This window comes from Streptomyces sp. NPDC008163, assembly GCF_042956885.1.
GTDB lineage: Bacteria > Actinomycetota > Actinomycetes > Streptomycetales > Streptomycetaceae > Streptomyces > Streptomyces drozdowiczii_A.
The window spans coordinates 342,982-384,766 of the sequence record NZ_JBIBHG010000007.1 but is presented as its reverse complement, the minus strand read 5'-3'; the positions used below and the strand labels follow the sequence as shown (position 1 = coordinate 384,766).

The following is a 41,785-nucleotide window of genomic DNA, read 5'->3' as shown; positions in this document are numbered from 1 at the left end:
CGGTGTGGAGCCTAGACACCTCCACCACACCGGAGGTCTTCGTCATGATCAAGACCTGATCCGAGTTAACAACGCTCGTGGTCAATACACCTAGGTCCCAGGTCCCGTATTTGTTGCGGAGGGATGAAATCCGCGACACCCCGCGTTGGTGCCTTCCGTCGGATCAGGTCGAACGGGAGGCACCGGGTGGCGGACGCACAGGAGACGGAACGCGGGCAGCGGGGCGGCTGGGCGCGCAGACTGAGCGGTTACGCCTGGCGCTACCGGCGCAACGTGCTGCTGGCCCTCGGCTCCTCGCTGGCCGGCATGGCCGTCATGGCCCTCGTCCCGCTGATCACCAAGGTGATCATCGACGACGTGGTCGTCGGCCACACCCGCTCCCTCGCCGTCTGGACCGGCCTGCTGCTCGTGGCGGCCGTCCTCGTCTACGCCTCCACCTACATCCGCCGCTACTACGGCGGCCGGCTCGCCCTCGACGTCCAGCACGACCTGCGGACCGGCATGTACGGGACGATCACCCGGCTCGACGGCAAGCGCCAGGACGAGCTGTCCACCGGGCAGGTCGTCGGACGCGCCACCAGCGACCTCCAGCTCATCCAGAGCCTGCTCTTCATGCTCCCGATGACCATCGGCAACGTGCTGCTGTTCCTGATCTCCCTGGTGATCATGGCCTGGCTGTCGCCGCTGCTGACCCTCGTCGCCGTCGCCGTCGCCCCCGCCCTCTGGTACATCGCCCGCCGCTCCCGCGCCCGCCTCTTCCCCGCCACCTGGTACGCCCAGTCGCAGGCGGCCGCCGTCGCCGGCGTCGTGGACGGGGCCGTCTCCGGCGTCCGCGTCGTCAAGGGCTTCGGACAGGAGGAGCAGGAGACCGGCAAGCTGCGCGAGGTCGGCCGCAGGCTCTTCGCCGGCCGGCTGCGCACCATCCGGCTGAACTCCCGCTACACCCCCGCCCTCCAGGCCGTGCCCGCCCTCGGCCAGGTCGCGATGCTGGCCCTCGGCGGCTGGCTGGCCACCCGGGGCGAGATCACCCTCGGCACGTTCGTCGCGTTCTCCACGTACCTCGCGCAGCTCGTCGGCCCGGTCCGGATGCTCGCCATGGTCCTCACCGTCGGCCAGCAGGCCCGCGCCGGCGTGGAACGCGTCCTCGAACTCATCGATACCGAGCCCTCCCTCAAGGACGGCACCAAGGAACTCCCCGCCGACGCCCCGGCGAGCGTCGAATTCGAGGACGTGCGGTTCGGGTACGACGAGACCCGCCGCCCCGTCCTCGACGGCTTCTCGCTCACCATCGAGCCCGGCGAGACCGTCGCCGTCGTCGGCGCGTCCGGCAGCGGCAAGTCCACCGTCTCGCTGCTGCTGCCGCGCTTCTACGACGTGACGCACGGCGCGGTCCTCGTCGGCGGCCACGACGTGCGGGAGCTCACCCTCGACTCGCTGCGCGCCGCGATCGGCCTCGTCCCCGAGGACAGCTTCCTGTTCTCCGACACCGTCCGCGCCAACATCGCGTACGGCCTGCCCGGCGCCACCGACGAGCAGATCGAACAGGCCGCCCGCTCCGCCCAGGCCCACCGCTTCATCGCCGAGCTGCCGCACGGCTACGACACCAAGGTCGGCGAGCACGGGCTCACCCTCTCCGGCGGCCAGCGCCAGCGCATCGCCCTGGCCCGCGCCATCCTCACCGACCCCCGCCTGCTGCTCCTGGACGACGCCACCTCCGCCGTCGACGCCCGCGTCGAGCACGAGATCCACGAGGCCCTGCGCCAGGTGATGGCCGGCCGTACGACGCTGCTCATCGCCCACCGCCGCTCCACCCTGAACCTCGCGGACCGCATCGCCGTCCTCGACGACGGCCGCCTCGCCGACCTCGGCACCCACGAGGAGCTGGAGCGCCGCTGCGCCCTCTACCGGCGCCTGCTCACCGACCCCGACGAGCTGGGCAGCCCCTCACCCGGCCACCGCCCGGCCGCCGCCCCCGAGGACCCGCAGGGGGACCGCGCGCTCCAGGAGGAGATCGACGCCGCGTTCGACGCCGAGCGCGGCATCACGCCCGCGCTGTGGGTGCGACGGGAGCAGGACCGGTCGGCCGACACGGCGGGCACCCCCGCCACGCCCGAACTGCTCGCCCAGGTGGACGCCCTGCCCCCGGCGAACGACACCCCGGACGTGGACGAGACCCGCGCGGTGCGCCCCGAGGGCTCCTACGGGCTGCGCAGGCTGCTGCGCGGCTTCGGGCTGCCGCTGCTCGTCAGCCTCGGCCTGGTCGCCGCGGACGCCGGGGCCGGGCTGCTGCTCCCGGTGCTGATCCGCAACGGCATCGACGACGGCGTCACCCAGCTCGCGCTGGGCGCGGTCTGGACGGCGTCCGCCTTCGCCCTGGTCGTCGTCCTCGTGCAGTGGGCGGCCCAGATCGGCGAGACCCGGATGACCGGACGCACCGGTGAGCGGGTGCTGTACGCGCTGCGGCTGAAGATCTTCGCCCAGCTCCAGCGGCTGGGGCTCGACTACTACGAGCGCGAGCTGACCGGCCGCATCATGACCCGGATGACGACGGACGTGGACGCGCTGTCCACGTTCCTCCAGACCGGCCTGGTCACCGCCTTCGTCTCCGTCGTCACCTTCCTCGGCATCATGGTCGCGCTGCTGGTCCTCGACGTGGAACTGGCCCTCGTCGTCTTCGCGACCCTGCCGGTGCTCGTCGTCGGGACCGTCTTCTTCCGCCGCAAGAGCGTCAAGGCGTACGAGCTGGCCCGTGAGCGGATCAGCGTCGTCAACGCGGACCTCCAGGAGTCCGTCGCCGGCCTCCGCATCGTGCAGGCGTTCCGTCGCGAGCGGGACGGGGCCGACGCGTTCGCCGCGCGCAGCGACGAGTACCGCGAGGCGCGGGTGCGCGGCCAGTGGCTGATCTCCGTCTACTTCCCGTTCGTCCAGCTGCTGTCGTCGGTGGCCGCGGCTGCCGTGCTGATCGTCGGTGCCCACCGGGTGGACGACGCCACGCTCACCGCGGGCGCGCTGGTCGCCTACCTGCTCTACATCGACCTGTTCTTCGCGCCCGTCCAGCAGCTCTCCCAGGTCTTCGACGGTTACCAGCAGGCCGCCGTCTCCCTCGGCCGCATCCAGGAACTCCTGCGCGAGCCCGCCTCCACCACCGACCGCGACGATCCGCGGCACGTCCGCGAACTGCGCGGCGAGATCGCGTTCGAGGACGTGTCCTTCGCCTATGGGGACGAGGAGGCGGCCCTCCGAGGCGTCGACCTGCGCATCCCGGCCGGGCAGACCGTCGCCTTCGTCGGGGAGACCGGGGCCGGTAAGTCGACCCTGGTCAAGCTGGTCGCCCGCTACTACGACCCGACGGACGGCAGGATCACGGTGGACGGCGCCGATCTGCGCGGCCTCGGGCTCACCGGATACCGGCGCCGGCTCGGAGTCGTACCGCAGGAGGCGTACCTCTTCTCCGGGACCGTGCGCGACGCCATCGCCTACGGGCGGCCGGACGCCACCGACGCGGAGGTGGAGGCGGCGGCCAGGGCGGTCGGCGCGCACGACATGATCGCCACGCTGGACGGCGGCTACCTCCACGAGGTCGCCGAGCGGGGCCGCAACCTCTCGGCCGGACAGCGCCAGCTGATCGCGCTCGCCCGCGCCGAGCTGGTCGACCCGGACATCCTGCTCCTGGACGAGGCGACCGCCTCGCTCGACCTGGCCAGCGAGGCGCAGGTGAACCAGGCGACCGACCGGCTCGCGGGCCGCCGCACCACGCTCGTCGTCGCCCACCGCCTGACCACCGCCGCCCGTGCGGACCGGGTCGTGGTGATGGACCACGGCCGGGTCGTGGAGGACGGCACCCACGACGAACTCCTGGCCCTCGACGGGCACTACGCGGTGCTGTGGCGCACGTTCATAGGGGAGGACGAGCCCGCGGGCGTGTGAGCCGGGGCTACGCGTCGTCGCGGATCGCCGAGATCTTCCCGGTCGCGAGGTCCGAGCGCACCGTCAGGTAGGTGTACGTGGGGTCCTCGGGCGAACCCCAGGTGAGGCGGACCGTGGACCAGGTGTGGCCGGCGCCGCTGTGGCCCGCGGTGACCAGGTGGTCCACCGGGACGTCCTGGGCGAGGAGCACGCCGTCCGCGTGGTTGGCCGCCTCCCACTCGGCGAGGCGGTCGCGCAGGCCCGGGGAGAGGTAGAAGCCGCGCAGCGCGGTGGCGAGGTCCCCGCCGTCCTCGGCGGCCACCGCGTCGAGGTAGGCGCTGTAGAAGTCGTCCACCAGCCGGGACTCCTGGGTCGCGGTCTCGTCGGTGACCGTCGCCCCGGCCGATGCCTCGCGCGGGGCGTCCGGGGCGGCGGCGGACGCGGCGGCGGGCACGGCGACGGCGGCGGCGAGGAGCGCGGAGGCGAGCAGCGTACGACCGGCGGTGCGCCGGGCGGAGCGGGTTCGGGGCATGACGGTTCCTGCCTTTCGTGGTGGTCTGTCCTGTCCGGCTCCATGGTGGGGCGCCCCGGCTCCCGCAGCTGCCGGGCCCGCCGGATGCAACCTCCGGATGGCCTCCCGCGTCGTACGCAGGTACAGGCATATGCGCCCAGGTGTGGGACAGGGGTGTGGATGTTCGATGAAGCGATGGGGCTGATGTGACCAGAGGGACCGAAGGACACGCCTGGGGCGCGCGGCGCGGACTCCGCCGCCATGCGGTGGTCCTCGCCCTGGCCACCGCTCTCGCACTGGTGGTCGGCGGGGCGGTCGCGGGGAGCGCGAACGCCGCATCGGTCTGCGCGGGCCGCCCGAAGAAGACGGTGAAGTTCGCGACGGGCGAGCTCCGCGTCTACAAGTCCCGGGCCTACGCGTGCGTCACCGCCGTCGCGGCCAGACCCGGCAAGCGCCGCTCCATGTCCGTGACCATCCAGCCGCGCGGCGGCCTCCCCGTCACGGACAGCGGCCGCTTCACGCAGCTGGCGGGCCCGGTGACCGTGCACGCCCTGAACCGGTGTGTCCGGGTCTCCGGCACCGTCGACGGCAAGGGCGCCCGCACCGGCTGGATCCTGTGCTGACCGGGTGACACCTCCCGGGCATCGGCAAGGAGGTCTGGTGGTACGCGTGTTGCCCCGCTAGGTTCACCGCGTCAGCTGTGGACCACGAGGCGTCCGGCGGGACTCCGGGGACGCCTCAGGGGAGGACGCGTCATGCGCAAGGCGTTCAGAGGAATCCTGTCGCTCGCGGTGCTGATCGGCACGGTGAGTGCGACGGGTGCCTCGGCCGGGGCGGCCACCGCCGCCGTACCGGCCCCGCTCGGTACCGTCGTGAGCGACAGCGGAACGAGTACGGACATCAAGGACCGCATCCTGGCCATCCCAGGCATGAGTCTCATCGAGGAGAAGCCCTACGCCGGCTACCGCTACTTCGTCCTCAATTACACCCAGCCGGTCGACCACCGCCACCCGTCCAAGGGAACGTTCCAGCAGCGGATCACGCTGCTGCACAAGGACACCTCGCGCCCCACGGTCTTCTACACCGGCGGCTACAACGTCTCCACCAACCCGAGCCGCTCCGAGCCCACCCGGATCATCGACGGCAACCAGGTGTCGCTGGAGTACCGCTACTTCACCCCGTCCCGCCCCTCGCCCGCCGACTGGTCCAAGCTCGACATCTGGCAGGCGGCGAGCGACCAGCACCGGGTCTTCACCGCGCTCAAGCGGATCTACTCCAAGAACTGGCTGACCACCGGCGGTTCCAAGGGCGGCATGACCGCCACGTACTTCGAGCGCTACTACCCGAAGGACATGGACGGGGTCGTCGCCTACGTCGCCCCCAACGACGTGGTGAACAACGAGGACTCGGCGTACGACCGGTTCTTCGCGAAGGTCGGTACCAAGGAGTGCCGGGACAAGCTGAGCGGCGTCCAGCGCGAGGCCCTCATCCGCCGTGGGCCGCTGGAGGCGGAGTACGCGCGGTACGCGGCCGACAACGGCTACACCTTCGACACCGTCGGCTCGCTGGACAAGGCGTACGAGGCCGTCGTCATGGACTATGTCTGGGCGTTCTGGCAGTACAGCCTGCTCGCCGACTGCGACGCCCTCCCGGCCGACGCGAAGAAGGCCACCGACCAGGAGATCTGGGACTCGGTCGACGCGATCTCCGGCTTCTCCGCCTACGCCGACCAGGGCCTGGCCAACTACACGCCGTACTACTACCAGGCGGGCACCCAGCTCGGTTCGCCCGACATCGAGCAGCCCTGGCTCGGCGGGCTGAGCCGCTACGGCTACCAGCCGCCGCGCAACTTCGTGCCGCGCTCCATCCCGATGAGGTTCCAGCCCGGGGTGATGCGGGACGTCGACAGCTGGGTGAAGCACCACGCCACGCACATGCTGTACGTCTACGGCGAGAACGACCCGTGGGGCGCGGAGCGCTTCCGGCTCGGGGCGGGCGCCCGTGACAGCTATGTGTTCACCCAGCCCGGCGGGAACCACGGCTCCAACGTCGCGGGCCTCGTGCCCTCGGAGAACGCGACGGCCACGGCCGCGATCCTGCGCTGGGCGGGCGTCGCCCCGGCCGCCGTCCAGCAGGACGAGTCCAAGGCGAAGCCGCTCGCGAAGTTCGACGCACGGCTCGACAACAAGGACCGCCCGACGGACCACCGCCTCGGCGTCCGGCGCCCGTAGGGCGTGACCCCGCCCCCGGCCGCCGCGTCAGCACGGCGGCCGGGGGCGGGCCCGTACTAGTACTTCAGCCCGTACCCCACCGGGTACAGCACCTTCGACGGGTCGTCCGCCCGCTGCACCGGGACCGGGAGGCGGCCCTCCGGCCGGGCCCGGCCCGCGATCACCCGGGCCGCCGCGCGCAGTTCGACGTCGGTCCAGGAGTACGCGGCCAGGTGCGCCTTGTGCCCCGTCCCCGCCAACTGCGCGATGTCGTACGGATTGCGGATGGCGAGCGTGATCACCGGAACGCCCGTCGCGGCCAGGGCACTGACCAGGGTGCGCTGCGAGCTGGTCGCCGAGACGTTGTACGTCCCCACGACCACCGCGTCCTTGCCCCGCGCCGCCGCGACCGCCGCGTCGATGGCCGCCTGGGTGGGCGCGGTCCCGGTGGACAGCGCGGTCGCGGCGAAGCCCAGCTCGTCGAAGGCCTCGGCCAGTGTCTTCGTCGGCGGCCCCGTGGTGCCCGAGGGCGAGGCCGGGTCGGCGCCCACCACCAGCAGGTTCCGGTGCGAGCGGCGGGACAGCGGCAGCAGCCGGCCCTCGTTGGCCAGCAGGGTCGTCGTGTGCTCGGCGATCCGGTCGGCCTCGGCCAGGTGCGCCCGGGTGCCGACCGTACGGTCCACTCCCCGCCCGGAGACGAACGGCTGGTCGAAGAGCCCCAGCTTCGTCTTGAGGCGCAGGATGCGCAGGATCGATTCGTCGAGCCGGGCCTCGCTGACCTCACCGCTCTTGACGGCCGCCAGCAGCGCGTTCCACGAGACGTCCAGGCTCGGTGGGTTCAGCAGCTGGTCCACACCCGCCTGGAGCGCGAGCACCGGCACCCGGTCGTCCCCGTACTTCGTGCGCACGCCCTCCATGCCGAGCGAGTCGGTGACCACGACCCCGTCGTAGCCCAGCTCCTCGCGCAGGATGCCGGTCAGGATCGGCTTCGACAGGGTCGCCGGGTCCTCCGCCGGGTCGAGCGCGGGCACCACGATGTGCGCGGTCATGATCGAGTCGATGCCCGCCGCGATGGCCGCCCGGAACGGGGGCGCGTCCAGCTCCGCCCACTGCTCCCGGGTGTGACCGATGACCGGCAGCCCCGTGTGGCTGTCGGTGCTGGTGTCGCCGTGGCCCGGGAAGTGCTTGGCCGTGGAGGCGATCCCGGCGCTCTGATACCCCTTCACCTGGGCGGCCACCATGTCCGCCACGGACTGCGGGTCCGAGCCGAAGGAGCGGACGCCGATGACCGGGTTGGCCGGGTTCACGTTGACGTCGGCGTCCGGCGCGTAGTTCTGGTTGATGCCGATCGCCGCCAGCTCGGCGCCCGCGATCTGCCCGGCCCTGCGGGCGTCGGAGTGCGAACCGCCCGCGCCCAGCGCCATCGCGCCCGGCATCAGGGTGGCCGGTTCGCCGACGCGGCAGACGATGCCGTGCTCCTGGTCGGTGGAGATCAGCAGCGGCAGGCGGGACGGGCCCGCGAGGCCCGCGCGCTGGATGCCGTTGGAGAGCTCGGCGATCTGGTGCGGGTCACGGGTGTTGTGCGCCCAGGCGAAGTAGATGATCCCGCCGACGTGGTACTTGGCGATCATCTCGGCGGCCGTGCGCACCCCGATCTCGGCGAGATTGGAGTCGACGTCGGCCTGGTCCGGGTCGGTGGCGGAGTGCCCGTAGACCCGCATGACGAAGAGCTGGCCGACCTTCTCCTCCAGGCTCATCCGGGAGATGAGCCGCTTCAGCCGCCGGGTCGTGGCGGCGGAGTCGTGGCTGCTGTGCGCGGAGCCCTGGGAAGCGAGGGCCCCCGGGGCGGTCGCCATGCCCGCGGCCGCCGCGACGGCGGTGGCGGCTGTGGCGGTGAGGAGGGTGCGTCTGGAGGTGCGGTGGTGCACGTGAGCTCCTTCGGCCGTTCTCGGTGACGAGGGGGTGAAAGAAACTTCCAAGGAGCACGGATATCCAGAAAATAACTTCCGGTCAAGGGTGCGGGCCGTTTTGAGCGCGTCTCGGGTGGGCCTGTCTACCGCAGCCCCACCCGCGCCCCGTGCGCCTGGAGCGCCGCGACCGCCGCCGTGATCGCGGGCCGCCGGGCCGCCCCCGTACGCCACAGCGCGTACAGCCGCCGTACCGGCACCGGGTCCATCCGCACCGCCACCACGCCCTCCGGCAGCGGCCCGCGCCCGAGCCGGGGGATCATCGCGACCCCGAGACCGGCGGCGAGCAGGGCGAGCTGGGTGTGGTTCTCCTCCGCCCGGTGCCGGATGTCCGGCTCGTACCCGGCCGCGCGCAGCGTCCGTACGAGCCAGTCGTGGCAGACCGTCCCCGGCGGCTGGCAGATCCACCGCTCCCGCGCCAACTCCTCGCGCCGCACCCCGTCCCGCCCCGCCAGCCGGTGCCCCGCGGGGACCAGCAGGTCGCACAGGTCGTCCCCGATCACCGCCTGCTCCACGCCCTCCGGGGCGGGCAGCGGGGCGATGTCCCAGTCGTGCGCGACGGCCAGATCGATCACGCCCTTCGCGACCAGGTCCACCGACAGATGCGGGTCCACCTCGGTCATCCGGACGTCGAGCCCGGGGTGCTCCCGGTCCAGATCCGCCAGCACGCCCGGCAGCAGCCCGCGCGCCGCCGAGGCGAACGCGCCCATCGAAAGACGTCCCGTCGGCAGCCCCCGGCGCTCCTCCAGCGAGGTCTCCGCGCGCTCCACGATCGCCAGCAACTGCTGGGCCGTGGACGCCAGATGGACGGCCTCCTCGGTCAGCGCCACGCCCCGGCCACGCCGTTCGAGCAGGGTCGTGCGGGTCTCCCGCTCCAGCTTGCTGATCTGCTGCGAGACCGCCGACGGGGTGTAGCCGAGGGCCGCCGCCGCACCCGCGACGGACCCGTGGACGGAGACCGCGTGCAGCGCGCGCAGCCGGGCGAGATCGAGCATCCGAAGCCTCCGGAGCGGGCGTGATTCATTAGCGATGCTCAATTCCATCATGAAGAAACGCGCGCTGGTGCTACATGGTCGGGCCGGGCGATCCTCGGTCCATGCGTCCCCTTCACATCGCCCTGGCCGCCCTGGTGGCAGCCGTCTGGGGTGTCAACTTCGTCGTCATCGAGCTGGGACTCGACCACTTCCCGCCGCTGCTCTTCTCCGCCCTGCGCTTCCTGGTCGCGGCGCTGCCCGCCGTATTCTTCGTCGGGCGTCCGAAGGTCGCCTGGAAGTGGATCGTGGGCGTCGGGCTGACCCTCGGGGTCGCCAAGTTCGGGCTGCTCTTCATCGGCATGGACCGGGGGATGGGCGCCGGGCTCTCCTCGCTCGTGCTCCAGGTCCAGGCCGTGTTCACCGCGCTCTTCGCGGCCCTCGCGCTGGGCGAACGGCCCGGCCGCACCAAGCTCCTGGGCATGGCGGTGGCGCTCGCCGGGATCGGGGTCGCGGCGGTGGACGAGGGTGCGAGCGGGCCCGTGCTCGCCTTCGTCCTGGTCATCGCTGCGGCGGCCTGCTGGGGCGTGTCCAACGTGCTGACCCGCAAGGCCGCGCCGCCCGACCCGCTCAACTTCATGGTGTGGGTCTCAACCGTGCCCGTCCTGCCGCTGCTCGGGCTCTCCCTGCTCTTCGAGGGCGGGCACCGCGACCGCGCGGCGCTGGCCGGGCTCGACTGGAGCGGGGCCGGGGCCCTCGTCTTCGTCGCCTGGATCGCCACGGTCTTCGGCTTCGGCGCGTGGGGCCTCCTGCTCAGCCGCTACCCGGCGTCCTCCGTGGCCCCCTTCACCCTGCTGGTGCCCGTCTTCGGGATGTCCTCGGCCGCGCTGGTGCTGGACGAGTCGGTGAGCCCGCTGCGGTGGTGCGCGGCGGCGCTCCTCGTCGGCGGGGTCGCGCTCACCTCGCTGACCGGGACGCGCCGCGCGGCCACCCCGGAACCGGCTCCCGAGCCCGCCCCCGCCTGAGACCGCTTACTGCTTGGGCGCGCCCAGTCGCAGCAGGTGCTCGCGCCCCGCGCCCAGCAGCCCCGGCAGCTCCGCCGCCTCCGGGTACCAGCGCTTCTCGTACTCCCAGCAGACCCAGCCGTCCGGGTCCAGCGTGTCCAGGCACGCCCGCAGCGGCAGCACCCCCGCGCCCAGCGCCAACGGGGTCGTGTCCTCGGCCGACGCGATGTCCTTCACCTGTACGTAGCCGAGGTGCGGGGCCAGCACGGCGTGGCTGGCCACCGGCTCCTCGCCCGCCCGCCAGGTGTGCATGACGTCCCACAGCGCACCGATGCTCTTGTGCCCCACCGTGCCGGCCACCCGGGCCACATCGGCCCCCGCCCGGTGCGAGTCATGGGTCTCCAGCAGGAGGCGTACGTCCAGGTCGGCGGCGTACGGAGCGGCCGCCCCGAGCCTGCGCGCGGCGGCCGCGTCGGCCTCCTCCGGGTCCTGGTCGCCGCCCCCGGGGAACACCCGGACATACGGCGCGCCCAGGTCCCGGGCAAGCTCGGTCAGCGCGGCCAGCTCGTCCAGGACCGGCTGGTCGTAGCCCTCGGCGGCGACCTTCGCGTACCCCGCGACGCCCAGGATCTCGACCCCGCCGCGCTCGAACTCCGCGCGCACGGCGCACCGTTCGGCCTGCCCGAGGCCCAGGTGCACCGGCTCCTCGGGGTGGGCGCGCAGCTCGACCCCCTGGTAGCCGTTCCCGGCGGCCAGCCGGACGACCTCGGGGATGGGCAGCCCGGGTACCCCGAGGGTGGAGAAAGCGAGCTTCACGTGCGTGTTCCTTCCGTCGTTCCGTGCCGCCCGCACTCCACGAGCGGCGGGCGCCCTGACGCGTACCCCGGCCCGGGGCGCTCACCCCCGGGGCGGCGCCGTCGAACCGCGCACCATCAGCTCGGCCGGGATCAGCGCGATGCCGCCCGGCGGCGGGTCCTCCTTGCCCAGGGCCAGCCGGCCCGCCCGCGCCCCCGCCTCGAAGAGCGGCAGCCGCACGGTCGTCAGGGCCGGGACCACGTCCACGGAGAACGGCAGGTCGTCGAAGCCGGCCACGGAGATGTCCTCCGGGATGCGCAGCCCCCGGTCGCGGACCGCCGCCGCCGCACCGAGCGCGACGGTGTCGTTCGCGGCGACGACGGCGGTGATCTCCGGTTCGCGGCGCAGGAGTTCGACCGTCGCGTCGTAGCCGGAGCCCCGGTCGTACGAGCCGTGCACGGTCAGCCGGTCCTCGTCCCCGGCCGCCCCCGCCGCGCGCATCGCCTCCCGGTGACCGGCCAGCCGGTGGCGGGTGGTGGTCCGCTCCAGCGGGCCCGCGACATAGCCGATCCGGCGGTGGCCCAGGGACAGCAGGTGGGCGGTGAGGCGCCGGGCGCCGCCCTCGTTGTCGAAGGCCAGCGCGGCCACCACGGACGCCCCGTCCGGCAGCGGGGGCCGGCCGCAGAGCACGACCCGGGTCCCCGCCTCCGCGAGCTTGGCGAGCTTCGCGGCCATCGCCACCTGGTGCTCCGGATCCTCCACCGCGCCCCCGGTGAGGACCACGGCGGCGGCGCGCTGGCGCTGGAGCAGGGTGAGGTAGGTCAGCTCGCGGGCGGGGGAGCCGCCGGTGTTGCAGACGACCGCCAGTTTCTCGCCGCCCGCCCGCCCGGACCCGTCGCCGGGCCCGCCGATCTCGGTCTGCGCGGCGCCCGCCATGATCCCGAAGAACGGGTCCGCGATGTCGTTGACGAGGACGCCGACCAGATCGGACGTGGCCGCCGCCAGGGCGCTGGCCTGCCCGTTCAGCACATAGTCCAGGTCGTCCACCGCGCGCAGCACCCGTTCCCGGGTGGACGCCGCCACCGGGTAATTGCCGTTCAGCACACGGGAGACGGTGGCCGGGGACACCCGGGCGCGGGCCGCCACGTCCGCCAGGGTGACTGTCATCGCTTTCCTCCGTGGCCGGTGACCGATTGACGGGCCCCCTCTTGTCCGGGCCGCTGTCGGCAGGCTAGCGTCATCCCGCATAGAAAGCGCTTGCTACGGCTGTACGGAGGGAACTTTCGTGACACGCAGGACAGTGCGCATCGCCATGAACGGCGTGACGGGACGCATGGGATACCGGCAGCACCTGGTGCGCTCGATCCTCGCGATCCGCGAGCAGGGCGGCCTCGACCTCGGCGACGGCGACGTGCTGTGGCCGGAACCGGTCCTGGTGGGCCGCCGCGCCCACGCCCTGGAGGAGCTGGCCGCACGCCACGGCCTGACCGAGTGGTCGACCGACCTGGACGCCGTCCTCGCGGACGACACCGTTGACATCTACTTCGACGCCCAGGTGACCCAGGCCCGGGTGGAGGCGATCAAGAAGGCCGTCGCCGCCGGCAAGCACATCTACACCGAGAAGCCCACCGCCACGGACGTCGAGGGCGCGCTCGACCTGGCCCGGCTGGCCCAGGAGGCCGGCATCAAGCACGGCGTCGTCCAGGACAAGATCTTCCTGCCGGGCCTGCTGAAGCTGAAGCGCCTCATCGACGGCGGCTTCTTCGGCGAGATCCTCTCCGTGCGCGGCGAGTTCGGCTACTGGGTCTTCGAGGGCGACTGGCAGGAGGCGCAGCGCCCGTCCTGGAACTACCGTGCGGAGGACGGCGGCGGCATCGTCGTCGACATGTTCCCGCACTGGGAGTACGTGCTCCACGAGCTGTTCGGCCGGGTCACCACGGTCCAGGCGCACGTCCAGACCCACATCCCGGAGCGCCGGGACGAGCGCGGCGAGCCGTACGCGGCCACCGCCGACGACGCCGCCTACGGCATCTTCCAGCTGGAGGGCGGCGCGGTCGCCCAGATCAACTCCTCCTGGGCGGTCCGGGTCAACCGCGACGAGCTGGTCGAGTTCCAGGTGGATGGCACCCACGGCTCCGCCGTCGCGGGCCTGCGCAACTGCCGCGTCCAGCACCGCTCGGCCACCCCGAAGCCGGTCTGGAATCCGGACCTGCCGGTCACCGAGTCCTTCCGCGACCAGTGGCAGGAGGTCCCGGACAACGCGGTCTTCGACAACGGCTTCAAGGCCCAGTGGGAGCTGTTCCTGCGCCACATCGTGCTGGACGAGCCCTACGCCTGGGACCTGATGGCGGGCGCTCGTGGCGTGCAGCTCGCGGAGCTGGGCCTGAAGTCCCACGCGGAGGGCCGCCGCCTGGACGTCCCGGAGCTGTCGCTGTGACCGGCCGTCTGCGCCTCGGACCACTGGAGCCGGCGCCGTGACCGGCCGTCTCCCTTACGGATCACCGGAGTCGTCACCGTGACCATCCATCTTCCGCAGGGCCCGTACGAACCCCGGGCCACCCCGCTCGACCTCGCCCCCACGGGGGCGCCGCTCGCCTCCCGCACGGTCTTCTCCGCCGCGCACGTCGTGGCCGACCCGTACGCCGACGTCTCCCCGGACTCCCCGGCCGCCGTCGACTGGGACGCCACGCTCGCCTTCCGCCGCCACCTCTGGTCGCACGGGCTGGGCGTGGCCGAGGCCATGGACACCGCGCAGCGCGGCATGGGCCTGGACTGGGCGGGCGCCGAGGAGCTGATCCGCCGCTCGGCCGCCGAGGCCAAGGCGGTCGGCGGCCGCATCGCCTGCGGCGTCGGCACGGACCAGCTGCCGCCCGGCCCGGCGACGCTCGCCGAGGTGCGGGCGGCGTACGAGGAACAGCTCGCCGTGGCCGAGGAGAGCGGGGCGCAGGCGATCCTGATGGCGTCCCGCGCGCTCGCCGCCGCCGCGCAAGACCCCCAGGACTACCTGGACACGTACGCCCATCTGCTGCGCCAGGCCACCGAACCGGTCGTCCTGCACTGGCTGGGCCCGATGTTCGACCCGGCGCTGGAGGGCTACTGGGGCTCCACCGACCTGGACCTGGCCACCGACACCTTCCTCCAGGTCATCGCGGAGCACCCGGACAAGGTCGACGGCATCAAGATGTCGCTGCTCGACGCGGACCGCGAGATCGACGTGCGCCGCCGGCTGCCGAGCGGGGTCCGCTGCTACACCGGGGACGACTTCAACTACCCGGAGCTGATCGCGGGCGACGACCGGGGCTTCAGCCACGCGCTGCTCGGCATCTTCGACCCGCTGGGCCCGCTGGCCGCGCACGCGGTACGGGTGCTGGACACCGGTGACACGAAGGGCTTCCGTGAACTGCTCGACCCCACGGTCGAGTTGTCCCGGCATCTCTTCCGGGCGCCGACCCGCTTCTACAAGACCGGCGTCGTCCTCCTGGCCTGGCTCGCGGGCCACCAGGACCACTTCACGATGGTGGGCGGCCTCCAGTCGGCCCGCTCGCTGCCGCACCTGGCGAAGGCGTACCGGCTCGCGGACGGACTGGGCCTGTTCCCGGACCCGGAGCTGGCGGAGTCCCGGATGCGCGCGTTCCTCACGGTCAACGGAGGCAATCGATGAGCGACGGCCGTCTCTCCGTCAATCAGGAGACCGTCAAGCAGTGGTCGCTGCCGGAGCTGGCCGAGGGCTGCGCGAAGGCGGGCATCGACAAGGTGGGCCTCTGGCGGGCCCCGGTGCAGTCGTACGGTGTCGAGGCGACGGCCCGCCTCGTCGCCGACCACGGTCTGACCGTCACCAGCCTGTGCCGGGGCGGCTTCCTCACCGCCCTGGACCCGGGCGAGCGCGCCCGCGCCCTGGACGACAACCGCGCCGCGCTGGACGAGGCGGCGGGCGTGGGCACGGACACCCTGGTCCTCGTCTCGGGCGGCCTCCCGGAGGGCAGCAAGGACCTGTACGGCGCCCGCGAACGCATCGCGGACGCCCTCGCGGAGCTGGCGCCGTACGCCGTCGAACGCGGGGTGCGCCTGGCCATCGAGCCCCTGCACCCCATGTTCGCCTCGGACCGCTGCGTGGTCTCGACGCTCTCCCAGGCCCTGGACCTCGCCGAGCGCTTCCCGGCCGAGCAGGTGGGCGTCGTCGTGGACACGTACCACCTGTGGTGGGACGACCGGGCGCCCGCCCAGATCGCCCGGGCCGGCGCTGCGGGCCGCATCCACTCCTTCCAGCTCGCGGACTGGATCACCCCGCTCCCGGCGGGCGTCCTCCTCGGCCGGGGCCAACTCGGCGACGGCAGTGTCGACTTCCGCTTCTTCCGCGAGGCGGTGGAGGCGACGGGCTTCGACGGCCCGGTCGAGGTGGAGATCTTCAACGAGGCGCTGTGGGCGAGGGACGGCGCGGAGGTCCTGGCGGAGGTGGCGTCCCGCTACGCGGAACACGCCTGCTGAACGCGGACGGCCCGGGGCCCGCCTGTGCGGTGCGGGTCCCGGGGCGTGAGCACCGACCGGCCGAGCGGTCCCGCTGTCGCACCCACCCGGTACCGTCGCGCCATGGCCACCACCACGCCCCACACCCCCTCCCTGGCCGTCCTCGAAGGCGTCCTGGAGAGGATCACGTACGCCAACGAGGAGAACGGGTACACCGTCGCGCGCGTCGACACCGGGCGGGGGAGCAACGATCTGCTCACCGTCGTCGGGGCGTTGCTCGGGGCGCAGCCCGGGGAGTCCTTGCGGATGGAAGGGCGCTGGGGGTCCCATGCGCAGTACGGCAAGCAGTTCCACGTGGAGAACTACCGGACCGTCCTCCCCGCCACCATCCAGGGCATCCGGCGCTACCTCGGTTCCGGGCTGATCAAGGGCATCGGACCCGTGATGGCCGACCGGATCACCACCCACTTCGGCGTGGACACGCTGGACGTCATCGAGCGGGAGCCCGAGCGGCTCATCGAGGTCCCGGGGCTGGGGCCGAAGCGGACGAAGATGATCGCCGCCGCGTGGGAGGAGCAGAAGGCCATCAAGGAGGTCATGGTCTTCCTCCAGGGCGTCGGCGTCTCGACGTCCATCGCGGTACGGATCTACAAGAAGTACGAGGACGCCTCGATCTCCGTCGTGAAGAACGAGCCCTACCGGCTGGCCGCCGACGTCTGGGGCATCGGCTTCCTGACCGCCGACAGGATCGCCCAGGCCGTGGGCATCCCGCACGACAGCCCGGAGCGCGTGAAGGCGGGGCTGCAGTACGCGCTGTCGCAGTCCACCGACCAGGGCCACTGCTTCCTGCCCGAGGAGCGGCTGATCGCGGACGCGGTGAAGCTGCTCCAGGTGGACACCGGGCTCGTCATCGAGTGCCTGGCCGAGCTGGCCGGGGAACCGGAGGGCGTCGTACGGGAGAAGGTGCCGTCGCCCGAGGGCGGCGAGCCGGTCACGGCGGTGTATCTGGTGCCGTTCCACCGGGCGGAGATCTCGCTCGCCGCCCAGGTGCGGCGGCTGCTGCGGACCCCCGAGGACCGGCTCCCGGCCTTCGCGGACGTGGACTGGGACAAGGCCCTGAAGTGGCTCGCGGGCCGGACGGGCGCCAAGCTCGCGCCGGAGCAGGAGGCCGCCGTGCGGCTCGCGCTGACCCGGAAGGTCGCCGTGCTGACCGGCGGACCCGGCTGCGGCAAGTCGTTCACGGTCCGGTCCATCGTGGAGCTGGCCCGGGCCAAGAAGGCGAAAGTGGTGCTGGCCGCGCCGACCGGCCGGGCCGCCAAGCGGCTGTCCGAGCTGACCGGCGCCGAGGCGTCCACCGTGCACCGGCTGCTGGAACTCAAACCGGGCGGCGACGCGGCGTACGACAAGGACCGTCCGCTCGACGCCGATCTGGTCGTCGTGGACGAGGCGTCGATGCTCGACCTGCTGCTCGCCAACAAGCTCGTGAAGGCGGTGGCACCCGGTGCCCACCTGCTGCTCGTCGGCGATGTGGACCAGCTGCCGTCGGTGGGGGCGGGGGAGGTGCTGCGGGACCTCCTCGCCGAGGGCGGCCCGGTGCCCGCGGTCCGGCTGACCACGATTTTCCGCCAGGCCCAGCAGTCGGGCGTCGTCACCAACGCGCACCGCATCAATTCCGGCGTACCGCCCCTCACCCAGGGACTCAACGACTTCTTCCTCTTCGTGGAGGACGAGACGGAGGACGCCGGGGTGCTCGCGGTGGACGTCGCCTCCCGCCGGATTCCGGCCAAGTTCGGGCTCAACGCGCGCCGGGACGTCCAGGTGCTCGCCCCCATGCACCGGGGCCCGGCCGGGGCCGGGCACCTCAACGGTCTGCTCCAGCAGGCGATCACCCCGGGCCGGCCGGACGTGCCCGAGAAGCGGTTCGGCGGCCGGGTCTTCCGGGTGGGGGACAAGGTCACCCAGATCCGTAACAACTACGACAAGGGGGAGAACGGCGTCTTCAACGGCACGGTGGGCGTCGTCACCGGCCTCGACCTGGACGAACAGCGGCTGACGGTCCTCACCGACGAGGACGAGGAGATCGGCTACGACTTCGACGAGCTGGACGAGCTGGCCCACGCGTACGCCATGACGATCCACCGTTCCCAGGGCAGCGAGTACCCGGCCGTCGTCATCCCCGTAACGAAGAGTGCCTGGATGATGCTCCAGCGCAACCTGCTCTACACCGCCGTGACCAGGGCCAAGAAGCTCGTCGTGCTGGTCGGCTCGCGACAGGCGATCGGCCAGGCGGTCCGCACGGTTTCCGCAGGCAGACGCTGTACGGCGCTGGATCACCGGCTGCGCGGAGGCGGCGACGGAGGATCGTCGTAAAAATGATCGATCAAATCGGTGGGAAACATCACGGAGGTCTTCCGGAACCGCAGTCAAGGGGGCAGGATGGCTAAGTTCGCGGCACTCAGTGCCGCGAGTAGGTCCAATGGACGACCCCGAGTGCACTCTCCTGAGCCAAATGGGGGAGGGTGGAGACAGTCAGGGAACCTCGAAGAAGAGGCACTACGTCGGTGAGGGATGACGTGAGCGAGCACACCAACAACGCTGTGGTACTGCGGTACGGCGATGGCGAGTACACCTACCCGGTGATCGACAGCACCGTGGGCGACAAGGGCTTCGACATCGGGAAGCTCCGGGCGAACACCGGCCTGGTGACGCTGGACAGCGGATACGGCAACACCGCTGCCTACAAATCGGCCATCACCTACCTCGACGGCGAGCAGGGCATCCTGCGCTACCGCGGCTACCCGATCGAGCAGCTCGCGGAGCGTTCGACCTTCCTTGAGGTCGCGTACACGCTGATCAACGGTGAGCTCCCCAAGGTCGACGAGCTGTCGACCTTCAAGAACGAGATCACCCAGCACACGCTGCTGCACGAGGACGTCAAGCGGTTCTTCGACGGCTTCCCGCGCGACGCCCACCCGATGGCCATGCTGTCCTCGGTCGTCAGCGCGCTGTCCACGTTCTACCAGGACAGCCACAACCCGTTCGACGAGGAGCAGCGCCACCTCTCGACGATCCGGCTGCTCGCCAAGCTCCCGACCATCGCCGCGTACGCGTACAAGAAGTCGATCGGCCACCCGTTCGTCTACCCGCGCAACGACCTGGGCTACGTCGAGAACTTCCTGCGCATGACCTTCTCGGTCCCGGCCCAGGAGTACGAGCTGGACCCGGTCGTCGTCTCGGCGCTCGACAAGCTGCTCATCCTGCACGCGGACCACGAGCAGAACTGCTCGACCTCCACCGTGCGCCTGGTCGGCTCCTCGCAGGCGAACATGTTCGCCTCGATCTCCGCCGGCATCTCGGCGCTCTGGGGCCCCCTGCACGGCGGCGCCAACCAGTCCGTCCTGGAGATGCTGGAAGGCATCCAGGCCAACGGCGGCGACGTCGACTCCTTCATCCGCAAGGTGAAGAACAAGGAGGACGGCGTCCGCCTGATGGGCTTCGGCCACCGGGTGTACAAGTCCTTCGACCCGCGTGCCAAGATCATCAAGGCCGCCGCGCACGACGTGCTGTCCGCCCTCGGCAAGTCCGACGAGCTGCTGGACATCGCGCTCAAGCTGGAGGAGCACGCGCTCAACGACGAGTACTTCGTCTCGCGCAACCTCTACCCGAACGTGGACTTCTACACGGGCCTCATCTACCGCGCGATGGGCTTCCCGACCGAGATGTTCACCGTGCTCTTCGCGCTCGGCCGGCTCCCCGGCTGGATCGCCCAGTGGCACGAGATGATCAAGGAGCCCGGCTCCCGCATCGGCCGCCCGCGCCAGATCTACACCGGTGAGGTCCTGCGCGACTTCGTCCCGGTCGAGGGCCGCTGAACGCCCCCGCACGCATCACCCGGCCCTGACTGACGCCGGACCCGCGCCCCCGCCTGCCGCGCCCTCGCCCCGAGCGACGCGGCGGTCGGGGGCGCGTGGCGTGCCCGGGGGGCGCGTGGCGGGGGCGCGTGGCTTCCGGGGGAGCGCGTGGGGCGTACGCGGGGCGCGTGCGCCGGTCCGGGAGCGCTCCCGCAAAGAGAGAAGCGCCTCGCCATCGATCCCCCCACGGGCCGACAGCGAGGCGCTTCCCATGTCCCGGAGCGGATTCCCCCCACGGGATCCGGCCGGGCGTTCAGTGGGAGCCGTAGCTCCTGGGCTGTGCCTCGGTACTGCTTGTCCTGCTCCTGCGCTGTGGTCTGCCGGGGTACGTACCGACGGGAGGGCCGCTCAAAGCTCCCCGGTGTACGTGCCCCGGCCCACTCTTGCCCGGAGCATCCCCCAAGATGCTCCGTCGGACGTCCCCCAAGACATCCTTGGCATCGCACTCTAAGACTTACGAACCCATCGAATGGTTACCCTGAAACCGATGTGATCTGAATCTCATTGTGGAAATTACGTGAAGGACCGCAGGCGCAGGCTGTTCGTCACGACGAAGACCGATGAGAAGGCCATCGCCGCTCCGGCAATCATAGGGTTGAGCAGCCCAAATGCCGCAAGGGGTAGGGCGGCCACGTTGTAACCGAATGCCCAGAAGAGGTTGCCCCTGATGGTGGTGAGGGTGCGTCGGGAGAGGCGGATGGCGTCTGCTGTCACCTTGAGATCTCCACGAACCAGGGTCAGGTCGCTCGCCTCGATCGCCGCGTCCGTGCCGGTGCCCATGGCCAGACCGAGGTCGGCGGTGGCCAGCGCGGCCGCGTCGTTGACCCCGTCGCCGACCATGGCGACGACCCGCCCCTGCTCCTGGAGACCCCGGATGACGTGCGCCTTCTCCTCCGGCAGCACCTCGGCGCGGACCTCGTCGATCCCGGCCTCGCGGGCCACGGACTCGGCCACGGCGCGGTTGTCACCGGTCAGCAGGAGGGGCGTGAGGCCGAGTTCCCGGAGGGCGGCGACGGCCTCCGCGCTGGTGTCCTTGATCGCGTCGGCGGCTTCCAGGATCGCGCGCGCCTCCCCGTCCCAGCCGACCGCGACGGCCGTACGCCCTTGGGCCGCGGCGTCCGTGACGGCGGCGGCCAGGATGTCCGGGAGGGCGATTCCGGCCTCGGTGAGCAGCCGGGGGCGCCCGACGAGGACGGTGTGGCCCTCGACGGTGCCCCGGACGCCGAGCCCGGGGATGTTGGTGAAGTACTCGGGGGCGGGAAGCGCGGCGCCGGTGCGTTCCGCGGCACCGGTCGCCACCGCCTGGGCGATGGGGTGTTCGGAGGCGTGTTCCAGGGCTCCGGCGAGGCGCAGGGCGTCCGACTCGGTGGTTCCGGGGGCCGTGTGGACGGTCTGGAGGGTCATGCGGCCCGTGGTGACCGTGCCCGTCTTGTCGAGGACGATCGTGTCGACCCGGCGGGTGGATTCCAGGACTTCGGGGCCCTTGATGAGGATGCCGAGCTGGGCGCCGCGCCCGGTGCCGACCATGAGGGCGGTGGGGGTGGCGAGGCCGAGGGCGCAGGGGCAGGCGATGATCAGGACCGCCACCGCCGCCGTGAACGCGGCCGTCGCGTCGTCGGTGGTCAGCAGCCAGACGATGAGCGTGGCGAGCGCCATGAGCAGGACGACCGGGACGAACACCGCCGAGATCCGGTCCGCGAGGCGCTGCACCTCGGCCTTGCCGTTCTGGGCGTCCTCGACGAGCTTCGCCATCCGGGCGAGCTGCGTGTCCGCGCCGACGCGGGCCGCCTCCACGACGAGGCGGCCGGAGACGTTGAGCGTCGCGCCGGTCACCGTGTCGCCGGCGCCCACGTCCACGGGGACGGACTCGCCGGTGAGCATGGACGCGTCCACGGCCGAGGTGCCCTCGACCACGGTGCCGTCCGTGGCGATCTTCTCGCCGGGGCGGACCGTGAAGCGGTCGCCCACGACGAGCCGGCCGACGGGCACCCGGATCTCGGTGCCGTCGCGCAGGACGGTCACGTCCTTGGCGCCGAGGTGCATCAGGGCGCGCAGCGCGGACCCGGCCCGCCGCTTGGACTTCGCTTCGAGATAGCGGCCCAGCAGGATGAAGGTGACGACGCCCGCCGCGACCTCCAGGTAGAGGGCGGACGAGGCATCGGCCCGGGAGGCCGTCAGGTCGAAGCCGTGCCGCATGCCGGGCATCCCCGCGTCCCCGAGGAACAGCGCCCACAACGACCAGCCGAAGGCGGCGAGCGTTCCGACGGAGACCAGGGTGTCCATGGTCGCCGCGCCGTGCCTCAGATTGGTCCAGGTGGCCCGGTGGAAGGGCAGCCCGCCCCAGACCACGACGGGCGCGGCGAGGGTGAGCGAGAGCCACTGCCAGTAATCGAACTGGAGGGCGGGGATCATCGCCAGGGCGGCCACAGGGGCGGCGAGCACGGCGGAGACGACGAGCCGCTGCCGGAGGGCGGTGAGGGCGGGGTCGGGGGTGTCTTCGGGGCCGTCTTCGGGATGCGGCGGGGCGTCCGCCTCCGGCCGGGGCGCGGGCCCGGGGGCCTGCGGGGCGTCCTCGGCGGCGGCGGCGGGCTCCGGGGCCCGTTCGGCGGCCCCGGTCAGCGGCTTCGCCGTGTAGCCGGTCCTCTCCACCGTGGCGACAAGATCGTTCACGGAGACGGCGGCGCCGTCATAGCTGACGCGGGCCTTCTCCGTGGCGTAGTTCACGGTGGCCGTGACGCCGTCCATCCGGTTGAGCTTCTTCTCGACGCGGGCCGCGCACGAGGCGCAGGTCATGCCGCCGATCGTGAACTCGGCCCGGGAGAGCTCCGCCGCCGGGGCACCGGCCTCCGTCGCACTGTGGGTGTCCGATGCGCTGTGCATGTCCGAGCTCCTGGAACGCCGACCGGGCCGTACCCCACCAGTATCTGCTGGTCGGTGCGGCCCGGCCGGAACGGGGTGACGCGGTGGATGGTCCCGGGGCGGTCAGGCGCGCCCGGTGAGCTCGTAGCCCGCCTCGTCCACGGCGGCGCGCACGGCCTCGTCGTCCAGGGGGCCCTGCGAGACCACCGTCACCTGCCCGGTGGACGCCACGGCCTTCACGGAGGTGACACCCTCGATGGCGGAGACCTCCTCGGAGACGGCGCCCTCGCAGTGGCCGCAGGTCATGCCGGTCACCTGGTAGACGGTGGTCACGCCGGACTGCCCGGCGTCCGCGCTGTCGTGGCAGGAACCGCTGGGCGAGCAGCAGGAGCCGGTCGCCTGGGGGAGCTGGGTCTCGGCGGTCATGGTGTTCTCCTCTTCGACGGGCACACGGGGCGGAGGGGCGCACACCGGTGCGCCTCCACGATCCCCACTTTATACCCCTAGGGGGTATGGCGCGAGCGGGACCCGGCTGCCGTGTCGTCGGGGATCATGGGTTCGAGGTAGCGGTGGAGGACCGTCTTCATCTCCCGGATGTACGCCTCCCGCTCCTCGCCCTCGTGGGCCATGATCACGTCGAGTCCGGACTTGAAGATGTGGAAGATCATCGTGGCGATCCGGGTGACCTCGGCCGGCGGCTTGTCCGGCAGGTATCCGGCGAGGATCGTCTCGACCCGGCCGAGCATCGTGACGTGCACGGCGTCGTGGTCCTTGGTGACCATGCCGGGGATCTCGGAGCCGTGCATCAGGACCGTGAAGGCCGGGTTCGCGCAGTTGAACTCGATCAGCGGGTCGAGGGTGGCGTCGAGCATCCGGTCCAGCGGGAGTTCCAGGTGGTCGGCCAGGAACGCGGCTCCGTAGGTTTCCCGCCAGCGGGTCAGGAGGTGGTCGCCGAGCTCGACCGCGATGGCCTCCTTGTTCGGGAAGAACTGGTAGAGCGTGCCGGGGGAGACCCCGGCCTCACGCGCGATGGCATTGGTGCTCGCGGCGGTGTAGCCGGTCGCGCCGAACACGTCGGCGGCGGCCTTGAGCAGTTGCGCGATCCGGGCCTCGCCGCGGGCCTGCCGCCTGCGGGGCTTGGCGGGGGCGCCGGTCTTTCCGGTGGCCCCGGCGTCTTTGGCGGCCCCTTCGGCGTCCGCCGCTCTGGACTGCGACACGGTGAATCCCCAGCTTTCGTGGGCGGTTGACAAACGCGAGCGGTCGCTCGCATTCTTGAGGAACGCGAGCGATGACTCGTGTTTGCCAGTGTATGTGGCAATGACTGATCCATGCTGCCCTGCGCGGCTGCCTCGTGCTGCCGCCCCGAGCCGCCGGATCCGGGGAAAAGGGGACATCGCACCATGCCTGAAGTCAACGGCCCGCAGCCATTGGGAGGCTGGACGCGCTTCGTCACCGCGCGTCCCCGGCTCTCCCTGCTGGTGGCTTTGGTGATCACCGCGCTCGCGGTCCTCGCGGGCAGCGGGGTGGCCGACCGGATGGGGAGTGGTGGCGCGGAGCCCCCGGACGCCGAGTCGACCTACGCCACGAAGGCGCTGGAACGTGAGTTCCCCGCCTCCCAGCCGAATCTGCTGCTGCTCGTCGACAGCGGCGGCGCCTCGGTCGACGACCCGGCTGTGGCCGCCGAGGCGGCGCGCCTGGCGAAGCGGCTGGCCGGCGAGGTGGACGTCGTCGGCGTCCGCTCCTACTGGCAGGACAAGGCCCCGGCGCTGCGCGCGGAGGACGGCAAGGAGGCGCTGATCGCCGCCCGGATCAAGGGCGACGACAAGGCGTCGGGGGAGGTGCTGGACCGGATAGCGCCGGCCTACCGGGGAGAGCACGGGCCGGTGCGCGTCTCGATCGGCGGGCCCGTGGCCGTGCAGCACGAGATGCAGACCATCATCGAGGAGGATCTGCTGAGGGCGGAGATGATCGCCCTGCCGGTGACGCTGGTGCTGCTCGTCATGGTCTTCGGCAGCGCTGTCGCCGCCCTGCTGCCCCTCGGCGTCGGCATCGTCGCGATCCTGGGGACCAACGCGGTGCTGCGCGGCATCACCGAGTTCACCGACGTCTCCGTCTTCGCCCAGAACCTCACCACGGCACTCGGGCTCGGACTCGCCATCGACTACGCCCTGTTCATCGTGCGCCGCTACCGCGAGGAGCTGGCGGCCGGCGCCCCGACCCGGGCTGCCATCGGGACGACGCTGCGCACGGCGGGCCGGACCGTGCTGTTCTCCGCGCTGACGGTCGCGGTGTCGCTCGCCGCGATGCTGGTCTTCCCGCAGTACTTCCTGCGCTCCTTCGCCTACGCGGGCATGGCCGTGGTGCTCCTCGCCGCCGCGGCCGCGCTGATCCTGCTGCCGGCCGCGCTGATGCTCCTCGGCCCCCGGGTCAACTCCCTGGACCTCCGGAAGCCGCTGCGGCGGGGCCGCGCGAAGCCGCAGGCGGAGGCCGGTGCGGGGTGGGCCCGGTTCACGGCTCTGGTGATGCGCAGGGCACCGGTCTTCGCCGTGGTCACGAGCGTCGGGCTCATCCTCCTCGGACTGCCCTTCCTGGGTGTGAAGTTCGGTACGGCGGACGACCGGCAGCTGCCCGCCTCCTCCGAGTCCCACGTGGTGCAGCAGCACCTGCGGGACGGTTTCCCGGGCAGCCCCGGCGGGAGCCTCGACATCCTGGCGGAGGGCGGAGCGTCCCCCGCCCAGTACGCCGAGTACCGCGGCCGGCTCGCCGCGCTGCCGGGGGTCCTGCGGGTGGACGGCCCGGTCACGGAGGGGCGGAACGCCTACTTCAGCGTGCTGGGCGAGGGCGAGCCGGTGGGGGAGGGGGCCCAGCGCCTGGTGAAGGACCTGCGCGCCGAACCCGCCCCCTTCGACACCTCCGTGACGGGCACGGCGGCGGTCCTGGTCGACTCCAAGGCCGCCATCGGTGACCGGCTGCCGTGGGCGGTGGGCATCATCGCCGCGGTGACGCTGCTGCTGGTGTTCCTGCTGACCGGCAGCGTGCTGATCCCCGTCCAGGCCGTCGTGCTCAACGCCCTGAGTCTCACCGCGATGTTCGGGGCCGTCGTCTGGGTCTTCCAGGACGGGCACCTGTCCGGGCCGCTCGCCTTCACCAGCACCGGTGACATTGAGACGACGCTCCCGGTGCTCATGTTCTGCGTCGCCTTCGGACTCTCCATGGATTACGGGGTGTTCCTGCTCTCCCGGATCAAGGAGGAGTACGACCGCACCGGCGACCACGAGGGGGCGGTCTCCTTCGGGCTGCGGCGCACCGGCGGGCTGATCACCGCGGCGGCCGTGATCCTGGCGGTCGTGATGGTCGCCATCGGCACCTCGCGGGTGACCAACACCAAGATGCTCGGCCTCGGCATCGCGCTCGCCGTGCTCATGGACGCGATGGTGGTCCGCAGCCTCCTCGTCCCGACGGTGATGAAGCTGATGGGCCGGGCGAGCTGGTGGGCCCCGGGCCCGCTGCGGAGGTTCCACCAGCGGTTCGGCCTGAGCGAGGGCGAGCCGGGGCGGCCGGAGGCGCCGGAGTCCATACCCGCGCGGGACGCCGAGCCGCAGCGGGTGCCCAGCGGGGCGTGAGCAGGGGGCGCCGGGCGGAGGGCGGTACGGGGGCCCTCCGCCCGGCCGGCTCCGGCGCCCCGGTCCGCCCCCGCCGTCACGCCACGGCGTCGACCGGGACGTCCCCCCGCCAGAGCGCGGCCCAGGTGTCCGCGTCGACCAGGCCGGTGGTGAGCAGGGGCGGGTGGTCGGCCTGGAAGCGCCGGACGGCGTCCAGGGTGCGCAGGCCGAACGTCCCGTCCACCGCGTCCCACGGCAGGTAGCGCCGGTTGGCGAGCATGCACTGCACCTGGGAGGCGCGGTCGCCCCGGTCGCCGAGGACGGTGAGCCCGTCCCCGTCGTAGAAGGCGCACACGGGGCTCGACCCGGCCGGCGGCACGTTCTCGGCATCGGCGGCGGCTCCAGGGGCCACGGCCACGGCGGCGGCCAGCGCGAGGGCGGCCAGGAGCCCGCCGGTCAGGGCCGGCCCACCGGCGGACCGGCGCGCGGGCTTCGGGGACGGCGAGGACTGCGGGGACAACGGGGTTCGTGACATGGAGGTCGCTCCTCGGTGAGTGCGGGGGGCGGGCCCGGGGCCCGGTCTCACCGAGGACAACCGCCCGGACCGGCCTCACGTCACTGCCCGGAGAAGGTCAGGGCCGCCCGCAGGAGCGGAGGTAGTCACGGGTGCGGCGCGCGATCGGGAACGGCCGGTCCGGCGGGCAGGGGTACATGTCCTGCTCGACGATGGCGAACAGGTCCACGTCCAGTCGGCGGGCGGCGGCGAGGACGGGCTCCAGGGCAGGGACCCCGCCCGGCGGTTCGCACATCACGCCGCGTGCCACGGCGGGCCCGAACGGCACCTCGTCCGCCACCACCTCGGCGAGGACCGCCGGGTCCACCTGCTTGAGGTGGAGATAGCCGATGCGCTCCCCGTACGTCTCGATCAGCTCGACGCTGTCGCCCCCGCAGTACGCGTAGTGCCCGGTGTCCAGGCAGAGCGAGACCAGGTCCGGGTCGGTGGCGTCGAGGAAACGGGTGACGTTCTCCTCGGTGTCGATGTGGGTGTCCGCGTGCGGATGGACGACGACGCGCAGCCCGTAACGGTCTCGGACCTCGCGTGCCAGCCGCTCGGTCTGCGTGGTGAGCCGGCGCCACTGCCCGGCCGTCAGGACCCGGTCCTCCAGCACCTCGCCCGTCTTGTCGTCGCGCCAGAAGGAGGGGATGACCACGAGGTGGCCGGCGCCCATCGCCCGGGTGAGTGCCGCGATGCCGGCGACATGCTCCCAGGTCCGGTCCCAGACGTCCGGCCCGTGGTGCAATCCGGTGAAGACGGTGCCCGCCGAGACGGAGAGCCCCCGGCTGCTCGTCTCCTCCGCGAGGCGGGCCGGATCGGTCGGGAGGTAACCGTACGGACCCAGCTCGATCCATTCGTAGCCCGCGGCGGAGACCTCGTCCAGGAAGCGCCACCACGGCACCTGCCGGGGATCGTCGGGGAACCACACCCCCCAGGAGTCCGGCGCGGAGCCGATGCGGATGCAGGGCGGGGCGGAGGCCGAGGAGGACGTCATGCCCAAGCCTCACCACGCGGGCGGAGCAGTGTCAAGAATACGTCCGTATGTCCGTACAAATGATTGACGTTGATCCAAGCGGAGATGATCCAGGTACAGGCGCCCAGCCGAAGGGATGTTGCATGCCTGAGCAGCCGTACGACGTGATCACGATGGGCCGGATCGGGGTGGACCTCTATCCCTTGCGGACGGGTGTGCCGCTGGCCCGGGTCGACACCTTCGGGAAGTTCCTCGGCGGCTCCCCGTCCAATGTGGCCGTCGCCGCCGCCCGCCTCGGCCGACGCACCGCCGTGGTGACCCGCACCGGCGAGGACCCCTTCGGCGACTATCTGCACGAGCAATTGCGGGAGTTCGGGGTCGACGACCGGTGGGTGACGCCCGTCGCCGCCTACCCGACCCCGGTCACCTTCTGCGAGGTCTTCCCGCCCGACGACTTCCCGCTGTACTTCTACCGGCAGCCCAAGGCCCCCGACCTGGAGATCCACGCCACCGAGCTGGACCTCGAAGCGGTCCGGGCCGCCCGGGTGTTCTGGATGACCGGCACCGGCCTGTGCGCCGAGCCGAGCCGTACGGCGACCCTCGCCGCGCTGCGCGCCCGCGACGGCTCCGGCATCACCGTCTTCGACCTCGACTGGCGCCCGATGTTCTGGCCCCCCGGCGAGGCGAACGACGCCTGTGCGCCAGCCCGGTACCGCGAGGCCCTGGCGTACGCGACCGTCGCCGTCGGCAATCTGGACGAGTGCGAGATCGCCACCGGCGAGCGTGAACCGTACGCGGCCGCCCGAGCCCTCATCGGGGCCGGTGTCGAGCTGGCCGTCGTCAAGCAGGGCCCCGCCGGCGTGCTCGCCGTCCACCGGGACGGGACCGTCGCCGACGTGCCGCCGCTCCCCGTCGACGTGGTCAACGGCCTCGGCGCGGGCGACGCGTTCGGCGGCGCCCTCTGCCACGGGCTGCTGAGCGGCTGGGACCTCGCGCGCACCATGCGGTACGCCAACGCGGCGGGCGCCATCGTCGCCGCCCGGCTCGCCTGCTCCTCCGCGATGCCGTTCCCGCACGAGGTCGAGGCCGCGCTCGCCGAAGGCGCGGTCGACGCAGAAGGCACGGTCACCGCACACGGCGAAAGGGCATGAGCATGCGAGGCGAACCGGCGTACCACCTCCCGGCGGGCTCCACCGCGCACGGCCCCTACACCCTGGACATCGGCCCCGAACGGGCCGGCTGGGAGCGGTCGGCCCTGCGCGTGCTGGAGCTGGAACCGGGAGGAGTTCACACACTTGTCACCGGGGAGAGCGAGTGGATCGTACTGCCGTTGACCGGCAGCTGTACGGTGCACATCTCAGATGAGATCTTTGAACTGCTGGGCCGTCGGAGCGTGTTCAGCGGCGTTACCGACTTCGCCTATGTACCGCGCGACGCCCACGCACAGATCGCCTCCGGCGCAGGCGGCCGCTTCGCCCTGGCAGGAGCGAAGTGCGAGCGACGACTCCCCGCTCGCTACGGCCCCGCGCCGGAGGTACGCGTGGAACTGCGCGGCGCCGGCACCTGCTCCCGCCAGGTCCACAACTTCGCCGCCGCCGACGCCTTCGACTGCGACCGGCTCATCGCCGTGGAAGTCCTCACGCCCGGCGGCAACTGGTCCTCGTACCCGCCGCACAAACACGACGAGCACCACCCGGGCGAGGAATCCGTCCTGGAGGAGATCTACTACTTCGAGGTCGAGGACGGCGGCCTCGGCTACCACCGGGTCTCCCCGTCCCGCCCGGGCGGTACGGACGTGCTGGCCGAGGTCCGCGACGGCGACGCGGTCCTCATCCCGGACGGCTGGCACGGCCCGTCCATCGCCCCGCCCGGCCGCACCCTCTACTACCTCAACGTCATGGCGGGCCCCGGCGAGCAGCGGGAGTGGCTGATCCGCGACCATCCCGACCACCGGTGGGTGCGCGACACCTGGCCGTCCCAGCCGGTCGACCCCCGGCTGCCGCTCCACGGACCGGAGGACCCCGCATGACCGCGACGCCCGGCACGACCGGGGGGACCACCCGCCTCACCACCGCCCAGGCACTCGTCGCCTTCCTCGCGCGCCAGTACGCCGAGCGCGACGGCGAGCGGCACCGGCTGATCGCCGCCACCTGGGGCATCTTCGGCCACGGCAACGTCGCCGGAATCGGCCAGGCGCTCCTGGAGACCGGCCCCGCGATGCCGTACCTCCAGGGCCGCAACGAACAGGCCATGGTGCACGCGGCTGTGGGCTACGCCCGCCAGTCCGGCCGGCTGTCCGCCCACGCCGTCACCACGTCCATCGGCCCCGGCGCCACCAACCTCGTCACCGGCGCCGCCCTCGCCACCGTCAACCACCTCCCCGTCCTGCTGCTGCCCGGCGACACCTTCGCGACCCGCCCCGCCGACCCCGTGCTCCAGCAGCTGGAGGTGCCGTACGCGGGCGACGTCTCCGTCAACGACTGCCTGCGCCCCGTCTCCCGCTACTTCGACCGGATCACCCGACCCGAGGCCCTGATCCCGGCCGCGCTGCACGCCATGCGGGTCCTGGCCGACCCGGCGGAGACCGGCGCGGTCACCCTCGCACTGCCGCAGGACGTCCAGGCCGAGGCGTACGACTGGCCGGCGGAGTTCTTCGCGGAGCGCGTCTGGCACGTACGCCGCCCCGCCCCCGACCCGTACGAACTCGGCCGGGCCGTACGGGCGGTGCGCGCCGCCCGCCGTCCCCTCGTCGTCGCGGGCGGCGGGGTCCACCACAGCGCCGCCGAGGACGCCCTCGCCGCGTTCGCCGAAGCCACCGGCATCCCCGTCGCCTCCACCCAGGCCGGCAAGGGCTCGCTGCGCCACGACCACCCCGCCGACGTCGGAGGCATCGGCCACACCGGGACCGCCACCGCCGACGACCTGGCCCGCACCGCCGACCTCGTCATCGGAATCGGCACCCGCTACACCGACTTCACCACCGCGTCCGCGACCCTCTTCCAGCACCCCGGTGTCCGTTTCCTCAACATCAGCCTCACCGGCTTCGACGCCCACAAGCTCGCCGCGCTCCCGCTCGTCGCCGACGCCCGCACCGCCCTCGACGCCCTGACCGAGGCTCTGGCCGGACACCGCACGGACCCCGCGTACGTCACCGAGTACACCGGGGCCAAGGCCCGTTGGGAGCGGCGCGTCGACGCCGCGTACGCCACGCCCGACCCGCGGGCCCGCCCCACCCAGACCCAGGTCCTCGGCCTCCTGGACGAGCTGGTCACCGACGAGGACGTCCTCGTCAACGCGGCCGGTTCGCTCCCCGGCGACCTGCACAAGCTCTGGCGGACCCGCTCCCCCCGCCAGTACCACGTGGAGTACGGCTACTCCTGCATGGGCTACGAGATCCCGGCCGCGGTCGGCGTGCGGATGGCGGCCCCGGACCGGCCCGTCTGGGCGCTCGTCGGCGACGGCACCTACCTGATGAACCCCACCGAGATCGTCACCGCAGTCCAGGAGAACGTCCCCATCAAGCTGGTAGTCCTCCAGAACCACGGCTACGCCTCGATCGGCGGCCTCTCCGAGGCGACCGGCGGCGAGCGCTTCGGCACGGACTACCGCCACCGGTCGGCGGACGGAGACTTCACCGGACCCCCGCTCCCCGTGGACCTCGCGGCCAACGCCGCCTCGCTCGGCATGCGGGTGCTGCGCGCCGGGACGGTGGCCGAGCTGCGGGCCGCCCTCGCCGAGGCCCGCGCGGCTGACCGGCCCGTCTGCGTGCACGTCGAGACCGAAACGCCCGGTGACGGACAGGGTTCTCCGGAGGCGCAGGCGTGGTGGGATGTTCCCGTGGCCGGGACGGCCACCCGCCCCGGGGCGGTCGAAGCAAGGAAAGAGTACGAACGACACAGCGCCGGCCGACGCCGTCACCTCTAAGGAGCCACAGCATGAAGACCGTGAACCACTGGATCGGTGGCAAGACCGTCGAGGGCACCTCGGGCAACTACGGCGAGGTCACCGACCCCGCCACCGGCGCCGTCACCACCCGGGTCGCGTTCGCCTCGCCCGACGAGGTGGACACGGCGGTGGCCGCCGCGAAGGACGCCTACCGGACGTGGCGCGACTCCTCGCTGTCCACCCGTACGGCGGTCCTGTTCCGCTACCACGCGCTGCTGGACGCCCACCGGGACCAGATCGCCGCGCTGATCACCGCGGAGCACGGCAAGGTGCACTCCGACGCGCTGGGCGAGGTGGCGCGCGGCCTGGAGATCGTCGAGCTGGCCTGCGGCATCACGACGCAGCTCAAGGGCGAGCTGTCCACCCAGGTCTCGAACCGGGTCGACGTCTCCTCGATCCGCCAGCCGCTGGGCGTCGTCGCGGGGATCACCCCGTTCAACTTCCCGGCCATGGTGCCGATGTGGATGTTCCCGCTCGCCATCGCCTGCGGCAACACCTTCGTGCTCAAGCCCAGTGAGAAGGACCCGTCCGCCGCCAACCTGCTGGCCGAGCTGGCCGCCGAGGCCGGGCTTCCGGACGGTGTGCTCAACGTCCTGCACGGGGACCGGGTCGCCGTCGACGCCCTGCTGACCCACCCGGACGTGGCCGCCGTCTCGTTCGTCGGCTCGACGCCCATCGCCCGCCACATCCACGCCACCGCCTCGGCCAACGGCAAGCGCGTGCAGGCGCTCGGCGGCGCGAAGAACCACATGCTGGTGCTGCCCGACGCCGACCTGGACGCCGCCGCCGACGCCGCCGTCTCCGCCGCGTACGGCTCGGCGGGGGAGCGCTGCATGGCGATCTCCGCCGTCGTCGCCGTGGGCGCGATCGGGGACGAGCTGGTCGCCCGGATCAAGGAGCGGGCCGCCCGGATCACGATCGGCCCCGGCACGGACCCCGCATCCGAGATGGGCCCGCTGATCACCGCCGCCCACCGCGACAAGGTCGCCTCCTACGTCACCGGCGCCGCCGCGCAGGGCGCCGAAGTGGTCCTCGACGGCACCGGATTCACCGTCGACGGCTTCGAGGACGGCCACTGGATCGGCCTCTCGCTCCTGGACCACGTCTCGACCGGATCCGACGCGTACAGGGACGAGATCTTCGGCCCGGTGCTGTGCGTGCTGCGCGTGGAGACGTACGAGGAGGGCGTCGCCCTCATGAACGCCTCGCCGTACGGCAACGGCACCGCGATCTTCACCCGCGACGGCGGCGCGGCCCGCCGCTTCCAGCTGGAGATCGAGGCGGGCATGGTCGGCGTCAACGTGCCGATCCCGGTCCCCGTCGGCTACCACTCCTTCGGCGGCTGGAAGGACTCCCTCTTCGGCGACCACCACGTCTACGGCAACGACGGCGTCCACTTCTACACCCGGGGCAAGGTCACCACGACCCGCTGGCCCGACCCGGCGGACGCCCCGGCAGGCGTGGACCTGGGCTTCCCCCGGAACCACTGAAACCAGCGGTACGGGCCGGGGCCCTCGCCCCGGCCCGTACTCAGCCCAGCTCCAGCACCCCGACCGTCTGGCCCCCGCTCGTCTCGCCCGTGGGCCGGAAACCGAGCCCGACGTAGAAGCCCTCGGGCCCGTCGTCGCCCGGGTGCCAGGTGACGTACATCCGCGTGCCGCCGCGCCGCCGGATCTCGTCGGCCACGCACCCGACCGCGAACCGGCCGTAGCCGCGCCCCTGTTCGCCCGCCGCGATGTTGAGGCGCCAGAGCCCGGAGCGGATGTCCCGCCCGGTGCCGTCGCCCGCGAAGTCGATGTCCAGGAAGGCCATGAGGAAGCCGACGAGCCGGTCCCCGTCGAGGACGAGCCGGGGCCAGGCGGCCTCCTGATGCGCGTACGCCTCGGCGAGGGACTTCACGACCGGGGCCACCAGGTGTTCCTGGTCGGGCCGGACGCGCAGGCCGATCGCGGCATCGACATTGGCGGCGGTGACCTCGGCCAGCCTCAGCGAAGTAGTCATACGAAAACGGTAAACGCCGAGGTCCAACGGTTTTCCGGCCGCACATGGCCGCACACATGACCGCAGGGCCACTCCCCCGGAGTGGCCCTGCGGAGATCTGACGTCCGGTCAGCGGTCCGAGGAGGCGTCGGCCTCGGCGGCGATCATCCGCTCCATCGGGACGACCCCGAAGCGGCCCGAGACGAGGAAGGCCAGGACCATCGTGACGACCATGAGCACCGTTCCGGCCCACACCATCGTCTCCACCGGCACGGTGTACGCGCCCACGGCCCGCAGCGCGCACTCGGTGAGCAGCGCCCCGCCCCAGATGGCCGAGAACCGGATCTCCGCCCTGTGGAAGGCCGGCGAACCGGCGGAGAGCCGTTCCCAGGCGGCCGTCTTCGCGGCCTCGCCCCGGGTCAGCCACGGCCGCAGGCCCGCCGACAGCATCGGGCGGCCCCGCAGCGCCGTCACCAGGAACGCCAGGCCGATGACGCTGCTCACCGCGCTGTCCTTGAGGAGCATCAGCCGGGGGTCCCCGGACACCAGGCCCAGCAGCAGCGAGATCGCGTTGACCGACACCATGAGCGCCGCGAGGCCGTTGAGCCGGCGCTCGCGCACCGCGCCCCACACGGTGCGGAGCGCGGGGACCACGCTGCTCCAGGCCAGTGCGCCGAAGGTGCCGAGTCCCGCCGCCTTCAGCGCGTAGTACGCGGCGAGCGGCAGCGCGACGTCCACCAGCAGCGGCTTCATGCTGTCCACGAGGGCCTTGCGGCGCTCGATCGGGGCGGTGGCGCCGGCCGGGGCGTCGACGGCGGGGGAGGGGGCGGTGAGTGTGGCGGCCGGGCTGCTCATGTCGGTTCCTCCCGTTGCGGCGGCGCCTTCGTGGCTCCCGCTCTCGACACCTACAGACTGCCGATCGGACCCCCCTCCCCGGCAGAGCCGCGTGTACTGACCTCCGCATGACGAATGTCATGGCCTTCGCCATGCGGTTGTACGGCTCCGAGCGCGTGACCCGATCGTTGCCGTAAGGCGTACAACCGCATCGGGTCCTCCCTGGTCCCACAGGCGGTCCGGTTTTCCGAGGGAGGGGGCGGTCTCGCGTATGGCGAAGACGATGTGGAACGCGGTGGTGACCGGGGGAGCGGTGGCGGTGTTCACCGCGATGGCGGCGGTACCGGCGGGGGCGGCGGAGGGGGGCGCGTCCTTCTCCCGGGTGTCGTTCAACGGCGGTAAGCCGGTCGTGATCGGGGTGCACGACGTGGTCGAGGTGCACGGGACCTTCCGCATGACGACCACGCGCAGGTTCGACTACGGACCGACCGTGTATCCGTACCGGGGGAGCCTCGAAGGCGGGGACAGCCTGTGGACCTTCATCACCACCAGTGACTGCCGGCCCGTGGCGAAGGGGATCTGCGACTTCGAGGAGTGGCTGGAGATCGACCCGCGCCACTACGACTTCGGCAACGAGGACGCGGGCACCTGGAAGTTGGCCGCCGAGATCTCGTACGTCGGTGACGACTACGACAAGGACGACCTGAACATCCCGGTCCAGGTCCAGCGCGCCACTCGGGTCACCGTCAACGCCGCACCCGAGCCGGCCGTGTTCGGCAAGACGATCACGATCACCGGCAAGGTCACCCGGGCGAACTGGGACACGCACACCTACCAGGGGTACGCGGGTCGCACGGTCAGCCTGCAGTTCAAGGCGGACGGCGCGTCCTCGTACAAGACGGTCAAGAAGGTGACGTCCGGCTCGACGGGCGCGCTCAAGACCACCGTGAAGGCCACCGACTCCGGCACCTGGCGGTGGAACTACTACGGGAACTCCACGGCCGGAGCGAAGGCGTCGGCCGGCGACCACGTGGTCGTGTCGTCCGGCGTCCGCGTGATGCACGGCCCGCGCGAGATGCACGCCGCCCGCTAGGGCGCGTCCGGACGGAAACTCGTTCGCCGTCCGGCCGCCGCTGGTGCTGGGATGGCTGCATGACCGCGTCCGCAGCCATCCCGCCCCAGCACGAGATCCGCGCGCTCCACACCGCCGGAACCGTGACCGTCTATCAGGCGTACACCCCGTCACTCGGGCTGCCCGCCGCCCGCGACGGGCGTTTCCCGGCCGCCTGGAAGCGCGACCGGATGACGTGGATCAAGCCGAGCTTCCTGTGGATGATGTACCGCTGCGGCTGGGCGACGAAGGAGGGCCAGGAGACCGTCCTCGCCGTCGAGATCACCCGCGAGGGCTTCGACTGGGCCCTCGCCCACGCCGAACTCTCCCACTACGAGCGCGGCGTGCACCCGGACCACGCCACCTGGCAGCGCGACCTGCGCCGGGCCCCCGCCCGCGTCCAGTGGGACCCCGAGCGCGACCTCCACCTGAACCGCCTCCCGTACCGCTCCCTCCAGCTCGGCCTGGCCGGCGAGGCGGCACGGCGTTACGCGGACGAGTGGACGGTCTCGATCCGCGACGTCACCCCGCTCGCCCGGGAGATCCACGCGCTGGCCGGGGCGGGCGACACGGCGGCCGCGACCGCGCTGCTGCCCGCCGAGACGCCGTACCCGCTGCCCCAGGGCACCCCGCTGCCCACGGCCCGGGAAGCCGTCTAGGCCCACCCCGTCAGGTCCACGACCTCCCGCGCGATGTCCGGCACGGTCCGCCCGTCCGTCGCCACCCGTGCGGTGTCCGCCGGGGCGCGGGCGTCGAGCATGCGGGCCTTGCGGTGGCTGTTGCGCAGCTCGTGCTCCAGGTCGGAGCCGATCTCGCGGCCGGTGAGCCGCCGCGCGGCCGTCGTGTCGGACGCGGTCAGCAGCACCCGTACGCACCGGACCCCCGCCCCCATCGCGCGCTCGAACATGGGCGCGGCCTCGGGCAGTACGCACACCGTGTTGGTGTAGACGAGGCGGCGCACGCCCAGGGCCGCGTAGTTGGCCCACACCGCCGCCAGATTGCGTTCGGTGATCAGGGAGCGGTGCGGGTCGCCGTCCGGTGCGGGATGCACGGCGCACATGAAGTCCCCCTCCACCACCGCGTGCACGGCCCCCGCCTCGCGCAGCCGCGCCGACACCTCCCAGGCCACCGTCGTCTTCCCGACGCCGGCGCGGCCGCCGATGAGCAGTACTTCCGGCTGTTCCATCCCGGCAGCGTTCCAGAGCGCGGGGGCGTCGCGCGACGCAATTGCCGGGCCCCGGCGCATACCGCGTCCGGAGTACGAGGCCCGCTTCCGTACGCCTTGAGGATGCCCGGGAGTTCCGCCCGGCGGCAGGTGGGACGGGGTGGCGGGCCGCATAGGGTCGGAGCATGGACTCCCCTGTTGCGCGTACGTCCCGGTGGCGGCGCCTGCTGCCCCGCACCCGAGGCCGGTGGGCGGCGGCCGGTGCCGCGCTCCTCGTGCTCGCCGGTGCGGGCACCTGGACGGCGGTGGCCGACGACAGCGGCCCCGCCGTGCACCGCCAGGACCGGATGATGCGCGTCGACGGGGTCTCCCTGGACACCTCGTACTTCACCGCCGGGGGCGACGGGCGGCGGCCCGCCGTGCTCATCGGCCACGGATTCGGCGGCAGCAAGGCGGAGACCCGGGCGCAGGCCGAGCAACTGGCCCGCGACGGATACGCCGTCCTCACCTGGTCCGCGCGCGGCTTCGGCAAGTCCGGCGGCGAGATCGGGCTGAACGCGCCGGACCGCGAGGTCAAGGACGTGTCGCGGCTGATCGACTGGCTCGCCGCCCGCCCCGAGGTCCGGCTCGACGCGAAGGGCGACCCGCGCGTCGGCATCACCGGGGCGTCCTACGGCGGCGCGGTCTCGCTGCTCGCCGCCGGACACGACCGACGCGTCGACGCCATCGCCCCGCAGATCACCTACTGGAACCTCGCCGACGCGCTCTTCCCGGACGGCGTGTTCAAGAAGCTCTGGGCCGGGATCTTCGTCAACTCCGGCGGCGGCTGCGGCAACTTCGAGAAGGAGCTGTGCGACCTGTACGAGCGGGTCGCCGTCAGCGGCAAGCCGGACGCCGCCGCCCGCGCCCTGCTCACGAAGCGCTCCCCGAGCGCCGTCGCCGACCGCATCAAGGCCCCCGCGCTCATCGTCCAGGGCCAGACCGACTCCCTGTTCCCGCTCGGCCAGGCCGACGCCATGGCGAAGGCCATCGCCGCCAACGGCGCCCCCGTCTCCGTCGACTGGGCGGCCGGCGGGCACGACGGGGGCGACATGGAGACCGGCCGGGTGCAGAAGAGGATCACCGGCTGGTTCGACCGCTACCTGAAGGGGCAGGAGGGCGCCGGCACCGGCCCCGCCTTCCGCGTCACCCGGACCGGCGGCATCGACTCCACGGACGGCGCCGCCCTGACCCGGGGCGCCACCAGCGAAACGTACCCGGGCCTGCACAGCGGCCCCCGGACCGTCGAACTGCGCGGGCGCACCCAGAAGATCACCAACCCCGCAGGGGCCAACCCGCCCTCGATCTCAGCCGTACCCGGCGTCGGCGGCTCGCTCGCCCAGCTCTCCTCCCTCGGCGTCGGCGGCCTCGCCCTCGACTTCCCCGGCCAGTTCGCCCGCTTCGACTCCGCCCCGCTGCCCACCGCCCGCCGCATCACCGGTGCCCCCACGGTCCGGGTGACGGTGAAGGCCGGCCACGGCGACGCGGTCCTGTTCGGCAAGGTGTACGACGTGTCGCCGGACGGGAAGCGTCAGGTGCTGCCCGCCCAGCTCGTCGCCCCGTACCGGATCACGCCCGCGCACCAGGGCAGGCCGATCGAGCTGACCCTGCCCGCCGTCGACCACGAACTCGACGCGGGCCACCGCATCCGCCTCGTCCTCGCCGCGACCGACCTCGGCTACGCGTCCCCGGCCGAGCCCGCCACGTACACCGTCTCCCTCGACGGGCCCCTCACGCTGCCCACCGCGCCCGGCCTGAAAACCGCCTCGGCCGCACTGCCCTGGTGGACCTGGGGGCTGCCGGCCGCCGCCCTGGTGATCGCCGCCGGCCTGCTGCTCACCGCCCGCCGCCGTACCGCGACGCCCGCACCCGACCCCGCGCTCACCGACGTACCGCTCCAGATCACCGGCCTGTCCAAGAAGTACGCCAAGTCGGCGGACCGATACGCCGTGCGCGACCTCTCGTTCCGCGTCGAGAAGGGCCAGGTCCTCGGCCTGCTCGGCCCCAACGGCGCCGGGAAGACCACCACCCTGCGCATGCTCATGGGGCTCATCACCCCCGACGACGGCGAGATCCGGGTCTTCGGGCGGGCGATCCGTCCCGGTGCGCCCGTGCTCTCCCGGGTCGGCTGCTTCGTGGAGGGCGCGGGCTTCCTGCCGCACCTGTCCGGGCGCGCCAACCTGGAGCTGTACTGGAAGGCCACCGGCCGCCCCGACGGGGACGCGCGCATCGACGAGGCCCTGGAGATCGCCGGGCTGGGCGACGCCCTGGCCCGCGCCGTGCGCACCTACTCGCAGGGCATGCGGCAGCGGCTCGCCATCGCCCAGGCCATGCTCGGCATGCCGGACCTGCTCATCCTGGACGAACCGACCAATGGACTGGACCCGCCGCAGATCCGCGAGATGCGGGACGTGATGATCCGGTACGCGGCCGGCGGCCGCACCGTGATCGTCTCCAGCCACCTCCTGTCCGAGGTGGAGCAGTCCTGCACGCATCTGGTCGTCATGGACCGGGGCCGGCTCGTCCAGGCGGGCCCCGTCGCCGAGATCACCGGCTCCGGCGACATGCTCCTGGTCACCGCCGCCGACCCGCTCACCGAACCCCTCGTGGAGAAGGTCGCCGCCCTGCCCGGCATCGGCTCCGCCGTCCGCACCGACGACGGGCACGGGCTCCTCGTCCGGCTCGACGGGGCGAGCTCGCCCGAGTTGATCGCCGAGCTGGTCCGCCTCGACGTGCCGCTGACGGGCGTCGGCCCGCACCGCCGCCTGGAGGACGCCTTCCTCACCCTGATCTCAGGAGGCTCCGCATGAGCACCGCAGCCGGCCTCGCCGAGGCCCCCGAGGCGCCGGGCTACCGCGCCCGCCACACCCTCCCGCTGCGCGTCGAGGCGGTCCGGCAGCTGCGCCGGCGCCGGACCCTGCTCATGGGCGGGGTGCTGGCCGCGCTGCCGTTCATCCTGATCATCGCGTTCGCGATCGGCGGCACCCCGGACGGCGGGCGTGGCGGCGCGGACCGGATCACGCTGATGGACACGGCGACCGCGTCCGCCGCGAACTTCGCCGCGACCTGCCTGTTCGTCTCGGCGGGCTTCCTGCTCGTCGTCCCCGTCGCACTGTTCTGCGGTGACACCGTGGCCTCCGAGGCGAGCTGGTCCTCGCTGCGCTATCTGCTGGCCGCGCCCGTGCCCCGGGCCAGGCTGCTGTGGAGCAAGCTCGTCGTCGCGCTGGGCTTCAGCCTCGCCGCGATGGTGCTGCTGCCGCTCGTCGCGCTCGCGGCGGGGGCGGCGGCCTACGGCTGGGGGCCGCTGCAGCTGCCGACCGGGGGAGCGCTGTCGGCCGGGGACGCGGTGCCGCGCCTCGCGCTCGTTGTCGCGTTCGTCTTCGTGTCCCAACTCGTGACCGCCGGACTCGCGTTCTGGCTGTCGACGAAGACCGACGCCCCGCTCGGCGCGGTGGGCGGCGCGGTCGGGCTGACCATCGTCGGCAATGTGCTCGACGCGGTCACCGCGCTCGGCTCCTGGCGCGACTTCCTGCCCGCCCACTGGCAGTTCGCCTGGGCCGACGCGCTCCAGCCCACCATCGAGTGGGGCGGCATGGCGAAGGGCGCGGCCGTATCGGTGACGTATGCCCTGATCCTGCTCGCCTTCGCGTTCCGAGGGTTCAGCCGTAAGGACATCGTGTCCTGACCTTGACATTCCGCCGGTTCCGCGCTCGTCGTTGCCGCATCGAGATCGTTCCGCAACGCTTTCGTCCGGTCCGGACCGCCCGCCCGCACGTCACATTCACAAGTGCTGACGTGACGACACAGGGGGTACGGGATGGAACACCGCACACGGAAGTACCGGTCCGCAGTGGGGCTGTTGCTCGTGGGGGGCGTGCTGCTCACCGGCTGCTCGGGGACGGACGGCGGCGGCAAGGCGACATCCGACCAGCGGCGCGCGGGGGCGCCCGCGCCCGCCTACACGGGCGGGGCGAAGGAGGAGGGAGGCGAGGCGGACCGGCTGAAGGAGCCCGCCCGGCCGGACTACCTCTCCACCTTCGCGCTGGACGTCGACACCGCCTCGTACGGCTACGCCCGCCGCACCCTCGCCGACGGCCGGCTGCCCGGACCGGAGACCGTGCGGCCCGAGGAGTTCGTCAACAGCTTCCGCCAGGGCTACCACCGTCCCGAGGGCAACGGCTTCTCGGTCTCCGTCGACGGGGCCAGGGCCGCCGACGACGGTGACTGGTCGCTGGTCCGGGTCGGCCTCGCCACCAAGGCCGCGCCCTCCACCGCCGAACGGCCCCCGGCCGCGCTCACCTTCGTGGTGGACGTCTCCGGCTCGATGAACTCGCCCGACCGGCTCGGCCTGGTCAAGACGTCGCTCGGCATCCTCACGGACGAGCTGCGCGACGACGACTCCATCAGCCTGGTCACCTTCAGCGACGAGGCGGAGACCGTCCTGCCGATGACCCGGATCAGCGGCCACCGGAGCAGGATCCGCGACGCCGTCGACTCGCTGGAACCCGCCGACTCCACCAACGTCGGGGCGGGCATCGAGCGCGGTTACGCGGCAGCGGTGGAGGGCCGCCGCAAGGGCGTGAACAACCGGGTCGTGCTGCTCTCCGACGCGCTGGCCAACACCGGCGACACCGAGGCGGACGACATCCTCGAACGGATCGACTCGGCCCGCCGCGAGTACGGCATCACCCTCTTCGGCGTGGGCGTCGGCAGCGACTACGGCGACGCGTTCATGGAGCAGCTGACCAACAAGGGCGACGGCCACACCACGTACATCGCCGACGAGGAACAGGCCCGCAAGGTCTTCGTGGACCAGCTCCCCGCCCACCTCGAACTGACCGCCCGGGACGCCAAGGCGCAGGTCGCCTTCGACCCGGAGACCGTCGAGAAGTTCAAGCTGATCGGCTACGAGGACCGCAAGGTCGCCGATGAGGACTTCCGCGACGACACCGTGGACGGCGGCGAGGTCGGGCCCGGCCACA

General features: G+C 72.4%; 32 protein-coding genes (1 of these 32 cut by a window edge). 19 read left to right on the top strand and 13 right to left on the bottom strand.

The features are described 5' to 3' along the window. The first annotated feature begins 186 nt into the window (after positions 1-186). Positions 187-3,927, top strand: a complete 3,741-nt coding sequence (locus tag ACFZAT_RS18615) for an ABC transporter transmembrane domain-containing protein (RefSeq protein WP_391265292.1) — start codon at positions 187-189, stop codon at positions 3,925-3,927. Between the two features lie 7 nt (positions 3,928-3,934). Here the strand turns inward: ACFZAT_RS18615 and ACFZAT_RS18610 are convergent, their stop codons facing one another. Next, the gene (locus ACFZAT_RS18610) at positions 3,935-4,438 is read right to left on the bottom strand and encodes a hypothetical protein (RefSeq protein ID WP_391265291.1); all 504 of its coding nucleotides are present in this window, start codon (positions 4,436-4,438) and stop codon (positions 3,935-3,937) included. Positions 4,439-4,623: 185 nt separating this feature from the next. On the opposite strand from ACFZAT_RS18610, the gene ACFZAT_RS18605 reads away from it, so the two are divergent. Together ACFZAT_RS18605 and ACFZAT_RS18600 are read left to right on the top strand one after the other, a co-directional pair. Beyond that, the gene (locus ACFZAT_RS18605; RefSeq protein ID WP_391265290.1) at positions 4,624-5,040 is read left to right on the top strand and encodes a hypothetical protein; all 417 of its coding nucleotides are present in this window, start codon (positions 4,624-4,626) and stop codon (positions 5,038-5,040) included. 132 nt (positions 5,041-5,172) lie between these two features. Further along, complete coding sequence (locus ACFZAT_RS18600) at positions 5,173-6,648, top strand: S28 family serine protease (RefSeq protein WP_391265289.1); 1,476 nt, start codon at positions 5,173-5,175, stop codon at positions 6,646-6,648. 56 nt (positions 6,649-6,704) lie between these two features. On the opposite strand, the gene ACFZAT_RS18595 is transcribed toward ACFZAT_RS18600, so the two are convergent. Together ACFZAT_RS18595 and ACFZAT_RS18590 are read right to left on the bottom strand one after the other, a co-directional pair. Continuing rightward, positions 6,705-8,555 carry a glycoside hydrolase family 3 N-terminal domain-containing protein gene (locus ACFZAT_RS18595; RefSeq protein WP_391265288.1) on the bottom strand — a complete coding sequence of 617 codons (1,851 nt, stop codon included), beginning with the start codon at positions 8,553-8,555 and terminating at the stop codon, positions 6,705-6,707. Between the two features lie 125 nt (positions 8,556-8,680). Next, on the bottom strand, positions 8,681-9,589 hold the full coding sequence (locus ACFZAT_RS18590; RefSeq protein WP_391265287.1) for a LysR substrate-binding domain-containing protein: 909 nt from the start codon (positions 9,587-9,589) through the stop codon (positions 8,681-8,683). A 101-nt stretch (positions 9,590-9,690) separates the two neighbouring features. Here ACFZAT_RS18590 and ACFZAT_RS18585 point away from each other — a divergent pair, with 101 nt between their 5' ends. Then, positions 9,691-10,590, top strand: coding sequence for an EamA family transporter (locus ACFZAT_RS18585; protein ID WP_391265286.1), 900 nt, complete (start codon positions 9,691-9,693; stop codon positions 10,588-10,590). Between the two features lie 6 nt (positions 10,591-10,596). Here ACFZAT_RS18585 and ACFZAT_RS18580 read toward each other — a convergent pair whose 3' ends face one another. Together ACFZAT_RS18580 and ACFZAT_RS18575 are read right to left on the bottom strand one after the other, a co-directional pair. Continuing rightward, positions 10,597-11,385, bottom strand: a complete 789-nt coding sequence (locus ACFZAT_RS18580; protein ID WP_391265285.1) for a TIM barrel protein — start codon at positions 11,383-11,385, stop codon at positions 10,597-10,599. 81 nt (positions 11,386-11,466) lie between these two features. Beyond that, entirely contained in the window at positions 11,467-12,531 is a 1,065-nt protein-coding gene (locus ACFZAT_RS18575; protein ID WP_391265284.1) for a substrate-binding domain-containing protein, read from the bottom strand. A 118-nt stretch (positions 12,532-12,649) separates the two neighbouring features. Here ACFZAT_RS18575 and ACFZAT_RS18570 point away from each other — a divergent pair, with 118 nt between their 5' ends. The 5 genes from ACFZAT_RS18570 to ACFZAT_RS18550 all read left to right on the top strand — a co-directional run bounded on the left by ACFZAT_RS18570 (position 12,650) and on the right by ACFZAT_RS18550 (position 19,700). Further along, complete coding sequence (locus ACFZAT_RS18570) at positions 12,650-13,801, top strand: Gfo/Idh/MocA family oxidoreductase (protein ID WP_391265283.1); 1,152 nt, start codon at positions 12,650-12,652, stop codon at positions 13,799-13,801. A gap of 78 nt (positions 13,802-13,879) precedes the next feature. Then, entirely contained in the window at positions 13,880-15,025 is a 1,146-nt protein-coding gene (locus tag ACFZAT_RS18565; RefSeq protein WP_391265282.1) for a DUF993 family protein, read from the top strand. Further along, the gene (locus ACFZAT_RS18560; protein WP_391265281.1) at positions 15,022-15,849 is read left to right on the top strand and encodes a TIM barrel protein; all 828 of its coding nucleotides are present in this window, start codon (positions 15,022-15,024) and stop codon (positions 15,847-15,849) included. The genes ACFZAT_RS18565 and ACFZAT_RS18560 overlap by 4 nt, the downstream gene beginning before the upstream one ends. Positions 15,850-15,951: 102 nt before the next feature. After that, entirely contained in the window at positions 15,952-18,198 is a 2,247-nt protein-coding gene (locus ACFZAT_RS18555; RefSeq protein WP_391265280.1) for an ATP-dependent RecD-like DNA helicase, read from the top strand. Between the two features lie 203 nt (positions 18,199-18,401). Further along, complete coding sequence (locus tag ACFZAT_RS18550) at positions 18,402-19,700, top strand: citrate synthase (RefSeq protein WP_018105990.1); 1,299 nt, start codon at positions 18,402-18,404, stop codon at positions 19,698-19,700. A gap of 552 nt (positions 19,701-20,252) precedes the next feature. On the opposite strand, the gene ACFZAT_RS18545 is transcribed toward ACFZAT_RS18550, so the two are convergent. From ACFZAT_RS18545 to ACFZAT_RS18535, 3 genes are all read right to left on the bottom strand, one after another. Next, a complete protein-coding gene (locus ACFZAT_RS18545) occupies positions 20,253-22,619 on the bottom strand; it encodes a heavy metal translocating P-type ATPase (protein WP_391265279.1) in 2,367 nt (788 codons plus the stop codon). A gap of 102 nt (positions 22,620-22,721) precedes the next feature. Then, positions 22,722-23,024, bottom strand: a complete 303-nt coding sequence (locus tag ACFZAT_RS18540) for a cation transporter (protein WP_391265278.1) — start codon at positions 23,022-23,024, stop codon at positions 22,722-22,724. Between the two features lie 77 nt (positions 23,025-23,101). Continuing rightward, positions 23,102-23,815, bottom strand: coding sequence for a TetR family transcriptional regulator (locus ACFZAT_RS18535; RefSeq protein WP_391265277.1), 714 nt, complete (start codon positions 23,813-23,815; stop codon positions 23,102-23,104). 183 nt (positions 23,816-23,998) lie between these two features. Between ACFZAT_RS18535 and ACFZAT_RS18530 the strand changes: the two genes are divergently transcribed. After that, on the top strand, positions 23,999-26,221 hold the full coding sequence (locus ACFZAT_RS18530; RefSeq protein WP_391265276.1) for an MMPL family transporter: 2,223 nt from the start codon (positions 23,999-24,001) through the stop codon (positions 26,219-26,221). Positions 26,222-26,297: 76 nt separating this feature from the next. On the opposite strand, the gene ACFZAT_RS18525 is transcribed toward ACFZAT_RS18530, so the two are convergent. Continuing rightward, complete coding sequence (locus tag ACFZAT_RS18525) at positions 26,298-26,735, bottom strand: peptidoglycan-binding protein (RefSeq protein ID WP_391265275.1); 438 nt, start codon at positions 26,733-26,735, stop codon at positions 26,298-26,300. A gap of 97 nt (positions 26,736-26,832) precedes the next feature. Beyond that, complete coding sequence (locus ACFZAT_RS18520) at positions 26,833-27,750, bottom strand: TIM barrel protein (protein ID WP_391265274.1); 918 nt, start codon at positions 27,748-27,750, stop codon at positions 26,833-26,835. Between the two features lie 122 nt (positions 27,751-27,872). Between ACFZAT_RS18520 and iolC the strand changes: the two genes are divergently transcribed. From iolC to ACFZAT_RS18500, 4 genes are read left to right on the top strand one after another with little or no spacing between them, the layout of a single operon-like run. After that, positions 27,873-28,880, top strand: coding sequence for a 5-dehydro-2-deoxygluconokinase (gene iolC, locus ACFZAT_RS18515; protein WP_391265273.1), 1,008 nt, complete (start codon positions 27,873-27,875; stop codon positions 28,878-28,880). Further along, complete coding sequence (gene iolB, locus ACFZAT_RS18510) at positions 28,877-29,758, top strand: 5-deoxy-glucuronate isomerase (protein WP_391265272.1); 882 nt, start codon at positions 28,877-28,879, stop codon at positions 29,756-29,758. The genes iolC and iolB overlap by 4 nt, the downstream gene beginning before the upstream one ends. Then, a complete protein-coding gene (gene iolD, locus ACFZAT_RS18505) occupies positions 29,755-31,653 on the top strand; it encodes a 3D-(3,5/4)-trihydroxycyclohexane-1,2-dione acylhydrolase (decyclizing) (RefSeq protein ID WP_391265271.1) in 1,899 nt (632 codons plus the stop codon). Before iolB ends, iolD begins: the two co-directional genes overlap by 4 nt. Positions 31,654-31,664: 11 nt before the next feature. Then, the gene (locus tag ACFZAT_RS18500) at positions 31,665-33,164 is read left to right on the top strand and encodes a CoA-acylating methylmalonate-semialdehyde dehydrogenase (protein WP_391265270.1); all 1,500 of its coding nucleotides are present in this window, start codon (positions 31,665-31,667) and stop codon (positions 33,162-33,164) included. 40 nt (positions 33,165-33,204) lie between these two features. Here ACFZAT_RS18500 and ACFZAT_RS18495 read toward each other — a convergent pair whose 3' ends face one another. Further along, positions 33,205-33,675: a GNAT family N-acetyltransferase gene (locus ACFZAT_RS18495; protein ID WP_391265269.1), complete on the bottom strand. Its 471-nt coding sequence runs from the start codon at positions 33,673-33,675 to the stop codon at positions 33,205-33,207. Between the two features lie 108 nt (positions 33,676-33,783). Next, a complete protein-coding gene (locus ACFZAT_RS18490; RefSeq protein WP_391265268.1) occupies positions 33,784-34,509 on the bottom strand; it encodes a VC0807 family protein in 726 nt (241 codons plus the stop codon). Between the two features lie 250 nt (positions 34,510-34,759). Between ACFZAT_RS18490 and ACFZAT_RS18485 the strand changes: the two genes are divergently transcribed. Together ACFZAT_RS18485 and ACFZAT_RS18480 are read left to right on the top strand one after the other, a co-directional pair. After that, positions 34,760-35,581 (top strand): hypothetical protein, encoded by an 822-nt coding sequence (locus ACFZAT_RS18485; RefSeq protein ID WP_391265267.1) that lies wholly within the window; start codon positions 34,760-34,762, stop codon positions 35,579-35,581. A 59-nt stretch (positions 35,582-35,640) separates the two neighbouring features. Beyond that, positions 35,641-36,258, top strand: coding sequence for a DUF4291 family protein (locus tag ACFZAT_RS18480; protein WP_391265266.1), 618 nt, complete (start codon positions 35,641-35,643; stop codon positions 36,256-36,258). On the opposite strand, the gene ACFZAT_RS18475 is transcribed toward ACFZAT_RS18480, so the two are convergent. After that, the gene (locus tag ACFZAT_RS18475) at positions 36,255-36,785 is read right to left on the bottom strand and encodes an AAA family ATPase (protein WP_391265265.1); all 531 of its coding nucleotides are present in this window, start codon (positions 36,783-36,785) and stop codon (positions 36,255-36,257) included. The two genes, ACFZAT_RS18480 and ACFZAT_RS18475, sit on opposite strands and share 4 nt — an antisense overlap. Before the next feature lie 164 nt (positions 36,786-36,949). Between ACFZAT_RS18475 and ACFZAT_RS18470 the strand changes: the two genes are divergently transcribed. From ACFZAT_RS18470 to ACFZAT_RS18460, 3 genes are all read left to right on the top strand, one after another. Next, positions 36,950-39,613, top strand: a complete 2,664-nt coding sequence (locus tag ACFZAT_RS18470; RefSeq protein WP_391265264.1) for an alpha/beta fold hydrolase — start codon at positions 36,950-36,952, stop codon at positions 39,611-39,613. Further along, entirely contained in the window at positions 39,610-40,488 is an 879-nt protein-coding gene (locus tag ACFZAT_RS18465) for an ABC transporter permease subunit (protein WP_391265263.1), read from the top strand. The genes ACFZAT_RS18470 and ACFZAT_RS18465 overlap by 4 nt, the downstream gene beginning before the upstream one ends. Before the next feature lie 132 nt (positions 40,489-40,620). Further along, on the top strand, positions 40,621-41,785 hold the 5' portion of the coding sequence (locus ACFZAT_RS18460; protein ID WP_391265262.1) for a von Willebrand factor type A domain-containing protein. 389 nt of this gene lie beyond the right edge of the window; the window shows 1,165 of its 1,554 coding nt (coding positions 1-1,165); it begins with the start codon at positions 40,621-40,623; its stop codon lies beyond the right edge, outside the window.

What these genes read in the sequence shown, in the direction of transcription:
- ACFZAT_RS18610 (WP_391265291.1), bottom strand. Translation starts at nt 4,438, where the DNA reads ATGCCCCGAACCCGCTCCGCCCGGCGCACCGCCGGTCGTACGCTGCTC.
- ACFZAT_RS18600 (WP_391265289.1), top strand. Translation starts at nt 5,173, where the DNA reads ATGCGCAAGGCGTTCAGAGGAATCCTGTCGCTCGCGGTGCTGATCGGC.
- ACFZAT_RS18590 (WP_391265287.1), bottom strand. Translation starts at nt 9,589, where the DNA reads ATGCTCGATCTCGCCCGGCTGCGCGCGCTGCACGCGGTCTCCGTCCAC.
- ACFZAT_RS18585 (WP_391265286.1), top strand. Translation starts at nt 9,691, where the DNA reads ATGCGTCCCCTTCACATCGCCCTGGCCGCCCTGGTGGCAGCCGTCTGG.
- ACFZAT_RS18575 (WP_391265284.1), bottom strand. Translation starts at nt 12,531, where the DNA reads ATGACAGTCACCCTGGCGGACGTGGCGGCCCGCGCCCGGGTGTCCCCG.
- ACFZAT_RS18560 (WP_391265281.1), top strand. Translation starts at nt 15,022, where the DNA reads ATGAGCGACGGCCGTCTCTCCGTCAATCAGGAGACCGTCAAGCAGTGG.
- ACFZAT_RS18555 (WP_391265280.1), top strand. Translation starts at nt 15,952, where the DNA reads ATGGCCACCACCACGCCCCACACCCCCTCCCTGGCCGTCCTCGAAGGC.
- ACFZAT_RS18545 (WP_391265279.1), bottom strand. Translation starts at nt 22,619, where the DNA reads ATGCACAGCGCATCGGACACCCACAGTGCGACGGAGGCCGGTGCCCCG.
- ACFZAT_RS18540 (WP_391265278.1), bottom strand. Translation starts at nt 23,024, where the DNA reads ATGACCGCCGAGACCCAGCTCCCCCAGGCGACCGGCTCCTGCTGCTCG.
- ACFZAT_RS18530 (WP_391265276.1), top strand. Translation starts at nt 23,999, where the DNA reads ATGCCTGAAGTCAACGGCCCGCAGCCATTGGGAGGCTGGACGCGCTTC.
- ACFZAT_RS18525 (WP_391265275.1), bottom strand. Translation starts at nt 26,735, where the DNA reads ATGTCACGAACCCCGTTGTCCCCGCAGTCCTCGCCGTCCCCGAAGCCC.
- ACFZAT_RS18520 (WP_391265274.1), bottom strand. Translation starts at nt 27,750, where the DNA reads ATGACGTCCTCCTCGGCCTCCGCCCCGCCCTGCATCCGCATCGGCTCC.
- iolC (WP_391265273.1), top strand. Translation starts at nt 27,873, where the DNA reads ATGCCTGAGCAGCCGTACGACGTGATCACGATGGGCCGGATCGGGGTG.
- iolB (WP_391265272.1), top strand. Translation starts at nt 28,877, where the DNA reads ATGAGCATGCGAGGCGAACCGGCGTACCACCTCCCGGCGGGCTCCACC.
- iolD (WP_391265271.1), top strand. Translation starts at nt 29,755, where the DNA reads ATGACCGCGACGCCCGGCACGACCGGGGGGACCACCCGCCTCACCACC.
- ACFZAT_RS18500 (WP_391265270.1), top strand. Translation starts at nt 31,665, where the DNA reads ATGAAGACCGTGAACCACTGGATCGGTGGCAAGACCGTCGAGGGCACC.
- ACFZAT_RS18495 (WP_391265269.1), bottom strand. Translation starts at nt 33,675, where the DNA reads ATGACTACTTCGCTGAGGCTGGCCGAGGTCACCGCCGCCAATGTCGAT.
- ACFZAT_RS18490 (WP_391265268.1), bottom strand. Translation starts at nt 34,509, where the DNA reads ATGAGCAGCCCGGCCGCCACACTCACCGCCCCCTCCCCCGCCGTCGAC.
- ACFZAT_RS18485 (WP_391265267.1), top strand. Translation starts at nt 34,760, where the DNA reads ATGGCGAAGACGATGTGGAACGCGGTGGTGACCGGGGGAGCGGTGGCG.
- ACFZAT_RS18480 (WP_391265266.1), top strand. Translation starts at nt 35,641, where the DNA reads ATGACCGCGTCCGCAGCCATCCCGCCCCAGCACGAGATCCGCGCGCTC.
- ACFZAT_RS18475 (WP_391265265.1), bottom strand. Translation starts at nt 36,785, where the DNA reads ATGGAACAGCCGGAAGTACTGCTCATCGGCGGCCGCGCCGGCGTCGGG.
- ACFZAT_RS18470 (WP_391265264.1), top strand. Translation starts at nt 36,950, where the DNA reads ATGGACTCCCCTGTTGCGCGTACGTCCCGGTGGCGGCGCCTGCTGCCC.
- ACFZAT_RS18465 (WP_391265263.1), top strand. Translation starts at nt 39,610, where the DNA reads ATGAGCACCGCAGCCGGCCTCGCCGAGGCCCCCGAGGCGCCGGGCTAC.